Below are 57,671 nucleotides of genomic sequence, written 5' to 3'. Positions count from 1 at the left end.
GTAGGTTGTCGGCGATGGGAGTGAGGCGATTCGTACTGGGGCTAGGTATCTTGCTGGGGCTGGGTATCTTGCTCGTAGGCTGTGCGCCGCGCCAGCCTGCACCTCTGCCTCTCTTGGAGCTACACAATGGTGACATGGAGCAGGGCACCGACTACCCGACGGACTGGGGCGAGCCCTGGGTAGGCTACAAGCGTCGTGCACTGAGCCGGGACACCAAGATCAAACACAGCGGGCAGGCGGCACTCAAGTTTCGTTTATCGGGTATCTCCGGTGAGCGCACCCTAGAGCAGGTGATGCGAGGTGGCGCGGGTAGGGAGATCACTCTGTGGGGCTGGATCAAGACCGAAGGAGCGCTCCAGGTGCAAGTTGGGCTTCTGCCCTACGATAGACGCGCTCGCCCCTTGGCGCTCCTTCCGGCGGCGCGTCTGGAAAAAACAAGCGACTGGTTTTTGTTCATGCAAAAAGTGACGCTGGCTGCGGACAGCACGCACTTCAGTGTGGCGCTCCGTGCAGAGGGAACCGGCACGGTCTGGCTTGATGAGGTGCAACTCTCTGGCGAGCGCGTGGAGACGGTTCCCGCCGACCCGATTAGGGTCGCTCCCCCGGAGCACCAGGAACCCGAGTTGCCCTATCCAGGGGCCCCGGGCGGTGGCTGGCTTTCCAGCCAGCGGATGCTTAAGCAGCAGGCTCGGAAAGAGCACCCCGTGGTATTTCTGGGCGATTCGCTTACCTGGGACTGGCAGCGCGAGGGCCGCGACGTGTGGGAGAGTCACTTCAAGCCACTGTGGGCACTCAACCTAGGGCTGGGCGGTGATCGCACCTCGCAGATTCTCTGGCGGATTCAGGACGGGGCACTGGCGGGGCTCCATCCGAGGCTGGTGGTGCTGGGCGTGGGGATCAACAACCTGATTCGCGATACCTACCCTCCGGAGCGTGTTGTTGAGGGGATCAAGGCCTGTGTCCGAGCGATAAACCGGGCTTGTCCGGGCACGCGCGTTCTGGTCGTGGGGCTCTTCCCCGTCCAGGATAGCCCGACGCGCCCGCTCCGTGCTCAGATCCGCCGTGTTAATGCCTTGCTCACCAGGCAGTTCCCCGATTTTTTGGACCTAGGAAGTGTCTTTTTAAAGCAGGACGGCAGCCTGAACCCGTCTTTATTTCGCGACGGCATCCATCTTACTGCGCAGGGGTACGCACTTTACTGCCAAAAGCTCTCTCCTCGTATTCAGAACCTCCTCAAGCCGTAACTCTGGGTATTGGCGCACGGGCATTGGTGAGTTATCCACAGGTTATCCACAGGCTGTGGATAATTTTGTCCCTCATGGCTTTTTCGGCTCCAGCGGGAATTTCCAGACCTGTGGTGTCCAGGCGGCGGTCTTCCAGCGGTCCGTGGTGGCCCACTCGCGGACGGTCATGGTGTCGTTTTTTAGATGAAAGTAGAGCATCGCCTGGGTGTCAAAGGCGAAGTGCGCTCCGTTGTCCACATTGAAGACGGGCAGTCCCAGCGTTGCTTTTGCCGTGGTGCCGTCCCAGGGGAAGATATTGCGGACGTGGGTGTGACCGTAGAGAATGGCGACAGTATTGTAGCCCTTGATGACCTCATAATAGCCACGCACATCACAGGCATCCCACTCTTTATTACTCGGGGGCGCATCGGGATCGGGCGGCGTGGCGTAGCGGCCCACATCCACGTGGTGTGTTAGAACAACGGGCCGTCCGCTCTTCCCAACCCGTTTTTCCAGGTCGGCTTTGAGGAAGGCAAGGCTCTCCAGCGGGTTGTAGCGCCGCTTGCGTGTGACTTCCGGCACGGAGCCCACCACGATTCCGAGATTCACACAGTGCACCTGTCCCCAGTCCCAGGAGTAGTGCAGACCGTTGGGGGAGAGGTTTATACCCAGACGCTTCCGGTTGCGCTCGATGATTTTCTGTACCACGAGGCCATCCCCCGACGGGCTATCGTGGTTGCCGTAGACCTCGTAGACGGGAAACCGCAGCTTACCATCTTTGTGCGTCAGGCTATAATCCGCCGAGAACGCCGCCCACTCGGTGCGCTGCATGACGGGGTAAGCGCCGTTGTTCTTGTCCCCACTATCTATCAAGTCGCCCGCATGGATCAGTCCACGCGGCTCCTCCACCCGGCCCCCGCCTGCGCTCGGCGGAATCGGTGTCCCTGGGAGCTTATTGAGCTGCTCAACCAACCGACTGGTCACTTCCTGCGAGGCGGTATCTAGCTTCTCTGGGGCAGTCTTGTCGGCGAGATAGTGCGTGTCCCCGACAAGAAAAAATGCGACATCCATGTCCTTCATGCTTCCCATTGTAACGCAGTTCTATCCATTGTAACGCAGTTCTATCCCAAAGGCCTCTCTCTACCATTTGTGGGCGATAGCGAAGCGGGGATAGTCGCGGACGTTACGGCTTCCCGAGTGAGCGCAGAGGTAATGGTAGAAGAGCACGTCACCGCGCTTGCCCTCCACCTGAATACCCTCCCCTAAATCCAACTCGCTGAGGCTGTTATTGAGCGTGAACATCCGCGTGAACCGCTCGGGATCGCTCTTTGCGAATGCCTCAATTTTTTTATGAGAACTCGGCCAGACCACGGTTGCGGCACCGTCGTGCTTACAGTCCGTGAGATAGAGCAGCGACGCCAGCCGCATCGGGCGCGGAAACGTTCGGTAGCCATCTTTTTCTAGGGCATGGTCAATGTGGGGGCCGTAGTGGCTCCATTCTCCCGGCTGAGGAAAGATATTGATCGCAAACGCCGACATCGGTGGTTGCCAGTCGGGCTGGGGCTCCTCACAAATCTCATCCACAAGCTGCGCCATTTCCTCCGTGAATATCGCGAGCACCTCGGGTGAGCGATGTCCGGAGCCGACGGGTTTGCCTTCCCAAGTTCTGGGATCCGCGGGATCGGCCTCTAAATTCTTCCAGATCACTGCCTCCGCCTTTGCGGCGATATCACCCGGAATCAGGCCAGGGACGAGCACAAAGCCGTCTTGGTTAAACGCCGTGTGTTGCTCAGCACTCCAAAGTCTCATTTTCTTGTTACTTTTGGGCCTTGTGGGGTGTCGGCGAGCTCCCAGCCCCGCTCCGCGAGCTGGGCGCGAATCACATCAGAGCGGGTAAAGTCTTTGGCTTTCCGAGCGGCCTGCCGCTCCTCGACCAGTGACTGAATATCATTGGGAACCTCAATAATCACTTCTTCGGTCTTGACCGCACGTTCCTCCAGCTTCAGGCCAAGCACGGCATCGAAGTGTTTCCAGAGTCGTGGTGAGTCGTAGGAGTGGAGCAAGCCGACGGCACGTGGTACGTTCAAGTCATCCGTGAGAGCGGCCAGCACATCGGTCTTTGCGGCCTTGAATGCCGCTGTATCCGCGAGTGGCTCGTCCTCCACTCGCGCGACTCGCTCGTAGAGGCGCTTGAGGGTTCCGGCAGCGGCATCCAAGTTCGATGCGCTGCCGATCTCTTGATTCTCTGGGTTCCAGGTCCACTTCAGCTCCAGCTCGCTTCGGTAGTGCGCCTGAAGGCAGAGATACCGATACGCCAGTGGGTCGTATTTTGAGGCAATCAGAGTCTCCAGCGTGATAAATCCGCCTTTACTCTTACTCATCTTGGTGTCGCGGCCTAGCGTCAGAAACGCGGCATGCATCCAGATATTGGCAAACGTGTGCCCCGTGCAGCACTCAGACTGCGCGATCTCATTGGTGTGGTGCACCGAGATATGGTCGTTGCCGCCGCAGTGGATATCCAAGGTCTCCCCAAGATACTTCATGCTCATCGCCGAGCACTCGATATGCCAGCCTGGGTAGCCCACGCCCCACGGCGACTCCCACTTCATGATGTGGTTGGGCTTGTTCGAGAACCAGAGCACAAAGTCCGCCGGGCCGCGCTTGCCGCTATCTACATTTACATCGTCACGGGCCGCCACTTTTAGCTCATCAAGTCTCAGACGAGCGAGCTTGCCGTACTCTGGGAACTGGCTGGTATCGAAATAAAGCGCTTCTGCGGTAGTGTAGGTGTAGCCCTTCGCCTCCAGTGTCTTATTGATCTCGATCATCTCCTGCACGTGCGCCGTAGCGCGGGGCAGGTGATCAGGCCGGGTGAGATTCAGGCGGTCAATGTCACTCAGAAACGCCTCAGTATAGAACTCTGCAATCGCCCACGGGTCTTTCCCCTCACGCTGAGCCGCGATCTGCATCTTGTCATCGCCCTCATCCTCATCGCTGGTCAAGTGCCCCACATCGGTGATATTCATCACCCAGGTGGTTTTGAGTCCACAAAACCGCAGCGTCCGAACCAGCAGGTCCTCGAAGAGAAATGTGCGCAGGTTGCCGATATGGGCATAGTTGTAGACCGTCGGTCCGCAAGTATACAGCCCGATCTGTCCAGGAACGAGCGGTACGAGGCGCTCTTTAGTGCGGCTGAGCGTATTATAGAGAAAAATATTCATAATGTTGCGCCGCCCCGGTTCATCGGGGCGATTTCCTATTTTACCGCCTGCTGGTAGAAGAGTGTCTGCTGCGCCCAACCCGCATAGGAACCGAACTTACTCTGGAACGCTGACACGGCGCGCTCGTAGTGGGCGGGTGTGAGTGAGGCGTCCCGTAGCTCGGGAGCATAGTATGTTTTAGCAATGCGCCAGATGTGTGTGTCCACCGGAACGGCGGCATCGGCATTGAGTGAAAACAGGGCAATACAGTCGGCGATCTTGCGGCCAATACCAGGGAACTGTGTCAGCTCTGCCTCCATCTCACTCAAAGGTTTTCCGCGTAGCGACTCCAGCCAGCCCTCAGGCTTTTCGGCTAGTTTACGTGCGGATGCCACCACGCGCCCAGCCCGAAAGCCTAGCCCACGCTCTCGCAGCCTACTCTCGCGGAGCGTAAGAAGCTGATCGAGTGTGGGGAAGGAACCAAATGGATCGCCCGTGGCTTCTTCACAGACGGCTTGCAGCATCTTGCTAATCCGAGCGATAGGTGCTACGGAGGCGCAGAGAAAGGAGAAAAAACACTCGTGTGGCTCCTGGCGCAGGAGTCGCAGGCCGGGCTGGCGATTCCATGCCGTCGCAAAAAGCGGATCGTTTGCGCACCACCACTTGGCTTGTTGTGCCAGAGCGAAGTCATCGAGCCGTAGGAAAGAGCGTACAAACGCCTCCGTGGCTCCTGAGAATTCTAGTGTATTTTCTTGCTGGCGCAACTGAAGAGACTGTGCACCGACGGTTCCTGCCAGCCAACCCGATTTATCTCTTTGCCAACGAAAGAGCTGACCGGAAAAAAGCGTGGCTTCAAGGTCAAGCTCATGGGGATCAAGGAGAATCATAGACGCAAAAAAGCCGGGTGGACTCCACCCGGCTTAAGTAAAAAGAGGTAGGAACTTACTTTCGGCGGCGGCGAATCGCAAGAGTGACCGGTGCCAGCCCAAAGCCAAGCAGTGCGAGTGTCCCAGGTTCGGGAATCACGACGGTGAAAGCTCCTGCTCCATAGCGATCTTTAGCACCATCGAGAGTAGTCGGCAGAATTAGACTTGCATTCCCAGTGCCATCAAAATAGGTATTGCTGAAAGTGAGCTGAGTAGGGCCATTGACTGCATCTATGGTGATAATTTTGGAGGGTGGTGCGCCAGAATCAGCCCCTGCATTGTAGTTCAGGTCACTACTACCGAATCCACGACCGACGATTGCATAGCTACCAGGAGCAAGAGTCACAGGAGTGATTGATTTAAAGCGATAGGAACCAGCTCCAAGCGTCCCCGGCGAACCACTCGTAAATGTTTGTTGCGTACCGGAAACTATACTACTAGTAGTCACATTGAAAATAGCGGCTGTGAGTGTTCCTGCGATACCATCTGCATTTGAATCGAACACACCGATGCTATCTACCGTAAAACCCTCACCGAGAGAGCTTGCGATCGTAAAATAAGTCCCCATAGAATTGAAGAAATTCTGATTGCCCGCAACAGTCCCCACTGTTCCGAACACGGACTGAGCATCAGATCCACTAGCTATCCCCAAAATAAGTGCACTTGCTAAAGCACCACTTAAAAAATTACGAGAAATTTGCATCTGTTTTTACCTCTTCTTACAAACAAAACTGAGAGGGATCTACTGTTTGGCACGCTTTTTGCATGCTCTTAATTTCGAGACCCTACCCATGGGATTATACCCTATTAGGGAGATGATTAAACCTGTTGGCGACCAACACTTTGACAACCTTGTTGTCAGAGGCTTCTGTCGCGCACCTACCACTCTACCAATCCTCCCTCTATCTGTCAAGCGTTTTTGTGAAAGTTTAGGATTTTACGATCAAATTAATCGGATAGTTGGAGCCTGAGAGAGGCAGTGTTCGGACGGGGACGACTTTTCTTGCACCGGGCGCGAGGCGGAAGGTGGCCAGAGTCGTCTCGGTGGGCATGTTGGTGCGGGGAATCTCTACGCGTTTACCGTCGATCAAGAAAACGGCTCCCGCCATGCCACCGGCGGGCTCAAAGATCAGCTTGATATCTGCCGGAGCGCTTGTCGTATTCTCCAGTGTGAGCTGGATGTTGTAGAATACCCCGTAGTTGCCCTCCAGCGCTTGGGCGGGATCCGTGGCCGCAATGGGTGAGCGTCCTACAGAGAAAAAACCCCACCGCCCTCCGACACTGTGCTTGGCTGTCAGGTTGATACTGGGCTTGGGATAGACGTGGGGCGACTGGCGGTCGGTGTCGCGGAGCTGGGCCTGCATGCTCTCTGTCAGAGGGGTAGCCCGTAGGATGTCTGGTATTGTTGTTGGGGATCCGGGCGTGTCGGCACCCACGCGCACCAGAGGAGCGGTTCCAGAGATCAGGCGTAGCTGAAACAGTCCGGAAATCGTCAGGTCATTGGGGAGCCGGATCGCCTGGAAGGCCATGCGGCTGTGTGCGGGAACCTCCACTACCATTCCAGAGTCGCTCTGGTAGGCACTGAAAAAATCCGATGTGGCGCGATAGCCAACCCAGACCGTATCCCGCACCGGGCCTGCGTCCGCCCCGAGTACCTGAACCTGTGCAGACGTCTCGCCGTCGTTGACGAGCTCGGCAACAAACCAGAGGTTCTGCCCCGTGTTATTCCAGTGGTGGTACAGAAGCCTTGCTGTGCCCATGCTGAGGCGTGCGACATAGAGAGTCTGGGCGGCAGTGATGCGCTCGGGGTTATTGGAGAAAAATAGGGCATTGGTCTCCGCCTTGGGGAGGCTTCGAGACACGACCGGAATCTTCAGAGTCTGGTGCACCGGGAGCATCTCAGGGCCGGAGATACTCACGTTGATAGGAACGGCCAGCGATTTCCCGGATGCGGGCGGGGGCACGGAATCAGGGTCTGTCTCTATCTTGAAACTCGCTCCCGAGAGGGGCTGCACTGCCGCGCGTGCACTGGCTAAAACCAGCTTCGCAACTTTCTCCCCGCCAACACCGGTTCCCGTAAGGACAACGGGTTGTGGGGCAAGCAGAGTGGCGGCATAGGGCTGCACTGCCACGGTGAGTTTATCGCTGGCACCTTCGCGTGAAATCACTAAGATATCGCGCCCCACGGACTTACCTAGCAGTGTGATAGTGCTGTTTGACAGGTTCACACTGGCCTCCACGGGGCTGCCCAGACCACTCTGGCGCTGGACTGTCACTGGCCCGCGGGCTGCTCCGGAGAACTTGAGGGTGCGCTTTTCCATCCAGGGGACGATCTGCCCCGTATCGCTAACGGCGATACCGGGAATGGCCAGGGCGTGGCGCAACGACTTGGCCCAGTTCTCAACGAGCAGTGAGGGTTTGGCGAGGCTCAGTGCCTTCGCTTCCGTGGGGCTGGCTGTAGCTAGAACCTTGCCGCTGGCGATCAGGCGCGCTTCTGTCTCAATCTCGTAGGTGACATTGACCGTCTGCTTGACTTGAACCGGCACCTCGATCTTGACCCTGCGGCGTTTTTTATTCACACGCCGTGTGATGGTACGCTCCACCATCTTGGTGACAGTGCGTACTTCGGTGCGGTGGCGTGTCTCGGTTTCGATATCGACACGCACCGCACCGGGCTCCAGGCCCACACGGGTGAGATCTCTCAGGCGCTCCGCACTCAGCCGGACACGGTCCGTGGGCACGATGCCCCCAACTGTGCTACGGGCACGCAGGACGACCACGTCGTTGACCCGTAGCTCTGTGCCTTGTACTTCAACACGGGGAGTCCATGCGGGCTGGGCCATGGTAGGAAGGGCCACACAGGTAGCCAAGACGATAAGACCAAGTTTTAGCATAACATTTAGTGAGGGCCAATCCGATGGAACTTCCTATCCATCTCGTGGTGCGAGAGGGCTAGGAGGATCGGGCGACCGTGCGGACAGGTGAAGGGATTGCGCATCTGGGCGAGATCGGCGAGCAGGCGTGTCATCTCGTCCATGGTCAGCGGGTCGCCTTTCTTGACTGCCATTTTACACGATGCCATGATAATTGCCGACTCATGGGCAACCAGTAAGCGTCGCGCGACACTGGTCTGGGTGAGTTCCTCGATAATTTCTTTGAGAATCTCCAAATAGGGCTTGTCGGCGACACGGGCGGGGACGGCGCGAACCATGAACGTCTCTCCCCCAAAAGGCTCTAGAATAAATCCCGATCTCTCCAGAGCGCCGAGTCGCTCCTGCACCACGCGCGCATCGGCGGGGGAGAGATCCAGAGTCTGAGGAACCGCGAGATGCTGCGTCACGACGCCCCAGGCGCTGTCGGTCGCGCCGTTCATCATCTGCTCGTAGAGCACGCGCTCATGGGCGATATGCTGGTCAATGAGCAAGAGGGCATCGTCGGTCTCGGCAATAATATAGGTGTTGCGCGACTGCCCCAGTACCCGAAGCCGCCCGATTCGGTAGCCGTCGAAGCCAATGTAGGCGCTTGGTTGCTCGAACCCACCCGGGTCGTTGGAGGGAGGGACGAACGAAACCGGGGTGGGTTCTGACGCTAGGGCAGACTCCAGATTCACGTAGTTCGAGAGGCTGGTGCGTAGCGGTGGCGCAAGGCGCTCACTGCCGCGCTCCCCCATGCCGGGCATGGTCAGTGTGGTGGGTTGGGAAAGCTCCGGGAGTGAGGCCTGAACCGTCACTTCGGGAACCAGGCCGCCTGTGAGCAGCGCACTCTCGACGGCACGACTGATCGCGGCGTAGACCTCACCATCACGGGTGAAGCGTACCTCTGTTTTTGCGGGATGGACATTGACATCCACCAGCTCCGGGGAGATTTCCACGAAGAGCGCGACGACAGGGTGGCGCTCCGTGGTCATGAGCCTGGAGAACGCGGCATCGAAGGCGTGCTGAACCGTGCGGCTGCGCACATGGCGGCCATTGACGAAAAACGCCTGCGCACTGCGTGTTGCTTTACTGACACTGGGCTTACTCACCGAGCCGCGCACCGTGAGGCCGGGCGACTCGTAGAGCAGCGGCACCATCTCACGTGCCACATCGCGGCCGTAGACCGTCGCAAGTGCCTGACGCGGGTCGGCAGAGCCAGGGTAGGCAATCAGCTCGTGGCTGTCGTGGGTGAGCCGGAACCCAATCGTGTGGTAGGCCAGAATCAGCCGGTGCAGAAAATCCGTGGCGTGGTTCAGCTCGGTCTGGGTGGTCTTGAGAAACTTCAGGCGTGCCGGAACACAGAAAAATAAGTTCTCCACCGTGATCTGGGTGCCGTCGGGCGCGGCAGCATCACGAACGTCGGCCAGCTCGCCCGCCCTGACAATAATCTCGGTGCCGGTCTCGTCCTGAGGGCGCTTGGTCAGAATCCGAAAGTCCGAGACCGACGCAATGGAGGGGAGCGCTTCGCCGCGAAAGCCCAGGGTGTGGATGGAGAAAAGATCGTCGGCGGAGCGAATCTTGCTGGTGGCGTGGCGCTGGAGTGCGAGAACGGCATCCGCGCGGCTCATCCCCGCTCCGTTGTCTCGCACGACGATCTTATTTTTGCCGCCCTCAAAAAGCTCCACCTCGATCCGGCTCGCCCCGGCGTCCAGGCTATTCTCGACCAGCTCCTTCACCACCGACGACGGCCTCTCGACCACCTCACCCGCCGCGATCTGGTTGGCCGTGTTATCGTCGAGCAGACGTACTACCGAGTCATTATTTTCTTCATCCGGCACAAGGGCTAGTATACCCTGCTAGGTCAGACGTGCTTTTTTACAAGCCACAATTGCCGCCGCCAGAATCCGTGCGACTCGCCAGCGCCACTTGGGATCGAGGGCTTTTTTTCGATCAGCGGTGTTGGTGATCGTCGCGAGCTCCACCAGGGTTTTCTGGCGCACGGGGTTGAACTGGGGGTTGAGGACGCCCAAGTCATTGGGGCGCGGCTGGGGGCGACGGTTGCCGCTCAGACCAGCGGCGGCGAAGCGGCGGGTGATCTCGCAGGCAAGGGTACAGGCGTGGTTCTCACGGATGTCCCACATCGCAAAGCCGCCGTGATCATTGGGGTTCTCCGAGACATCAAAATGCAGAGCCAGAAAGACGACATGGGGGCGTTTCTGCTTCCAGGCGCGAGCAGCGACGGCGGCGCGGGCGTGGAGATACTCAGGGACCTCGCGCCCCGCATTGAGGCGCTGACCATTCGGGAGCGTGGCATCGCGCGGGAGGATAAGCGCGGGCTCGGACTTGCCCGAGATCGGCTTGCGACGGAGTGCGGCGCTGCGCACCGTGAAGCGTACTTCCGCCCCCAGTGGCTTGAGCACTTCCGCGAGTGTGGCCGCCATACGGTAGCTGAGCGCGGCCTCATAGATTCCCTCCCGGCTGGCTCCCGGGTCGGTGCCGCCGTGGCCAGGGTCTAACACTACCACGACCCCTCGAAGCGTACGCGCAGCCCGGCTGGCTTTTGTTTTGGGGACGGCTGTTATCCTACTGGCAGGCTTACGCATTCTGTTCCGGTAAGTATATCGGCTTGACGCTATTCTTAATTCGGGGTATGCTTATTTCAGAATAGTTAACGAAAAACCATGGCAAAAGAGCTTCCCCGCAACGACATACCGATCTTTGTCCTCGCCATTTTGGAGAGCGGCCCCGCGCACGGCTACGCCATCGCTCGCGAGATTGATAAGCGCTGCGAGGGCGGGCTCGTCCTACGCGATGGTGCGCTCTACCCGGCCCTGCGCACCCTCGAAGACGATGACTTAATTGTCGGGGAGTGGCAGCCCAGCACCGAGAGCGGCGGCCCGCCCCGCAAGACCTACCGCCTCACCGATGAAGGCAAGGCCGAGGCCAGCCGCCGCGCGAGCCTCTGGCGCAGCTACGCAAAAAATGTCGAGCGCATCCTTGGGAATTTAGGAGGACAAGATGCAGAACCAGTGTCTCCGCCTGTGCGAATTTTGGTGAGACGGAGCGTGTGCTGAAGACACTGTGCTGGCAGCAACTCAGACACTATGCTTTTTTGCTACTACCGGCTCCATGTCTGGCAAACTACGACGAAAAAGCAGCGCGCCAGCGGGTAAAATACCTGCATGATTGATCTTTCTAACCAACATGTTTTTATCGCGGGTGGCTCGCGCGGGATCGGGCGGGCGACAGCGCTAATGGCCGCGAAGGCGGGGGCGGCAGTCTCCGTGAACTATCTAAGCAACGCGGCGGCGGCGCACGCGACCGTGGACGCGATTGTGGCAGTGGGTGGACGTGCGGCGGCGTTCCAAGCCGATGTCTCCCACGAAGGCGCGGCGCAGAAGGCGATTGACGCCGCTGTCGCAACACTGGGGCCGTTGACGGGTATGGTGGTTTCGGCGGGAATCTTTGAGGGGGCATCGCTTGAAGAAATGGATCTGGCGTTCTGGAACCGGACCATGGAGATCAACCTCGCCGGGACATTTCTCGCCGTGAAGGCCGCTGTTCCCCATCTGCGAGAACAGGGCGGTGGGAGTATCGTGATCTACACGAGCACTGCCGGTCAGCGGGGTAGCGATATTTTCTCCGCGTATGCCACCAGCAAGGGCGCACAGATTCTCTTCATGCGCTCGATGGCAAAAGAGCTAGGCGGAGATCAGATCCGTGTCAACTGCATCGCTCCTGCCTGGACCGACACCGACATGTCCGCGCCGTCGCTGGACGCACTGGGCCGCGAGAGTGAGGGCAAAAAGTTCGCTCTCGGCCGTATCGGCCAGCCCGACGATATCGCCGGGCCTACCGTCTTTCTGCTGTCCGATTTGGCGAAGTTTGTCACCGGCATGACCCTCACGGTTGATGGTGGAATGGACATGCGCGGCTAGCTAGAGCTTCCAGCCCTTCCGGTAAGGGGGATTGATATAGGCGTTGGCAGCATCGTTGTTAGTGAAGCGCCCCGCTTTCACGTCCCACTTGAGAGTCTGGCCGGGGAAACGAATCGCGATGGCCCCCAGAAGCGCCACCTGGGTGAGACGGCCACCGTAGTCGAAGTTGGAGCCTGCTTGACGACCCGTTTTGATCGCCTCAAGCCAGTCCCAGTGATGCCCCTTGACACGCGCAATGGTCTCTTTGGGCGCATTGGCTCCCGTGTTTTCGTTGCGCAGCTTCTCGGGCAAGATGTGGCAGCCGCCGCCGCCGTGTGAGCCGTGGACGATCATTCCTTTTTCACCAAAGAGAATCGCGCCGGTTCGTGGCACCTCATCGTCGCCAAAGTCTTTGGGTTCCGGTATGTGATTGTCTCCGTCGTGCCAGACCAGGGTGACAGGGGCTCGCTCTTTTCGGGCAGGAAATTCGAAGGTGATGCGGGTTGCAGCGGGGTAGGTCAGCCCCTGAGTGGCCGGGTCGTACCCGGTCACTTCGGCGCGGATCGTTGTGGGAGCATCTAGTTCAAGTGCCCAGAACGCGGGGTCAATCACGTGGCAGAACCAGTCTCCGATCGTGCCGGTTCCAAAGGGCATCCAGCCGCGCCAGTTCCAGTGAACCCAGAAGGGGGTGTAGGGACGGTAGGCGGCGGGGCCAAGCCAGAGATCGTAGTCGAGCTCGGAGGGCACGTCGTATTTCTGCTCTAATTTATCCAGGTTTCGGATTTGGCTGTAGACATCTTTAAACTCGCCGCAGGCCGCATGAACCGTATGAACCTGGCCAATGGCTCCCACGCCAACCCACTCGACCACACGGCGGATGGAGTCGCTGGAGTGTCCTTGGTTGCCCAGCTGGGTGACCACTTTATACTTGCGCGCGGCTGCCATCAGGGTGCGCACCTCATGGACCGTGTGTGCCAGGGGCTTCTCACAGTAGACATGCTTGCCGCGCTTCATTGCCTCCATAGCGATCACGGCGTGGGTATGGTCGGGTGTGCCGATGACCACGGCATCCAGCTCCTTGCCCATCTCCTTCAGCATCACGCGATAGTCGGTGAACTTTCGGGCATTGGGATACTGCTCAAACTTCTTCGTGGCGTATTTATGGTCCACATCACATAGGGCCACCAGGTTTCCGCCTGCCGCGATCACCTGATCCACGTCACTGCCGCCCTGGCTACCGACCCCAATTCCGGCAAAGTTAATCGGCCGGTCGTCGGCTAGGACGGAGGAAGGACTTAGTGTCAAGAGTGCCGCGCCGAGTCCTGCCTCGGTGAGAAACTGTCTGCGGCCCCGCTTCGAATCGTTTGTTGTACTCATAATGCTTTCCAATCGTTGTCTTGGTGTTGCGTGCCAGTTCTGCGTCGTTGCTCGATTTTCCTCCGCTGGCACTTGCCAGCGGCTACCCGAGAACTTCTTTCACCACGTGCCCGTGCACATCGGTCAGGCGGCGATCAATGCCGTTCTGACGCCAGGTCAGCTTGGTGTGATCAATGCCCAGCAGGTGTAGCACTGTCGCGTGGAAGTCATACGAATAGGTGGTGTTCACGGCGGTCTTGAACGCCAGCTCGTCGCTTTCGCCATATGCCACGCCCGGCTTCACGCCCGCGCCCCAGATCCAGCTCACGAACGTCCCGCCGTTGTGGTCGCGCCCGTCGCCACTCTGCGCTGTGGGGGTTCGGCCAAACTCGGTGGTCCAGATCACCAGCGTGTCTTTGTCCAGCCCACGGGCCTTGAGGTCGCGTAGCAGTGCCGCGATCGGCTTGTCCACCTGCGCCGCCATCGGCACCAGCTCCCGCTTGATGCTCCCGTGGTTGTCCCAGTTGTTCACCGCGCCCTGTGGGCCGCTCCATACCTGGACAAAGCGCACGCCCCGCTCCACCAGCCGCGCAGCGAGCAGGCAGCGCTTGCCGAAGTCGTCGGTGGGCTGCGCCCCGATTCCGTACGAGTCCTTCAGCGCCTGCGGCTCACGCGAGAGGTCGAACGCCTCCGGTGCGCTCAGCTGCATCCGGGCCGCCAGCTCGTAGCTAGCGATTCGGGCATCCAGCCGGGAATCGCCGGGATGGGACGCTGAATGGGCCTTATTCAGCTGGTTCAAGGCGTCCAGCCCCGCCTTGTCTGAGGTCGGATTCGCGAACTTGTACCGGCTGCCGGCGAAGAGGTCGGACACCGCCCCCGGCCCCGTACCGTTGATCATCGTTCCCTGGTGCACCACTGGCAGGAACCCGCTGCTGAAGTTTCCTCGCTGGTTGTACGGAAGGCCACGCGCATCCGGGAGCACCACAAAGGTCGGCAAGTTGTCTCGGATGTTCCCGATTGCGTACGAAATCCACGCCCCCATGGACGGGAATCCCGGCTGGATGAAGCCCGTGTTCATCATGTACGAAGCCGGCCCATGGACACTGGACTTGCTGGCCATCGCCATGAAGAACGCCATTTCATCCACCAGCTTCGCCTGCTCGGGAAACACCTCGCTGACCCAGCGACCCGACTGGCCGTATTGCTTAAACGTGAATGGGCTCTTGAGGCACAGGCCGGGGACGTTGGGCGAGCCCTCGGGCCGGACGTGCTCCGGGAGCTTTTGGCCGTGGTACTTGATCAGCACGGGCTTGTAGTCGAAGAGGTCCATCGGGCTCGCGCCGCCGTTCATGAACAGCTGGATGATGCGCTTCACTTTAGGCGGGTGGTGCTGCAGGTGCAGCGAGCCCTGCCCTGACGGCTCAGTCGGTATCGCTTGGCTGTCCTTGGCTAGCAGGCTGGTCAGTGCGAGGCCCGCGAAGCCCCCGCCGAGTCCGGTCAAGAACTCTCGTCGGTTTGTGGGAAGACCCCAGTGATCATCGTTCATTCATCGTACCTATCAGTCTATGAACAGGAACGCATTCGCGTTCAAGATAACGCGGCAAGCCGCCTCAAGCCCATGGGCGCTTGCCAGGGTCTGTAGCACCTTCCGCTCTTGGTCGGTGATGGTTCGGCCCCACGCGAGAACCGCCGCCCGCTCGATCTGCCGTGGGGCTGTGCCGCCCTCGGCCACCACGCGCTTTGCCAGAGACTGGGCGCACGAGAGCACGAAGTTGTTGTTGTAGAGCGTGAGGGCCTGCAGGGCCGACACGCTCGTGCCCCGGGTGGGGGAGAGCAATGTCAGGTCGGGGAAGTCCAGGGAGTCCATGAACGGGTCCGGAATGGAGCGCCAGACCGTGCGGTAGACCGAGCGCCGGTTGGCCGCGGGGCTTTCCCAGTCGAACGCCGCGTAGTCTAGGGCGGGCGTCATCTGCGGTCCCGGGCCCTGCTTGAAGTGGTTGACGCCCGGCCCGCCCATGGTGAAGTTTATCCGCCCGGCAGTCTGGAGCGCGGCGTCGCGGTACTGGTCGGCATCCACGCGGAGGCGATTGGCCCGCCACAGCAGCCGGTTGTCCCGATCGAGCTTGTCCGCTTCCGGGCGGTTGGCTGAGCTCTGCCGGTAGGCGCGGCTCGTCACCAGCAGCCGGTGCAGTTTTTTGAACGACCCTTGCGCGTCGTCCCGGAACCAAGCCGCGAGATAGTCGAGTAGCTCCGGATGGCTCGGCGCACCGCCCATGCGGCCGAAGTCGCTGGGCGTGTCGACAATGCCTTTGCCAAAGTGGTAGTGCCAGACACGATTGACGATGCTGCGCCAAGTGAGGGGGTTGCGACGGTCCACGAACCACTCCGCGAGCGCGGCGCGGCGCTGGCTCTCTTGGGTCATGTCACGGCGCTTGAAGTAGATCCCAAGCTCCGAGAGCACCGATAGGGCACCCGGCTCGACCACCTGCTTGGGCCGACTCATCTCGCCACGCTCCAGCACGTGGATCTCCCGAGGCTTGTCGATGTTGACGAAACCCACGTTGGCCACATCGGCGGCTTTCGCGGCCACGTAGACACGCTGCAGGGGGGGCAGGGACGCGATGCCGTCGTCGGCCGTTTCCCGTAGCGCGAACGTGGCGATCTCCACACGGGCAGCCTGGTCTTGTGTGGGCGCCCTCAGCAGATCGGCCACCTTCGGGGGCACGGCGCAGAGGGCCACTCGGGGGGCATCGGCGACGCTCAAGCGGAAGCGTCCCAGCACGTGGGTAGCGCCGTCGTTTTGCTCGAGAACCACCTCAAGCGCGTCGTCGTCGGCGATTTCGAGGGGTTCGGCGAAGGCCAGCACGAGGTGGTGATCCTTGCCAAACTCAGGTCCGATACCCCACGCGGAGCCGGAGTTGCCGTCGGCGGCGTGCGCGGCGTCCCTGTTCGGCTGGGCATAATCGGCGCTGGCCCGGACTATCTTTGCCTTCTCGCGCTTGCCGCTCGCGCGGACAATGTCTACGATGACTTCGTGGAGCAGGTAGCCACCGTCGTCGGCGCGTCCGGGGCCGCCTTTGGGGAGGTCAGGCGATGCCAGCGCATCTACTCGGAGGGCACCGATGCGCCCGGCGCCGGGGCGGGCGAGGAGTGTGTAGGTGTCCTTGGCGGGGCGAGGCCCGCCCACTGCGACCCGGCCGTCGTCGGCGAGAGCGAACGTCGCGCCACCAGCGCTGGTGGCCTTGGTCACGCGCAGCGGCTTCCAGCCGCCGAAACCAGAGATTGCCGAAACGAAGGCATCCACCACCGGTTGGTGCTCGGCGGCGAGGATTCGTGTGGCACTCTTGCTGTCAGCGACTTCCTTCAGCTTGTTCCACTTCGCGCGTTGCTCCGCGATGCTGGGCGTCTCGTCATAGGTGACATCGCCCTTGATGACTCCCGCGAACACGGCCTGGAGCGACCAGTAGTCGGTGGTGGGAATGGGGTCGAACTTGTGGTTGTGGCACCGCGCACAGTTGGCGGTGGTGCTGACGAAAGTAGACATGGCCTGGTTGACCATGTCGTCGCGGTCGAGGATTTGGAACGGGACGGGGGCGCTGTAGTAGGCGCTGAGGTCGAAGTTACCAGCGCTCAGGTAGCCGAGGGCGGGGGTGAGGGCGGGGCGATTCGGGTAGAGCGCATCGGCGGCGAGCTGCTCGCGGACGAAGCGGGCGTAGGGGACATCGTTGTTGAACGTTTGGATGACATAGTCGCGGAACGGCCAGGCGTTCTTGCGGCCCATGTCGTGCTCGGAGCCGTGGGAGTCGGCGTAGTGGATGGTGTCGAGCCAGTGGCGAGCCCAGCGCTCGCCGTAGCGCGGCGACGCCAGTAGCCGATCCACGACACGTTCATACGCACCCGGCGCCTTATCATTAACAAAAGCAGCGAGCTCCGCTTCGGTGGGCGGGAGGCCGATGAGATCGAACGTGACGCGGCGTATCAGGGTGGGGCGATCGGCGGCGGGACTCATGGCAAGGCCCTTGGCAGCGAGGCGCACCTCCAGAAAACGATCCACGGGGTGCGTCGCCTTGCCCGAAGGGAGCGCGGGTTTCTTGATCCGTTGGAGCGACCAGTGCGTGTCCCCGACGGGCGCAGCGGCACCCGCCTCGGGCCAAGGCGCACCAGACTGGACCCAGCTACGCAGAGTTGCCACCTCGGTGGGTGTCAGCGGGGTCTTGCCGCTGGTCTTGGGCGGCATGATCAGATCGGTGTCGGTAGTGGAGATGCGCTGAATGACGGCGCTGGCATCGGGGTCGTGCGGCACCAAGCCCCGCGCCCCACTGCCTCCCCCGGTCAGGGCGCTCTTGAGGCGGGTCAGCTTCAGCCCACCGGCAGCTTGGATATCGCCATGACACGGCATGCACTTGGCATTGAGAAGTGGCTGAACCTCTTTGGCGAAGTCAGGGGCTTGGGCGGTGGGTGCCTTGATCTGACCGGACGACCGCGCGGGCAGCAGGCTTGCACTGGCAAGCGCGAGGGATGTCAGCGCAAGGAGAGCGCCACGGAGCGGACGTGTTTCAGTCATGACTGTTTGATTATGGCAGAAGCATGCCATTTCCTGCCACAAACCCTAAGTTACAGACGGATTCGTTAGGCGGCCATTTCAGGTTTTGAAATAAACGAGGCTTGACTAAACCGCCTACGGTTGAGCCGCACACAGACGTAGTGTGTGGGAAGCAGTAAGAGCGCGTACCAGAGGAAGACGAACTCGGCGGGGGGCGAGGCGACCGAGAGCGCGGCGTAGGGCAGGGCGGCGAAGCCGAGCGCAAGGGTTTTGAGAAGCGCGAGGCTGAGGCCGATAAGCCACCAGAGCGGGGTGAGAAAGGGGAGCGCGACGGCGGCGAGGCCGAGCAAGAGAAGCACTTCGGCGAGGGCGGCAATCGGCAGGTTGGCGATAGGCGAGACCCACGAGAAAAGATTGTAGTGGTAGGCCACGAGCGGCGCGGAGCCGACCTGCGCCAGAACTCCAATCAGTAGGCCGAGGATGCAGATGCGGGCAAAACGAGCCAGGACGCTCTGCTCGGGCTCCCAGGGCCAGATAAGGTTTTCCAGGGGACGTGCCCAGGCGACGAGTGTTGCCATCGTCGCAAACGAGAGCTGGGTTCCCGGATCATAGAGCGCCAAGGGTTCGGGGAGCAAGATCAAAATGGCGGCGAAGGCGAGGGTGTGGAGCGGCTCCGCCTCGCGCCTCAGCAGAGGAGCGAGAAGAAGCGTTGTCGTCATGACCGCGGAGCGCATCACGGCGCCGCCCGTGCCTGCCGCGAGTGCGTAGGTCCAGAGTAGGGCCAGCGCGAGGAGTGTGGGGAGCGGCTTTCCTCGGCCAAAGAGTAGTACCAGAACTCCGGCAAAGACACTCAGATGCAGGCCCGAGGTCGAGAGAATGTGGATCGTGCCCGTGCGCACGAACGCCTCCTGTAGATTTGCTGGGAGCTGGCTCCGGTCCGAGACGAGCAGGCTCGCCAGAAGTCCGGCGTCTTCGGGCGGCAGGTGGGCGTGGCAGGTGGTGCGAATGGTCTCGCGGAGCCGCTCGGCGGGGGTCGCGCGGCGCAGGAGTAGGTGAGTCTCCACGCGATTGGCCCACAAGACCGTGTGGATACCATGCCGCAGGAGCGAGGCACGGTAGTCGAACTCGCCGGGGTTGGTAGCGCGTGAGGGAAGCTCCAGGCGGCCATGCACCCTGACAGAATCACCTCGGTGAAGCACTTGGTTCGTGGGTGTTGTTACTTGTGTTCTGCCCTCTGCGCTTGCCAACACGAACCGCAAGCCTCCCGAGCGAGTGGGTTCTGGGGCACTCTGCACAGTCCCGCTCAGAATCTGGTAGCGCCCGGAGGCTTGCACCAGCGCATCGGGCAGGAGCGTGCGCTGGGTTTGGGCGAGGGAGAAGAGCAAGAAGGGAAGAAGTAAGAAGAGTGTCGCAACGGTAGGGTGGCGCAGAAACGCGACGCCAACGACTGTGAATGCGAGCGCGAGGGCATCGAAAATCAGCGGCTGGTGGGGAAGGAATGGTGCCACAAGAATGCCGAGCACGACGAGCGCGAGGGCGCAAAAGAGGGGACGAAGGCGCACAAGCTAGCCTCTGTCTCCCAGGATGCGGCAGCGGGGACAGCTCATGCCCGTGCCGCCCAGAAAAGGTGCGACCAGCTCGCCGCAACCGGAACAGGGGACCCAGCCGTTGTCGAGCCGCCAGTTGCGCAGCCGTAGCTCGGTGAAGCGCGTGCGGCGGAGGCGCTCGCGTAGCTCCGGGTCCTTGATGGCGTAGATGCTCTCCTCGATCTGCTGGCGCTCCCGCACGGAGAGCGCGATGGAGTCTATCTCCACCTCGGGCTCTCGTTGGGGAGCATCGGGCAAGGGCTTGATGCCACGGCTCTGGAAGTGAATGTCGGTGATGACGGGCACGCGGGGAGTGCCTAGCTTGATATTGAGGCGCTTGAGAATATCGGTCTTGTAAAATGTCAGCTCATTGGCCCACACCGACGACTTAGCCGAGACGCGCAGCACGCCGCCGCTGACGCCCAGCACCTCGGTCGCCGCCGCCACTTGCTCCCCGACCACCTCGGCCCAGACAATCGGCGCGGTGTGCTCCTTGAGCTTGCGCAGCATCTCGCGCCCGCCCAGAACCCGCTCCATATCAATGCCCAGCCGGTTCATCTTCCCACCGCGCCGCATCAGCTTGCCGCCTGATCGAGAAGCACGGTGCAGGTGCCGTTGGTGGGCGCGACCCCCCGCACGGGCAGCGTGCTCACGCTTCCCTCGCCCGCTCGCCACTGCGCCACTTTCTCTTTTTTACCAGCTCCCGTCACCAGAAAGAGTACATTGCGGGCGGCATTGATCAGCGCAAACGTAAACGTCACACGGTCCACGGGTGGCGGCAACACTCCCGGTGTTGAGTGTGTCACCCCACTTGTCGCTGTGAGCGCTGCTTTCCCGGGAAAAAGCGATGCCGTGTGGCCGTCGTCGCCCAGGCCCAGCAGCACCAAGTCAAAGCGCGGCTCGCCGCCTAGCGCTGCAATCAGCTCGTTCTCGTACTGTGCGGCGCACTCGGCAGCATCCAGTGTTGTCTCGGCAGGAATAGGAAATGTCGTCCTCGGGCAGAGCGGGAGTAGGCGTAACGCTAGCCCGGCGTTACTGAAGCGATTGTTCACCGAGACAAAACGATCATCGGAGAAGAACACCATGATCTGTGTCCAGTCCAGCGTCTGTGTCGCCAAAATTTTGTAGAGTCGCTCCGGCGTGGAGCCGCCCGCCAGCGCCACCACAAACCGCCCCCGTTCGGCAATTGCCCCTTCCGCGAGGGCAATAAAACGAGCCGCCGCGTCGCTCGCAACGGCATCAGGATCAGGAAAGGTGAGAAACGTCGGCTGCATGGCTTCTATTGTATCGCTCTAGCAGCGCACTCTTTGTATGTGAAGACTATACCGAAATATCTAAAATCCCCGTCCCCTGCGCAACCGTTACGGGTTAGCTCCCGCCGCCGCAGGAACTTCCCCCGCCGCAGGAGCTTGCCGAGGAGCAAGAGCTCGCACTAGAGCAAGAACTAGCGCTTGTGTCGCTGCTCGAGTTGCTAGAACTACTAGAGTCGGAGGAAACGCCTGCACCGTGCCCGTGGCTATGGCTCTGCCCACTATCGGAGTGGGAGTGTGTGTGGTTGGCGTTTCCGTCGCCGCTTTCTGTGCTCGTCGAATTTGTGTCTGTCGTGGTGCTTGTGTCTGTCGTGGTGCTTGTGTCTGTCGTGGTGTTTGTGTCCATAGTCGTGGTGTTTGTGGCAAAGAAACCGCCGCAGGAGCTGGGAGATTTCCTGCCCGGGTTGTAGCGATCGAGTGCGGCAAATGCCCACGCCACGAGCCCGAAGCAGCCCATCGCAATCAGAATATCCCCACCACTCGCTCCACTAAGCGCTGCACTTCCGATACCCGTTGCGAGCCAGCCCAACGCACGCCTTCGGGGCATAGACGCGACGGTTTGTTGCTGCGGCTTGGGGGTCTGCGCGCCCCAGGCAGGAATCGGGGGGGCTTCGCCAAATATTTGCTGGTAGCTCTCTCGCGTCTTCTGGTACTGAATCGCAAAGTGCGCCGTGTCGCCGGGCTTGCCCGTACCGGGCTCATGGTGCAGCGGCTTACTGAGAATCTCGCCACAGAGTCCTTCCCAGTAGGAGCGTGTGTAGAGTAGGTGCAGGTGCCAAACTTCATCTATCGCCTTTGACGGTGTCACGGGATGTCCAGCCACTTGTGTGAGATACAGAAACCTCCGGTACTCCGTAATCACTTGCTCCGCAAATAAAATGCCCCACTCGTTTTCACGAGCGAGGCGTTGCACAAAACCCTCTTCCAGCGGAAATGCCGCCAGCCGCTGCCAGAGCGTATCATCCAGAGAGTGGGTTACTTGAGTGTTGTTTCGCATATTTTCATTCCTTTTCGTCGCTTGTTTATTTTTCACTTTCACTGGATATGACCCGTTGCGGCTGATGTCAGCTATTAAGGATTTATTAAATAATTTCCCCCTGTCGCGGAGCGACTTTGTGGCGGGACGCCAGCCGCGAAGCGGTGCCGCCCTTGTTCATGAGGGCTGGTTACTGCCGCTCGCCGTACCATTTTTTGGTGAAGTTCTGGTAGTCGTCGCTGGACTTTATCTTGCGCCACCAGGGTTCATTGTCCACGTACCACTTGACGGTTTGCTCCAGCAGCACCTCAAAATCGCGGCGGGGGGCGAAGCCGAGCGCCTGCATCTTGTCGGTGTTGAGACTGTAGCGCCGGTCGTGGCCGGGGCGGTCCGTGACATAGCGGATCAGGCTCTCGGGCTTGCCGAGCGCGGCGAGGATGCCTTTGACCACATCAATATTGTGCCGCTCGGAGCCCCCCCCGACATTGTAGATCTCGCCGGGGACTCCCTGGTGCAGGGCAATATCTACGCCGATGCAGTGATCCAGAACCCACATCCAGTCGCGCTCCTGTTTGCCGTCGCCGTAGACAGGCAGGGGAATGTCCTGCATGGCGTTGGTGATCATCAGCGGGATGAGTTTTTCCGGATAGTGGTACGGTCCGAAGGTGTTCGAGCCGCGCGTCACGATGGTGTTCAGGCCAAATGTGACATTGTAGGCGCGCACGAGCAGCTCGCCCCCCGCCTTGGCTGCCGAGTACGGCTGGTTGGGCTCCAACGGATCGCCCTCTTTAAACTCGCCATCTGTGCTACCATAAACTTCATCTGTATTACCAGAAATAACAAAAATGCCGTTGCGCTCAACAATGAAGTTGCCATTGTCCTGTACTTTTAGGCACCAGATTTTACCACTGTACTCTACTGTCTTGGCACAGCGCTTTTCCGTAGCGACATTTTCCTGACGAAAAAAAACCATATAGGCCGGAAGCCGAGGATGAATCACACGGCTCTCAATAGAACCTTGTGCCTCCATGCTACGTAGAGAAAATCGAGGAAGATAACCTAGCTTAAAACCAAGTTCAACCATACCTTCCATCAGATGTTGCGAAGACGTCGAAAAACTTGGAAGATTTTTTCCAGATCTGTAGTGACCGTCACTGTCAATGAGTCCATCAAAGAGGGCTTTCAGATAGGGAGTGTCGTACTCTAGCATCCAAGCTGGTATTTGTTTGTTCGCTGCTCCCTGACCGAACTGTAAAAAGAATTTTGCCCAGACTTCTGAAGAGAAGTACAGATGTTCCCCCGCTTTGCCTTTATGCGCTTTCCAGGGAATGGAAAGCCGGTCGAGAGTCTCCTCAAGACGTTTCCTGCCTTTGTCTTTCTCAGGAATGTCAAAGAAAATACGGTGGCAGGTTACCGTTGTCAGCTCTTGACTGCCCCTCTCTGTAGGAGTGTAGAATCTCCCATTGGCGTCTCGGCAGACTTTGAGAAACTCTGATCGCCCGTGGCCTGTTTTATTGGGGTGTTGCTGTGTTTGTATTGAGACAAAGCCATCGCCAAGGAAGATACCCGCAAGATAAAATAGCTCCTGAGTAGGAACCGAGCCTACTTCTTCGATAAAGATCGTTTCCTCATCACATCCCTGCCAGCGAGCCTTAACAATATTGGTAGCCGTACGTTGGCTAAGCTCCTCTGCAGTGGCAACTTGAATCGTAGCGGGGTGACTGGGAGTGGTGAAGAACATCCTGTGATTGGGAGTCACCAAAAGATCTACTCGATTACTTTTGAACTGGATCATCGGCCCAGCATAGTCTTGGATAATGACTTTTTCGACTGCTTTTTCTTCAAGTAGTCCCGTTTCAGGATTGACCGAGAGAACTCTGTCTCCTATTTCAATCTCATCAAAGCGCTTGAGGCCAGTTGTGGTTAGGGCACGCGAATCCGTATCGTAGCAAGACACTTGATGGAATCTAATGTGCTTATGCTTCCGTGCGGCTTCTAAAAGCACACCGACGCCATTAAAGTTCGTGCGCTGCGCGGTTTCCGGGTCTAAGATCGCCCGGTCGTTGTGGCTCTCGGCGGCGAAGTTGATGATGCAGTCCACGTTGCGCGCCAGATTCTCGACGAGCGCGGCATCCTCGATCCGTCCGTGGAAAAACGCGAAGCGCGGGTTGGCGACAATATCTTGAAAATTATCGGTGTTCCCGGCGTAGGTGAGGGCATCGAGTACCCAGACCGTGTAGTCGGGGTACTTGCCCAGAAAGTAGCGTACAAAGTTAGAGCCAATAAACCCAGCCCCACCGGTGACAAGAAAGCGTTTCATCGTTAGAAGGATTATCGGCCTCCTGGAAGGAAATTGCAAGTCATGACACTGACGACTGGCCAGATGCGCTTCTTTCACCTCAATGGCTTTCTCTCCATCGCTGAGCCGATCACCGACGGCACCGAGCTTGCCTGGATGCGCGAGGTCTATGACCGGATTTTTGCCGAGAAGGCTGGGCGCGAATCGGGTGACCAGTTTGACTTGGGCGGCACCGATGAAGACGGCAAGACCGAGGCGCTCCCGCAGATTCTGAATCCCGCCAAGTACGCTCCTGAGCTCAAAGAGGGTAAGTATTTAGCTGTGGCGACAGAAATTGTGCGGCAGCTTCTTGGCCCGGAAGTCTCGGCGGGAGTGGCCCACGCCATCTTCAAACCGGCGGGGCACGGCGCTCCGACCCCGTGGCACCAGGACGAAGCCTACTGGGACCCACAGTGGCAGTATAAAAATGTCTCGATCTGGATGCCGCTGCAAGAAGCGACTCTCGAGAACGGCTGTCTCTGGTTTATGCCGGGGAGCCACGAGTGGGATGTTCAGCCCCACCAGAGTATCAACGGCGACGCACGCATTCATGGCCTCGAAATGCTCGACACCGCGTTCGCCAAAGATGCCATTGCGTGCCCGCTCCCACCGGGTGGCATCACGATTCATAGAAACCGAACGGCGCACTACGCGGGGCCAAACACTTCCACGATTCCGCGCCGCGCTTTGATTTTAGGAGCCGGGCTTTCCAACAAACCCCGCCCTGGCGCACCGCGCCGGTTTCCGTGGAACGAGATCAAGCAAACCCCACGCGATGCGCGTGCAGAGGCAGCGACAAAGTCCGGGTAGCGGCACTGCGGGCTTCGGTTTCTTCCTCTTCATCCGGGACTTCTCGCTCTTGCTCCTCCCAGGTGCGCCGTGCTTCCCACCAACCGGTGGTGCCGTACTTGCTGTGGGCAATGGCCCACTTGCCGCGCAGGAGCTTGCCTTCGTTGAGCAGCTTGCCCTCGTAGCGCACGGGCACAAGCGAGCGTTTCTTGAGGCGGTAGACCTTGGTAAAGATCACTTCGTCGCCGACCTGCCGGGCGTGGTGGATTACCGCCTCACCCAGCGGGCCATCGTCGAGGATCGTGCCGTGGAACATGCCGTCTGAGCCGACAGCGGAGAATGTCGCCTCAAAGCCACAGGGCTCTCCGAAGTCATGATCGAAGTGGTACTCACCCAGCCAGCCTCCAGCGACGGTTGCCATGAAACGCTAGCCTTCGACCAAGCTCACAAACTGGTCAATCTCAGCACGGACAACATCTAGCGACGCGGTCCAGAACGCGTCGCTCTCGATATCTAGCCCGAAGCGCCGTGCTAGCTCCGTGGCATCGGCCATCCCGGTCTGCGAAAGAAGCTCGTCGTAGGCGGCGTGGAAGCTCTCGGGGTTTGCTTCGTACTGTGCGTAGAGCCCCAGGCCAAAAAGAAAGCCAAACATGTAGGGGAAGTTGTAGAACGCCGAGCCGTAGTAGTGGCCCTTGACCGCCCACATGTACGGATGGAGCGCACTAGCATCTAAACCGTCGCCGTAGGTCTCTTTTTGCGCTTGCAGCATCAGCTCGCAGAGCTCCGCCTCGGAGAGATCGCGCTCGCGGCGCTTCTCAATCACGGCTTTCTCAAACCGAAACCGGCTATCAATATCTACCACCACTTGGCAGGAGTTCTGAAGTGATGCCTCCAGAATCGCAAGACGCTCCTGCGGCTCCGCGCTTTTCAGGGCAGCGTGTTTCACAATGGTCTCGCAGAAGATACTAGCCGTCTCTGCGAGCGTCATGGGCGTGCTGGACTGGAGAATCGTGCGGTCTTTCAAACACAGATTGTGGTAGGCATGGCCTAATTCATGGGCGAGTGTGCTGATACCATCGAAGCTCGGGCGAAAGTTTTGTAGGATCCGCGACTCGCCCGGCCCAATTCCCATACAGAACGCCCCATCACGCTTGCCTGGGCGTGGCTCCGCATCTATCCAGCGCTCCGCAAAAGTCTTCCGGGCAAAGTCACCCATTTTCTCCGAGTAGGCATCAAAGTGTGTGCCTATAAAGCGCTCGGCCTCGCTCCAGCTCCAGCTGCGGCCCTCCGCACCTTCCACCGTTAGTGGCGCAAAGAGATCCCACCACGGCAGACTCTCGGCTCCACTGACTTTTTTTGCCTTGGCCTTCAGGTAGCGGCGAAAGTCCGGGAAAGATCTCTCGGCGGCGGTGCGCATAGCATCGAGTGTGGCGCGGCTGATGCTGTTATCCCGGCAACAACGCTCTAAAACATCGCTCCAGCCCCGGCGCTCGGTGAGCAGGCGGGTCTCGTGCTTGATGCCATTCATCGCGAACGAGAGGGGGAGCGCCACTGCCTTCCAGGCCTCCAGCTCGGCTTCGTAGGCGCTCTTACGGATCGCGGCGCTCGCATCGGTGGCGAGGGTGCGGATCACGCTCATGGGGATGCGCTCTGCGTTAAGCTCCACCGTGAGCTGGCTTGTTAAGTCGTTGTGAAGCCGTGCCCACGCACTGCTTCCCGAGAGCGATAGATTGGCAACAAGGTCTTCCTGCTCCAGGGGAAGCTGGTGCTGTGCTTGAATCCGCGCCTCCCGAACCCCGTAGTCGTGGGTCGCAGCCACGGTGGAGCGGGCGATAAGCGCTTCGCTATCGAGGGACCCCACAAAGGCGGTGTAGCGGGTGCTCAGGTTGGCAAGAGGAATCAGTGCCCCACGGAGCTCGCTCAGCTTCGCCTGCGCGGCGGCATCGCGGGAGTCGGTTGCCACCCGAAGCCCCAGATAGGCTCGTACCCGACGCAAACCGGCGTAGAGTGTGTTGAAAGCATTGGTCGCCGCCTCGTAGGCTGCCACATCGTCATCAGTGAGGGTACTTATGGAGCGTAGCCCGATCTTGAAATCATCAAAGAGGGTGTTAAGCGCCTGGGTTTGCTGGAGAATTCCCTCAAAAGCGGCGATAAACTCTGGGGTGTCCAGCTCTGTAAAAAGCGGAGACAGATCCCAGTGCGGCAAAAATGTATCGTATTTAGACATAATTGACTGGCATTATACGTCTTTCCGAGGACGTTAATCTACACGATGCCGCAGGTCAGTATTTGCCCCTTGACCTCGGAGCGCGAATACTGCTGCTGCCCGGTCACGCCACCTACGCCCCCGGCGAAGTCCGCTCGCTTGGGGTGATCCAGGTCAAGCTGACACCCGCGCACACAACACTTGCTCCCGTACAAACTCAGCGGCTCCGGCGGTGTCAGTCGAGCAGGTGATCCTGATCCCAGAAGCGGGGAGATTGAGTTCAAGGTCATCGGCGACGAGCCACGAAACGCGGAGGGGCTCCAGCTCAGCCTGCGCTTGCCCAAAGCCATGACGACGTTCTCTAATCTTAGCCAAGCACGCTTCGAGGTGCTCCTGCGAAACACTTCCGACAAGCCCCTAAGCGCCTCGTGGATCACCCCCGTACGATTCGAGTTCTACGGCCCGGATATTTTCACCAAAGACGGCGAGCCAATTGCCTATGTGCATACCGTTGCGGGGCCGTACATGAGCACAGGCCGAAAGCTTGCCTCAGGAGAAACCGTGGTGCTGGGGACGATTGCGATTCCCAAAGAAGCGCAAGAGCGGTGGGACTCGCTGCCACAAGGGCCGTATCTCTCTAGCGGCTCGCCGCCGCCCAGCCCGTACGAGGCCCGCTTCTCACTCACCGTCACCGTCCCTGGCAATGGCGAGCAAACCCTCACCAGCCACCTGCCCTTCACCGTCACGCGCCGCTAACCTGTCCCCCCGCCCGGCGGGGGTTAGGGGGCAGGCCGGGTACACTACCGGCGTGATTACCTTTGACTACCACAGCCACAACGACCGCTGTGGCCACGCAGTCGGGAAGCTGGAGGACTATGTCCAGCAAGCCATTTCCCTCGGCCTGACCCACTTCGGGATGTCCGACCACGGCCCCGCCTACTGGCTTGAGGGCGACCATGCCCAGCCCTGGGTGCAGATGGCCGTCTCCGAGCTGCCTAACTATGTCGGGGAGGCCGTGGCTCTCAAAGAGCGCTTCGCCGATGAAATTGTGCTATCCGTTGGGATCGAGGCCGATTTTATCGAGGGCGCGGAAGAGAAACTCAGTGCTTGGCTGGCGGCGCATCCCTTTGACTACGTTCTGGGCTCGGTGCACTACTGCCTCGGCCATAGTGTCTTTGACCGACGGCGTTGGAAGACGCAGCGGCCTGAGGCGATCTTTCGAGACTACTACCGGCAGGTGATTCTGGCCGCACGCTCCGGGCTCTTTGATATTCTCTCGCACCTCACCGTGATAGATACCTACTCACCCGGAATGCCGGACGCGCTTGCCGCCGAGCTCTACCCGGAAGTGGCAGCGGCGATTGCGGAGTCTGGCTGCATCGTGGAGATCAATACGTCGTGCTACCGTAAACAGCCTGCCTGGGACGAGCCGTATCCGAATCGGAAGATGCTGACGGCGCTGATCGCGCGCGGGGTTCCCCTGACGTTTGGCTCGGACTGTCACGCACCCGAGGAAGTCCACTTTGTCCGCGAGAAAGTGGAGACACTACTGACGGAACGTGGTGTTTCTCCTAAAGCGCAACAAAATCGGGTAAAACGAGGTCAAATCATGACATTTTTGGTTCCTCCGCAGGGTGGGGGCCAGGGGGCAAGCTAGTTTGGAGAATCTTCTTAATTTTAACTGGGTGAGTATGCCCAGTGCCTGGATTGGTCTACTGACCCTGATTGCGCTGGAGATCGTGCTGGGGATAGATAATATCGTCTTTATCTCGATTCTCGCCGGCAAGCTCGCACCCGAGAGGCAAGCTGAGGGGCGCCGGAAGGGAATGGTGCTGGCGGTGATTCCGCGCATCCTCCTGCTCCTGTTTATTCCTATCGTCCTTCGGATGAAAGACCCTCTGTTTAGTCTGCCGTTTAAAGATCCACACACACACGGCACGACGATTGGAATCTCTTTGCAAGACTTGGTGCTGATCATCGGCGGGATTTTCTTGCTCGCCAAGGCTTCTCACGAGCTGCATCACAAGCTAGAGGGTGACGATCATATTGAGCAGAACCCGGACGAGCGCAAGAGCGGCAGCGGTCAGTTTGGGGCCGTGATGGTGCAGATCATGCTACTCAATATTGTTTTTTCGCTCGACTCCATTGTGACGGCCATTGGCATGATCCCGCCCAGCCAGGTGACCGTGATGGTTCTTGCGGTACTTGTCTCCACAGGAATCATGGCGCTGACAGTGAATCCTGTGAGCCGGTTTGTAGAGAAGCATCCGGGAGTGAAAATTCTGGCGCTCTCCTTCTTGTTGCTAATCGGATTCAATCTGGTGATCGAGGGCTTTCACTTCGAGATTCCCCAGGGCTATGTCTATTTCTCCATGGGGTTCTCGGTATTTGTGCAAGTGCTCAATATCCGGGCAACCTCCGATAAGAAGAATAAGTCTGTGGAGCTTATCGAGCCTCGGCTATAATGTAGTGTATGGACAGTCTGACACCCGCTCACTTTATCCTGCCACTGACGGTGGTCGTGCTCGTCTGTTGGTCATTGCGCGGGTTTTTCCAGCTTAAAGAAGCGCAGGAGAAGCCTGGGCTGACACAGGAGCCGATGGAGCGACTGGACTACTTGCTCGCGGCAACCCTGGCCATGAGCTTCTTCTGCGTGATACTCGTTCGGCTGGACTTCCCTGCTAAAGCCGTCTTCGATGAGTGCTACCACTCCCGCACCGGGATGCAGTATCTCCTTGGGCAGAACCCGATGGAGTGGACGCATCCGCCGCTGGCCAAGCTGGTGATCGCCGGGGGGCTGAAGCTCTTCGGAGGGAACTTCAATCCTGTTGAAGGCATCTACAAACCCGACATGGGGTTTTCGCATGCCGCAGCGTTTGGCTGGCGTTTTGGGAGCGCGGTCTTTGGAGCACTCTCGGTACTGCTGATGTTCTTTCTCGCACGGACACTCACCGGCAACCGGCTGGCGGCACTATTGGCGACGGGAATGCTGGCGCTCGATGGGGTGTTCTTTGTCCAGAGCCGCATGGCCATGACCAATATCTACACGGTCTGCTTTATTCTCCTGTCGGCCCTGCTGGCCTGGACCTACAAGACCAAGCGAAACCCTCTGTTGCTGCCCGTTCTCGGAGTGGCGCTGGGGCTGGCGATTGCGACGCGCTGGACGACACTCTATGCGTTTGGGCTGATCGCGCTCTGGCTGCTCGCCCACGACCTGCCCCGTGTCGTGAACCACCCGAAGGTGCTGGCGCTGGCCGGGCTTGGTGTGGCGGTGTTGGGGGCGCTCTTCTTGCAACTGCGTCGCTTCTACACCGCCGATACTGCCTACCCTGAGCAGCAGCGAGTGATTCTATCGGGACTTCTGTGGTGGCTGATTGGTGGAGTGGGGCTCTATCTGCTGGCCTATATCGCGGCCCGGTGGAGCGAGCGGCACTCGGCTTGGGTGGCGCAGCTTGCGCTGCCAGGCTGGTACCTGCTCGCGTTTATCGGCATTCCCGTGGCCCTCTACCTGCTCTCCTACATTCCCTACATGCGCCAGAACCATGATCTATTCAAGGTCTTCACCGAGCAGAAAGTGATGTGGGACTACCATGCGGGGATGAAAGAGACGCATCCGTACAGCTCGCCCTGGTGGTCCTGGCCGCTGGTGCTGCGCCCTACCTGGTACGAGTACAGCAAAGTGGGGCCGGGCGACAATCGTATTGTCGGGATTTTATGTGTGGGCAATGTCTTTGTCTGGTGGGCGAGCATTCCCGCGCTTGCCTTCGCCACTTGGCGGGCGTGGAAAGACAAGCACTCCGGCCTAGGCCTAGCCGCACTGCTCGGGCTGGGGCTCTGGCTGGCGTGGGCGATTCAGCCGCGCTCGCTGATCTTTCTGCACTATTTCTTCGAGGCACTGCCGTTTGCGTGTATCGCGCTAGGGCACTTTGGCGCGCGGCTCTGGACCAGTCGCGACGAAGACTCGCGCTACATCGCGGCGGGCTACGGTGTCCTGATCCTCTTCTGGTTCGGCTTCTTCTACCCCTTGCTCTCTGGTCTGCCCATCCCCGATCCGTACGTTCAGATGCACATCTGGCTCGGAAAGCTCTGGCGCTAGGGAATGCTCCTTCTTTTTCTCCTGGCGACACTCGGGGCGCTGGCGTTGGTGGGAGTTTTTGCACGGCGCTGGACACTGGGAGAGCGGCTGGCGGCGGCGGTTCCGCTGGGAAACTTACTGCTGGGATTGCTCGGCCTGGCGCTGGCATCGGGTTTTGGAATGACTCCCGTGGCGCTGGGACTCGCGACAGTGCTGAGTTTTTCGCCCGCGCTGGTCTGGCTGCGGCTGGGGCCACGGCGGCGGCTCCTGCGGGTGGCAAGCGTGAGCCTGAGCCGGATGGTGCATCAGCTACGGAAGCCGGGCAAGAGCGGTGTGGTTTTGACGCTCTGGTACACCGTGCTCTTTGCTTTTTTGCTGCGCTTCTTCTGGGGCGCGTGCTACGCCGACGCCGACGGGGCGATCTGGACACTCAATGTCGCGAATTTAGGCGACCTGCCGCTGCATATCGGGATTGTGAAGGGCTTCGTCGTGGGGGGGAACTTCCCGCCGGAGCACCCCGCGCTAGAGGGCGCGAAGCTCACGTATCCCTTTATTGTTGACTTTACGGCGGCACTCTTTGTGAAAGCGGGTGCGAGTGTTCCCGATGCCTTTTTCTTTCAGAACGCCACGCTGATCGCCTGCACGCTCTACTGGCTGTGGCGGCTCACACGGCTCTTCACTCAGGATGCTCTGGCGGCGCATCTTGCCCTGCCCGTGGCGCTTTTTTGTGGCGGCTGGGGCTTTCTCTACTTTGGCGGGGACTGGCAAGCGGCCTCGGGCAAGGGACTGGGGGAGTTTCTCCTCAACCTGCCCAAGAGCTATACCAACGATGCGGAGCGGAGCCTGCGCTGGGGCAATATGCTCTGTGTTCTGCTCGGGACACAGCGTAGTATTGTTCTAGGAATGCCCCTCGCGCTGACGGTGGCTCGGCTCTGGTGGGACGGGAAGCGTCGGGGGATGTGGCTGGCGGGGCTGCTGGTCGGGCTGCTGCCACTGGGGCATATTCATACTTTTGCGTCGCTGGTGGGAGTCGCAGTGTTGCAAGCGCTGGGGGCCGTGCGGCATTCGGGATTGAGAGTCGCTCTTAGCCGCTGGTTACCGTTTTTCGCACTTCTGGTTCTGCTGGCTCTCCCGTCGCTGGCGTACATGCTCCTGGGTAGCCAGACGGACACGTCGAAGTTTCGCCGCTTCGCGCTGGGCTGGGATGGCAACGCGACCGATGTGCTGGGCTGGGCGCGGTTCTGGCTGTTCAACACCGGGCCGTTTATCCCGCTACTAGTCCTGGCCGCGAGCCGTGTCCCGCGCCGCTTGCTCGGGTTCTACCTGCCGTTTCTGGTCTGCTTCTTTGGCCCCAATATGGTGCAGATGGCACCGTGGATCTGGGACAACTTAAAAGTGCTGATCTACTGGTACCTGCTGAGTGTCCCGCTGGTCGCCGGGCTTCTCGCAAGCTGGCTAAAAACGCCCGGGCTGCGTGTCTGGACACCGTTTGTTCTGCTCTGCTGCGTCACGGCAGGGGCAATTGACGCATGGCACGTGGCGACGGGCAGTGGCAAGCAAGAGATCTTCTCACCGCAGGAGCAACGCTTTGGGGATGCGATCCTAGCGACCACCCCACCGCACGCCCGCATCCTGACCGCACCGGCGTATATCCACCCGGTCTACTGGGCAGGACGACGGATGTGGCTGGGCTATCCCGGCTGGCTTGGCTCACACGGCTTGGTCTACAAGTACCGGGAAGATGCGATGCTGGCGATCTACACAGCCGCCTCGCCGCCCGAAGCTGAGGCACTTCTCAAAAAATACGAGATTGACTATGTGGCAGTCACCCCCCGCGAGCGCGGCGACATTCCCAGCCATAGTGATAACAGCAAACGCCTCCCGCTCAATGAAAACTTCTTCCGCCAGCGCTACCCTGTTGCTGCCCAACAAGGCGAGTATATTCTCTATAAAATTCGGTGATAAATCTGTTAAACTGTCATCAAATCTCAGCTAATTTCTCTAGGAGCAATTATCATGTCTGCACCGCCGCGTGATCTGAATACCCATCATTTGTTTTCTGCCCCCGCCACTCGTGCGGCATGGGAGGCCCGCGCTAAAGAAATCCGGGAGCGGATTTTGTTTTCGTGTGGGCTCTGGCCACTGCCGGAAAAGACGCCATTGAAGCCTAAGGTGACGAGCACCGTGGAGCTGGCGGATATTACGATTGAGAACGTGGCGCTGGAGACTTTCCCAGGGTTCTGGCTCTGCGGGAGCTTGTACAGGCCAAAGGGGGCGGGGCCGTTTCCGGCGATTGCCAACATGCATGGGCACTGGGATCAGGGGCGATTGCAGCGCGAGGCGGATGTGCCAAAAGCGCCACCTGTGCCAGGGCCGCGTGGGGCGGGGAAGGCAGATCTGGTGAATCTGGCGGCCAGTTTAGCGCGGCAGGGTTTTGTGGTCTTTGCCTACGACATGCTCGGCTATAACGACACCGATCAGTTCGTGCACCGAAAGCTCGGCGCGAGCTTGGACCAGTGGCTCTGGGGGGTGAGCGAGCTGGGCGTGCAGACCTGGAATAGCATTCGTGTTTTAGATTATTTGCAGTCATTGCCATTTGTAGATAAGAAAAAACTCGGAGCGACGGGGGCATCGGGCGGCGGCTCACAGACGTTTTTACTGGCCGCCATAGACGACCGGGTGCAAGTCAGTGTGCCAGTGAACATGGTCTCAGCCTATATGCAGGGCGGCTGCAACTGCGAGAATGCGCCGGGGCTGCGGGTCGGGACGGACAATGTGGAAGTGGCGTCGGTGTTTGCGCCCAAGCCGCAGCTCTTTGTTGCCTGCACGGGCGACTGGACCAGTAAAGTGCCGCTGGAGGAAGGCCCGGCGGTTAAGAAAGTCTACGAGCTGTACGGGAAGCCAGAGAACTTGCAGTGGGTGCAGTTCAACTACGGTCACAACTACAATGTCGAGAGCCGCGAGGCCATGTACGCGTTCTTCAAGAAGCACCTACGCGGTGAGGCGGCGGAAAAAGAAAGGCCCGTGGAGCTCGATCCCAAGCAGCTCCGTGTCAAGCGCCCCGCCGGTAAGAGTGACTCAGAGCTGCTGAGTGAGCTCAAGCGCGAGCGTGCCGAGACGATTCTTGCCCTGCGCCAGAAGAACGACAAAAAATCCCGGGAGCTCTTGCGTAAGGGCTTGGCAATTGCGCTGGCGGTGGAGGTGCCAAAGGGAAAGGGCACGAACGGACGCGCAGACTGGCTCAAGGTTGTGGCATCACCGCTGGATAACGATCCCAATACACTCTGGAAGGACTATTTCTCGTGCTACAACCGAACCCCACTGGGGAATCAGGTGCAGACAGTCCTGAAAAATATGGTGGAGGCGAGCCAAGCGGGTGTCGGGAGCATCACGCTGATCGGGGGGATTGAGGTACTGTTGGCGCGTGCGGTCGCACCTGAGCTCTGCCCGGGGCCGACGGTTGTGGATATGCAAGGCTTCGCTGCCGACGACGATGCGGCGTATCTGGAGCGGGCCTACGCGCCGGGCTTGCGTGGGATTGGCGGACTGCACACGGCGGCGTTTCTAGCCAATACTAAACCACTGCTTCTGCACAACACGCAGCGCAAGTTCCGAGCAGAGAATATTACCTGCCGATTAGAACCCGAAAAACTTAGCGAGGATGAAATCCGCGCATGGCTCAAAAGCGTCGGGTAAACTGGGCTTGATCACTTGACCAATGGGCTAAATCGTGGTAATTTGTCTACGAAGTTCTTTGTAAGGCAAAGTGAACCGCTATGACCACCCTGGCTACTCGACCAATAACTATGTCCTCTGCGCCCGCTCAACCGCTCCCCTACGACCCTGACCCGGAGCGTCTGCCCCGGCATGTCGCGATAATCTGCGATGGCAACGGGCGCTGGGCCAAAGACCGGGGACTGCCGCGTCTTTCCGGGCACTGGCAGGGCTACCAGAGTGTCCGTGAAGTCGTGCGGGCTGCGTCGGACATGAGGCTTGAAGCGCTGACACTCTATGCTTTCTCTACCGAGAACTGGCGTCGCCCACAGGCCGAGACCGATGGCCTCATGCGGCTCTTTGTGGAGGGGGCACGTCGCGAGCTCAAGGAACTCCACGAGAACAATGTCCAGATGCGCTTCTCCGGGCGGCTTGAGGCACTCCCGGCGGACCTGAGAAAAGAGCTGGATCGGCACTGTGAGGTCACACGCGCCAACACCGGCCTTGTGCTCAATATCTGCCTGAACTACGGCGGACGGGCGGAGATCGTGAACGCGGCGCGGCGTTTGGCGGAGAAAGTCGCGGCTGGGGAAATCACGCCCGACGAGATCACGGACACGCTTTTTGAGCAAGAGCTCTACACCGCTGGAATGCCCGACCCGGATTTACTCATCCGCCCCGCTGGGGATCTGCGCATCTCTAACTACTTGCTCTGGCAGATCGCCTACGCCGAGATCTACTTCACTCCTGTGCGCTGGCCGGACTTTCGCAAGCCGCATCTCGAAGAAGCCATCGCCGAGTTCCAGCGCCGCGAGCGCCGCTTCGGCGGGCTCAAGTAGCGGTAAAATAGCGGTATGAGCAGTTTTGAGCAGGCAATCCGGCTGGGCGAGGCGAGCGGGGTTCGGCTGGAAGTGGCGGGAGGCATCACGACCTGGGAAGCATTTCCCTCCGTGCGCCACCAGCGGGCCGTGGATCGGATTCGCGCCTCGATCAAGCCTGCGACAACCCCTATCACCGACTGCGGCTGCGTCCACTATGCCGATATCTATGTCCAGTTCCCCGACGGCTCGCTCAAGCGCCCCGATATCGCGATCTTCTGCGGCGAACCCGAGGAGCAGACCACGGCGGTCACCATGCTCCCCGAGGCCGTGATTGAGATCGTCAGCCCGGACTACGAAGGCAAGGACCTCAGTGTGGGAGTGCCGTTTTTCCTGCGCCAAGGCATCAAGGACGTGATTGTCTTCGATCCCGCCACAGCCGAAGTCCGCCACTTCCGCCCCGGCCACTCCGAGCAGCGCCACCCGTCGCCACAGAACATCGCACTCACCTGCGGTTGCACCGTCATTATCTGATAGGGATGGTGTGGCATGGAAGGGGACCGTTAAGTATCCCCTCACAGCATCTCTACCGAATCATACGAACATCGAAGCGCTCCAGTGTTCCAGAGCACCAAGCATTTCCGCCCGCTCCCACTAACCCCCCCCCTCCGGCCCAAGCCTCAGCGGTGAGTAGTGACAAGAAGGGAGATCGATAGAGGTGGCCTATGCTCCTGTGAGGCTACTGCCTGTCTCCATCGCATGCGAGGCGTAGAGAGGCAACAATTTCAACTTTTTTCTAATATCCCTCAAAATTTACGATAAATTTACGCATGAATCAATGTAGAGGATGTTAGACTAAGCCTAAGCATAAATGCATATTTGAGGCAACGTTTTGCTCGGACCCACTCGGTATTGGAGTGGGCTAAAAACGTTGCTACATTTTTTCAATCCTGCTTAGTAGTAGATGGGGGAATAGAAGTAGCCGAAATTAACGACTATGTTTGTTCGGGGCCTGCCTAGAAAAACTACTGGCACGACGTTGTGTAATAACGCCGTGGAAAGGAAAAATGTAATGGCGGTTAATTCGGAAATTCAAGATCTCGAATCTAAGTATTTGCAGATGGAGAGGCAGTTAGCCTCTATGGATTTTCAGATGGGAAGTCAGTTAGCCACGATGCGCTTGCGTTATCGGGTTCAAAGTGGAGTAGCACTGGGCATATTAACGATTGCCCTACTGCTCTCTCCACTGGGCCGTCAAGCTATTGCTCAACAGTCGGGGGGCTTGCCTGCCCTTGAAAAGCGTGTTGCAGCACTGGAAGTACGTTTAGCAAATCTTGTTCTTCAACCTGGTCCCGCTGGCCCCGCCGGTCCTGCTGGAGCCAAGGGCGATACCGGCTTAACTGGTCCCCAGAGTCCTGCTGGTACCCCTGCGGACATGACACGGGTGGCGGCACTGGAGAACAAGACGCAGTTCATGAGCGTGTCTGGTAGCGTAACTCGATTCAGCGGAACCAACCTCCAGATCGTCTCGGGTAGTGGAGCAACCGATGGTGCGATCAACGGGTTGGGCAACCTCATCATCGGCTACAACGCCCTGCGAGGAGTCACCTCTAGTCTGCCTAGTAATGATCGCACGGGGAGCCACAACCTGGTTATGGGCGACCTGAACAACTATTCCTCCTATGGTGGAATTGTCTCAGGGTACGCCAACTCTATTACGAATTTCTACGCCTCGGTGATAGGGGGGTATTTTAACACCGCCAGCGGCGACAGCTCCACTGTGACCGGGGGGTTTGAGAACACCGCCTCCGGGATCGCCTCCTCAGTGAGTGGGGGGGGTATTAACATCGCCTCGGGGCCTGGCGCCTCGGTGAGTGGGGGGATTAAGAACATCTCCGCCCATTACTACACCTCGGTGAGTGGGGGACGGAGCGTTCTGATGTCTAGCTTTAGCGGTTGGGCGGCGGGCGGCGACTATTACCCCGGAACCGGTCCGGGCACTTACCACTCGCCGTAGTCACCGAACATACTCACCCGTTAAGGGGCCAAAAAATGAAGGAATCGCTGGTGAATTCACCAGCGATTCCTTCATTTTCAGGCTACGACTCTTCCTCGTGTACGGGCGTGCGGTGAGTTACTACAAACAACAAAGCCCCTCGGGAGAACCTATCCCGAGGGGCTTCTGCCTGTGCACCGTGTGTTAGATGCGCGTCATCTCCGCCTTCTCCAGCACGGCGCAGAGGGGGCAGAGTCCAAATTGCTCCATAGAGGATTTTGTGCTCTTCGAAAACTTCTGCGTCAATGTTTGTCTGGACAAGCTTTGTGAGAGTAGCCACACATGACAGTCCAAAGCGGATACCTGCTAAGATGGAGCTCAAAATCACCGGTCAGGGTGTCTAGTACGACGAATTTCCCTCGGTTTGCTTCCGTCTCGACATGTATACGGATTTTGGTTTGGTAGAGATATTCTCCGTGCTCTATGATCTCCCAAGTGGTCATGTCATTATTTTATCTCGAGCCTGGCACGGGCTTCGCGGCCAAAGGCCACTGCAGACGCCGGTTTCCAACCGGCGGCACAGGGTAAAATAGCGGCATGCTAACCCGACGCGTCTTACTCGTCGCCGCCTGTGCTCTGGCCGCGCTTCCTACTTTCGCTCAAGATAAGCTTGATCTGACCATTCTCCACACCAACGACCTGCACGGGCACACGCTGCCGTTTGCTTACACGGAGCCGGAGCGCAGTAAAGACGAGCAGGCATCGGTGGGGGGCGCGGCGCGGCGGGCGACTCTGATTCGGGAGCTAAAGAAAAAGGCGAAGAACCCCGTGCTGGTGATTGATCTGGGCGATGTGGCGACCCGTGGCCCGCTGACCAATGCCTACGAGGGAATCGCGGATATCGAGGCACTCAACGCGACGGGCTACGATATCGGGACAGTGGGCAACAACGAGTTCAAGCTCAAAGACGCTGCCGAGCGCTTCGATGCCGCCGGGGCGCAGAACGCGCTGCTGCAGGTGCTGCGCCGCTCGCACTTTCCCTGGGTCTGTGCCAATGCAGGGGTCGGGGAGGCGGCAAAGGGCGAGCTGATTCCAGGCGTCCATCCCTATTTGGTGCGCGAGATCAACGGCGTGCGCGTAGGCTTTCTGGGGCTGACCGCGCCGCGCTCCAATGGCTATCCGCAGGTCAAAGGCTGGTGGGTGAGCGATCCGGTCGAGGCGGCGAAGAAGTGGGTGCCAATTGTCCGCAAGAACTGCGATGTCCTGGTGGCGCTGACCCATGTGGGCGTGGACGACGACAAAAAAATCGCGGAGGTGCCGGGCATTGATGCCATTGTGGGCGGGGACTCGCACACCTTTTTGTACAAGGCGGTGGTTATTAATGGCGTCCCTATTGTCCAGACCGGCGAGTTCGGGGTGAATCTGGGGAAGTTCGATCTCCACTTCGCCAAGACACCGGCAGGTGGCTGGAAACTGGCAGGCTATGAGTACGCGCTGCTCCCCATCACCTCGAAGCTCAAAGAGGCCAAAGATGTCAAATCCGTGGCGGATGCCTACGCCGCGCCGCTGAAGAACGGAGTCGTGGCGACTCTGCCCGAGCGTTTCCTAGGCACAACCCCCGCGGAGCGGGCCCACCGAACCACTGAGGCGATTGCGGCGGCGCTGGCAAAAGCCACGGGCTCCGAGATTGGCTTGCACGTGGAAGGCGACGGGCTCTTCGAGGTCTTCCGCACTCGAACGCTGACCCGCTACGATATCTGGGCCGTAATGCCCTTTAAAAACCGCGTCGCGACTCTGACCATGACCGGTGCGGAGCTTGCCGAGCTGAAGCAGAAAACCAAGGGCCTGGTTCTCAGTGCCCCGGCAAGCGATCCCACAAAAATCTACACCGTCGCGTTGGTGGACTTCACTGCCACGGGAACCCTCAAGCTCGACGCCAGCCGCCTGAGCATCGGCGGCGATCTGCGCGAAGCCGTGATTACGGGACTGGGGTAATCACCACGGTCTTGCCTGCGGGCAGTGTGACGAGCTTGGTCTCCGCCGAGCCCTGGACGCGTAGGGGCACTTTCAAGGTGTTGGCGCAGATCAGCGTCGCGCGGGTGAGCTTGCCGTCCTCCCAAGAAATACTCACCGTGATGCCACCACGGGCACGCAAGCCCGTGATGCTGCCTGATTTCCAATCCGGCGGGAGTGCAGGGAGGAGATGCAGCTCTGCGGCGTGGCTTTGCAGCAGACACTCCGCGATTCCTGCCGTCGCGCCGAAGCTGTCCAGGGTAAGGAGTGCGCTCAGATATTCCTGAACGGCCTCACTATCATCGAAGCGGGCGGCGAGGCAGAGCAGCCAGGCGCGACTGAGATCGGTGTCGAGGGTCTTTTTGAGTGCCGCCGCCTGCTCGGGGTTCTGGCGGAGCGTGATCGCGTTGCCAGGGTAGAAGGCGTAGGCATGGCTGATGTGCGGGGGAGAGAGCTTTTCCAGCGCCCGCTCCAGCTCGCTCTGGAAAGCATCGTCCATGCTGAGCATCTGCGCAAGAGCCAGTGTGTTCTCCCAGCACTCGCGGGTAATTTGCAGATCCATGCTCGCGCCGTCGGTGCGCCAGACATCCTCAAAATCGAGGAGAAATTCGGACGCGCCTTTGAGAATGGGGTAGATGCGTCGCAGGTGTTTTTGTTTTTCCGGGGCGAAGCACCAGTGCTCAAAGAGATGCTGACAGAGCCACGCGCCGCCCCGTAGCTCTATTTCCCCTGTTCCGTCGGCGGGCGCGACCCAACCGCGCGAGCTGCCGTAGTGTTGTGTCGCGAGCTCTTTCCCTGGTGCGACCAGGCTCTCGATGTAGTCAAAGAGCGCCTCGTGGCAGTCCGAGAGGCTGGTGACCTCAGCAGGCCAGTAGTGCATCAGCCCCTGCAAGTTCGCGGGAAGCCTGCCAGGGCGCGAGCTGGCGATGAGCAAGTAGCGTCCGTAGTGAAAGTAGAGCGCGGCAAGCCCGGGGTCATCGGGGTGAAGCGTGAGGCGCTGATCCGTGGGAACTTTGGGGTTTGCAGTGGGCAGGCTCAGCTCGACGCGGCGAAAGAGGCGCTGGTGCTCCGCCTGGTGGCGTGCGAGCAGCTCGTTGTAGGGGCGGTGAAACGCGGCTTCGAGTGTGGCAAGCGCCGCCTCGGGGTCGTGGCCCTGCTCGCTTGTGGCTGCCGTCAGAAAAACCGTGACCAGAGTCGCGTCCACGATCTGGATCGTGTTGTCAGTGGCTTTGACCAAGCCGCCTTCCACTCTTGCACGAACAAAGCACGCGAAGTGCATTTCCTTACCGTCGCGCTCGATCTGAGCGCGTAGCGCCAGGCTATCGCGGCCCACAGCTTTCACTTCAAGGTTCTGGTTTGCAGCGTAGGCAGGCTGGGTGACATCGCCCGCTTCCCCACGGGTAAGGCGAATCTTGAGGTTCAGGCTGCCCGGCGTGTCGGTGTGAAAACGGGCAATAATAACATTGTCGGTAGCACTGGAGAAGACATCGCGCGTGAAGCGTGTGCTCTTTGCTGTAAACGCCGTGCTCGCCACGGCGGCGTCTAGGTCGAGCGAACGCCGGTAGTTCTTAGACGGGCCGGGGAGCACCTGCTCGACAAATAAATCCCCCAAGCTCTGGAGTGATTCCTCATTGAGCTGAATCCGCTCGTGCTCGATTCCGCCAAAGACCCTCGCCTCAAGGCGTCGGTTGCCCACAGGAAGTGCCGCGTCCCCGTGCGTGGCAGGCTGCTCATACCAGAGAGTTGTTTCATGCATACTTCGCTGAGTTTATCAGATCGGAGCTATCGCCTTAATGGGAAAAATCTGTAGGGTACAGAGCTTCATAACTGCTATGTAGAGTTTTGTGGTACCGTTGTCGTGGGGGAATAGAGAGATGAAGTCTAGATTGACAAATTCTGTAGGGAGTTTTTTTCTCGGGGTGCTGGCAGCATCGGCGACCGTGGCAGTTGCACTGGCTCCGAAGAAACTTATGCTCAATGGTAAAGTTGTCTCCACGGGCGTGATCACGCAGGGCAAGGAGAGTTATGTTCCCGTGCGCGATATGGCCTCTGGGCTTGGAATGAGTGTTCGGGCTATTGACGGTGGCCTTGAAATCTACCGTGAGGGTGGGGCTAATCGGGTGGAGGGCCTAAATGGAAAGCTGGGCGAGATGCTCTTTGATGGTGTCTGGCGGCTTAAAGTCAAAGAGCTTAAAGACGTTCAGAGCTACACCGATCGCTTCACACCGAACCGGCCTCGCACCTACATGCCCAAGAGCGGGGAGAAGCTTCTGATCCTTGAGCTGCAAGTGCGCAATGCTCAGAAAGAGCAGAGCTACCTTGATCTGAATCTTGCCGACAACAAGATCGTCACCGCGCTCACGGACTCTGAGGGGCACAGCTACCCCATTCGGATGTACGACATGCGCACGGGCAGCGGTCAGCCGTTTGGTGGTGGTGGAAACTGGGATCAGTCCGAGAGTATTTTGCCGGGCGCGGCCTATGATTTTGTTGCCGTTGCCAGTGTCCCCCGCGACTTTAGCCCCAAGGACATGGTTTTCACATTGTGCTACGCCAGGCTAGGAGTTGCCAAGAAGTACAGTAACTTCAGAATCAATTTAGTGAAAGACTGAAAGGCAAAGATGAGCATACAAACAGCAATTCTTCTCTCTGTAGTGGCACTTGCTGCGCCCACGCTTGCACAGACCAGCACGGTGCATCTGGCGACCAGGGCCAATCTCTCCAATAATTTCACGGTACTTGAGACACTGGGCGCGGGGGATCCCAACGCGCTCTTGATTATTACTCCCAACTGGTCGCCAGAGAAGGGAACGGGCGTCTATGTCAAAGCGCCGCTTGGGGTGTTCTATAACGCGGGCAAGTGGGCGATCTTCACACAAGACCAGAGCGCTCTGCCCGAGAGTGCTGCTTTTAATGTGGAGGTCTTCAAGCCCTCTGCGAACCACTTTGTGCACAAGGCCACCGGGGGCACGATCAGTGCCAGTGCTGGGGCACTAAGTACACTCTCACATCCGTTGCTTGATGGTAAGCCCGATGCTGTGTTTTTCGTGACCGCGAACTGGAATCCGGGAGGACAGGGCGGCACGTATAATCCGCACCCGATTGCGTTGGCCTATCAGGCGAAGCTCCGTAAGTGGGCGATTGCCAATACCGATGGGGCGGCAATGTCAGAGAACTCGTCGTTTAATGTCGTCATTGAGCCCGGGGTGCGCCATGCTGCCAGTAAGACCAACGCCACCCAGAACTACACCCGCACGGAGCTTAAAAAACGGAGCGCTTTTGTACTCGCCACCCCCGTGTTTTCAGGGACGCTGTCTCCCACAGGAGTGTTCTACAGTGGCGGGGAGTGGTCGGTCTTTACCCAGGATCAGAGTGCTCTGCCCGAGAGTGTCGCCTTCAACCTGCGCTCCCCCGAGCTGTCTTCCGCGCTCTTGAGTGCAGTTACCACTATTTCGGCAGAGGCCACTCTCTTCACGGACTGGAAGTTCGAGGCTGGTGGCCTCGGCTGGAAAGTCGAGACGGCGTATCCCTACGGCCCGCGTGAGGTTTTTGCGCAGCGGGACTGGGATGCGCTGCCACGTCCGCCTTCCGTGATGCCCTTGGGTGGCGACTACTGGCAGCCTCTGAGTGCGAATGCGCTTCTGGGGCGCGGCGGTGTGGGGCGTGGGTACTTCGATAGTGGAGTTCCTCGACAGGGCACTCGAAGTGTTGCGTGGCAAGGGACGGTTACCTCCAATGAGTTCGTCTGTGGGCAGCCGTTTATGCACTTTAAAGTGGGTGGCGAACCGGATGCGCAAGTTGCCGTCGAGCTTCAGGTGCGTGGTGCGGCAGGGGAGGCATTCGCGACCGTGCAGAGCGTACGCGGTAGCTCGGCGGATGGCTTGCTCCAGCCCGTGATCTGGGATCTACACAGCTATCAGGGGCGTCGGGGGCGGATTGTGATTCGGGATCAGTCGGCGGCGAGCTTTATCACCGCCGATGACTTCCAGTTTATCGAGACCAATAAGCCGCTTGGTGTCTCTGTTGCCGCTCCTGTGCTCTGGGGCTTTGCGGATACCCACGCTCACCCCGCAGCGCACCTTGCGTTTGGAGGACAGACCTACTGGGGCGATCCGACCTGGAACCCCGCAGCGGGCAGGACGCCGGAGACAACCCTGCTGGACTGCACGCCCGGGCACGGGTTTGGAGGAACGGGCCTGACGGGGCTGGGCGAGGGGCTGGATCTCGTCGCGAGCTTGATTGGCCCTGGATTTGCGGCGCTGGGCTCCGGGTTTATCAATGCGGGTGCGAGCCTCTTTGGCGTTCACTCCGCACCGATGGACACTCTGGGCAATGTGCTGGCGAGCCTGCCCGTGATCTCGCACGACAAGATCAGCCGACTTTCTCTGAATGCGGTGGAGCAGTCGGGAGGCCACGGAACCAACGCTGGGACAACCCGAGCGTTTCGTGAGTGGCCCAAGCACAACAGCCGCACCCACCAGCACATGCACGAGGCATGGATCAAGCGCTCCTACGACGGTGGCCTGCGGCTCATGGTGGCCCATGTGGTTGAGACGGAGCTGATCGCCAATCTTAATCCCAAGCCCGGGTTTGGCCCGCTTAATAACCGAAGCGCGGTTGAGCGGCAGCTCGTCTGGATCAAGGCGATGGCGGCGCGGCATAGTGGCTGGATGGAGATTGCCTACACTCCCGCCGATGCGCGGCGCATTGTCGGTCAGAACAAGCTGGCCCTGGTGCTTGGAGTCGAAGTGGACCATCTGGGGGACTTTGGGCGGCCTGGTGGCCCGGAGGCGACGGAGGCCAATGTTCGTAGCTATCTCAATGACTTACAGCGCCTGGGAGTGCGCCATCTCTACTCCATTCACTTTGCAGACAATCCTTTTGGTGCCTGCTCGCTCTACAACCCTATCTTTGATCTGAACCACTTTGTTCTTACGGGAAGTATGCACTCGGTACGTGAGGGCGCTGACGTTGGAGTGTTTTATAAGTCCGTGATGGGGATGTCCGATCTCTTTGGTGCTGCGGATCGGGATGTGCGGCGCAGGCAGCTACGTGATGTGGTGCGTACCAAGGGCCTGGAGAATATCCGGCTCAACGGGGGGCTCAACGTCCCTATGGGAAGCGCGATGGATACGATCTTCGCTTTTGAAGACAGCCACCGCGCTGACTTTATAGGAAACAACCGTAGCCGTCACGGGTTTGTCAATGCCAATGGCCTGAACCCTCTGGGCGAGTTTTTCCTCAAAGAAGTAATGGCACGCGGGATGATCTTGGATGCTGATCATCTGAGTGATCTCGCACTGGAGCGTACTCTGACACTCTGTGAGGCTGAGGCGATAGGCTCGCCCGATGGCAAGGGCTATCCGCTGATCGCCGGGCACACGACATTTCGTGCCCTCTCCCTCACGCCGGGCTACCCGCTCTTTGACGATCACACGAACTCCCATGAGGGTGACAAGCCTGAGCGTGCCGTGGAACGGATTCGGGCGCTGGGGGGAATGGTCTCCCCTATCACGGCGGGTAAGGCGGTCAAGTCACTTCCGGGAAGCAGCGTTCCTAATAACTGCCCAGACTCATCGGCGGCCTTTGCCCAGCAGTACCTCTACGCGACGCAGCAAATGAATGGAGTAGGGGTCGGGATCGCCTCCGACATGGCGCTTAACGGGGCGTTTGGGCCGCGCTTTGGCCCCGGTGCGGGGCACAGTATTGCCGGGCACGCCTCGCCGCAGTGGCTTCTTGGCTACGACCACGAGCGTGAGCACTATTCGCTCCCCATCATTCCCGCGCTGGCGACTGCCTGGCAGCCGATCTGGTACGGCCAGAACAACCCTGTGGCCTACCGGACGCCACTCACGGACTGGGGCGGCTACCGCTGGGAGGCCGATGGTGGCTACACTCAGCGGGAGCGTGATACGTTCTGTGCCCTCGCCGCCTCTTTTGCCGGAGAGACGCCCGAGACGTTTGAGCGCAAGGTGGCAGATTTCTGGCAGATGCCTGTCTACGGCTTCCTCTCCGCGATTGGTGCGACACTGCGCGATAGCCCGGTAACTTTTGGGCTCGGCCCCGCACTAGATGGCCGTCGCAAGTGGATGCTCAATGTGATCAAAGGCCTGAGCCGCAACGCGATTGCCGAGATCAGTGCGCCACTGCTGGGCGACTCTTTCAAGGGACCGGATATCGAGCTTGCCGCGCTGGATGTGAAGCAGGGACGTGGCCCTCGTCGCCGCGACGAGCTACCGCGCCGCGCGGGCACGCCGGACTTTGACTACGCGTTTTATTATCAGAGCTATCAGGTGCTCAGTAAGGTCTATCCCCAGCTCAAGAAAGTCCGCGAGGCGGACCGGGTTCCGCTGGAGCGTAGCATGCTGGGGACACGGCAGTTCGACATCAACTTCGATGGGATCGCGCACTACGGGATGCTCCCGGACATGCTCCAGGACATGAAAAACAATGGCATGACCGCCCGCGACTTTGTTCCCCTCTCCCGCTCCGCTGAGGACTATGTTCAGATGTGGGAGCGCTGCCAGAACTTTACTGCAGCAGCGAAGCTCCGACGTGTGATTAACAACGCCGCACCGGGCCTGGGTAGGTAAGTAGGGAGGGAAAGTTCTTTACATGAAAGCCCGCCCCGCCTTGCTCGCTGTTGCAGGGCTGGCGCTTGTCGGGGGTATCGGGCTTTGGAAACGCGGTCAGACGCCACTTCCGCCACTGAGTAAGTCGCTCTGGTACTGGCACCGACCGTTTCGCCTCAAGCCTGACGATGCCACGCAGCTACGCGCGGCGGGAGTGGCGGAGATCTTTGTGCATGCGGGGCTGCTCTACAGAAGCGACGACAGTGACGGAAAGCTCGGGGTGACACTTCGGCAGAGCTGGAAGAGCCGCGCCGACAGCCTCAAGATTCATCTGGTTTTTAATGCGTCGGCGGATGTGCTGGCGCACCTGGAAGCGCTCCCCGACGAGGCACTGGCAAGCGTGATCGCCGATGCGGCAACGGCGCAGAAGCAGTCGGCGCAAAAAGCGGGCGTGGCGGTAGTCGGGCTCCAGTGCGATCTGGATTTCCCGACCCGGCTTCTTCCGCGCTACGCCGCTCTCTTAAAACTGCTTCGGCAGAAACTCCCCGGCTGGCAGCTCTCGGCCACGCTACTCTCTAGCTGGTACACGAGCCGCAAACTAGACAGCGTGCTTGAGGTTCTGGACTTCTCCGTGCCACAGTTTTATGAGTCGCAGACCCCGCGCGGCTACGCGGACTTCACGCCGATTTTTAGCCCGAAAGTGCTAGAGCGTGGGCTAATCGCTGCGGGCCGCCGGGGCAAGCCGTTTCGCGCCGGGCTTCCTGCCTACGGCCACGCGCTGGTCTTTGATGGGCCAGGGCGACTGCGGGGAATGTACCGCGATGGCGGCGCCGACACGCTCGCCTCCGATCCCGCCTTTCGCTGCCTGCGTGCCGAGACCGACCCCGGCACGGGCAACCGGCGGCTTGAGTTCACGTCGGCCCGAGAAAGTGCCGTGGACTATCGCATTCTCTTTGATCTTCCCACCGTGCTCTCTGTTCAGAAAGCGCTGCGATTCGTCACGGAAAACCGGCCTGCGAGCTGCACAGGAGTCGTGCTTTTTCGCCTGCCGGAGCCGGGGGAGACCGCGACACTGCCACTTCCCACGCTGCTCGCCGTGCTGAAAAACCAGACCCCGGCGCTGCGTCCCAGAATGCGCATTCGTACCAAGCCCGCCGCCGCCTGGAGCGCCATCGAGGGCGGCGGTGAGGCGGGCACCGATGTCTTCGTGGACCTTATCAACGACGGCGACGCGGGCAGTGCACTCGGGCCTGAAACGGTGACTCTCGATCTCGAACTGCCCCAGCCCGGCATAGTCGAAGTCGCACCCGGCGGCTTTGCAAAGGCGACACTTTTTGCCGAGAGTCCCGAGCGTGCGGTGAGCCCGCTGCGTGCCACGGGCGTGCGCTGGAGCGCCGCGAACCTGCCGCCCGGCACGACTCTCACTGCGGGGCCACTGCGCCTGAAAAGGACCGAGATCAGCGCACTGAAGGCACACTGGCGCATTATCACGCACGACGGTAAAACGGCACTGACGGGGGACGGGAAATGAAAATACGAGTTTTTGCGATAATTGCGGCGCTGACGCTGGCGGCTCCGGCATGGGCAAGCTGGAGTGATAACCTGACCTCGATTCACTTCAACAGCAACCACCCGGATTTTGGCACGCCGCCCCGTCGTGGCCTGATGGGAGGTAGGGAACAAGACGACCGCCCGGGTTCGGGCTGGGGCAATGGCCAGATTGATCATATCGAGCTGAGCTACGCACACGACGACGACCGGGCGGAGAACCACCAGCGGGCGCTGGAGACTACCCAACGCCAAGCACAGACTGCCGCTACGAAAGCCGACTGGACGGGTGTGCGGCGGCTCTGGCAGGACTTTGGGGCACGCTTTGGAATCAGTGGTGAAGTGCGCGACCGGCTGGAAGTACTCGCCCACGCAAACCCGCCCGCCGAGCCGCTGCATCGCTACTTGAGCGCACTGGACAAGCTGGAGGGAGCAAACACGGGCTGGAATGCGGCCCGCACCGAGCTGGCTGCGCTCCACGCCGATAGCTCCCTGCCGCGCTGGCTCCGGGAGCACGCGGCCTACCAGAGCGCCGCCGGGCTGGCGCAGTGGCTGAACTACAAAGACGCGATCCCGCTCTGGAGGGCGCAGATCTTGCAGTTCCCCGAGGGGGAGAAGCGCGAGGCGGCCTTGCTCATGATCGCTCGGGCGTGTCTGCTCCACAAAGGCATCCTCGATGGTGTCCCCACGGGCCGCGCCGCCGCCGAGCAGCTCCTGCGGGCTTTTCCAAACACCCGCTTTCGCGTGGCAGTTCGTGGCTTACTCGCCCGCGCCGATCTGGAAGCGGGCCGCTACGAAGCCGCCGCGACAACCTACTGCGCCCTCAACGATGGCGACTCGATTGTGGAGGTGCGCCGACGCTTCGAGAACACGGCGCAGGAGCCGCGCCTGCGGACGCTCCAGCTCATCGCGTACTTGCACGCTCTTAGCAACGCGACCACTCACCGTGCGTACCGGGACGCCGTTCAGGGCGTCTCAAAGTCGCTCGCACTCTTCAAGCCCGACACGGGCAAGCGTTTTTTAGAGCTGATGGTCGCCGACCCGTCGCTGGCCGCGCCTTACTTTTACTTCCGCCTCTCCCACTGTGACAACAAGCCCGCTGACTTCATACGCCTGGCGCAGCTCGCGGATCGGATCGCGGAGCGCGAGGCACTGCCACCCGTAGTTCGCGTTCGGCTGGCGGAGATCTACTACCAGAACCGTGACTTTCGCCGCGCCGCACGCTGGGCCAGCACCGCCACCCGCGATCCCGACGAGAAAATCCGAGGCCGGGCGCTCTACGTGCGAGCCGGGAGCCGCTACCGCCAGAGTCGCTTCGATCCGGCCCGCACCGACCTGGAGCACATTTTAGCCCAGTGCCCCAGAAGCAATGTCCGCCACGCCGCCCGTGAGCTTCTCGCAATTGTCGCCGAGCGGCAGGGGGACTTTTCCACGGCGCTGGATCAGTACTTTGCCCTGGAGTACCGTGACGACTACGCCTACTTGATAGATGCTCGGATGCCGATCGCGACTCTGGAGAGCTACTGGCAGACACGCTCGAACCACAAAGACTTGCTCGCGTATAGCCTCGCACTGCGTCACTTACGGCTAGAGCGCTGGGACGATGCCCGCCGCTGGCTGGCGCGTGTGCCGGAGAAGTCCTACGCGCTCTTTGTGGGGCGTATCACCCACGATGCCGACTGGTCGGAGAGCTTCTCCGAGCAGGGGGCAAATCCCAAGAAGGTGCTGGCGAATCTCTCGCACCTTTACCGAGTCACGGAAAAGGCGCGGGGCGCGGAGGCGAAGGCGGCGGCTCGGTTTGCCTACGCGCGGGCCTACTACACGCAAGGGCTGCTCCAGCTCTACAACGCCCCGCTCTGGCAAGGTGAGAGGATGTTCACACTCGTCTACTTCTGGAATAAAGATGTCGCCACGCCTGCCGATGATAAAGCGGTGCAGCGCTACATGTACCAGCACGAGGTCTACGCCCACACGCGCCAGATCTGCCTGGAGATTGTCGCCGACTACCCAAGCACCACCGTAGCACCCGCCGCGCTCTACCGCGCCGCCTGCGCCGCCGAGAGGCTTGATCATCTCAATGAGTGGTGGCGCACTGATGAAGATGGAAGCTGGTGGACATCCCAGAGTGGGTGGGATGAGGGCAAGGTGCGCCGCCGCCAGCACCCACTGCTCGACCATAGCAAAGAAGCCTCTCGGCTCATGGCGACTTTTGTGAGGCGCTACCCGAAGCACCCGCTGGCTCCCGCCGCCCGCAAGTACGCCGCTGTCTTTGCCGGCAAAGGGAGCTTCTCTGAGTAGCTAGCGCTGCAAGCTTGGCGATCAGGGCACTATCGGCCTGGGTTTGGGTGACAAGGGGGCGTACATCAGTAATGTTATTCCTTGAAAACGTAATTCACAACTAGCGTCTCAGTGGGCTGAAAATCAGGTACGCTGAAATTATGAAACAACAAGAGCTTGGCGGCTGGCGGGCGGAACATGACTGCTCTCTGGGAGTGCGGAAGGGGAGCCTTGTGATGCGCTCGTTGGGGGAGGATCCCTATGTTATGCTGGCGGAAGTGATCGCCGCAAGTGGCACACTAACTCTTGAGTGGCGACAGAGAACGCGTGTCCAGGGCTCATGTGAAGTGTTTTGGAGCGATGCGAGTGGTGCATTCGCGCCTTCCCGGTGCACTCGAGTGGGCTACACTCCCGGCGAAAAATGGCAGGAACTACGCGTGGAGTTACCCGTTAAAGGGGCGCTCACCGGGCTACGGCTTGATCCGTTTCAGGGGCGTGGCGAGATCGAGCTTGCATGGCTGCGGTTGAAGGATACCGACGGAAAGCTTATTCGTGAGTGGAGGTTCACCGGCCTCAAAGATGCCGAGCCGGTGGGAGCTTTGCCGCCTGCGGAGAAGTGGGCACATCTGGACAATGGAAAAATTCGGATTGGCGTGAAAGTGTCGTCGGGGGCGGCGATTGGCTGGCTCTCGCTCTCCAAGTCGGGGCGTAACTTGCTCAATCACTGGGACCACGGGCGCCTCGTCCAGCAGAGCTACTACGGCGACGACGACGGCTCGATCTGGGGCAACAAACCCTGGCGCTGGAACCCCGTGCAGGGCGGGGATTATAAAGGCACAGCCGCAAAAGTGCTTGCGCTTAAGCAGACGAAGACCACACTCTATGCCAAGAGTATGGGGCGCAACTGGGCGGGTTGCACGGACTTGCCCGAGGCAGTTTTTGAGCAGTGGATCACACTCAAAGGCGATGTGGCGCATGTCAAATACCGGCTTACGTACTCGGGGACGCACTCTCACGCAAGCCGCCACCATGAGATTCCCGCCATTTTCTTAGAGCCTGATCTCGACACACTGGTGATCGGGGGCGACGAGGCAGCGCGCAGTAAACCTGGCTGGCCCAATGAGAGTCGAAAGCTCCCCGAGCACTGGGCGGCCTATGTGGACAAAGACGAGTTTGGGGTCGGAGCGAAAGTGCCCCTCGCGGATGAGCTGACCTGCTACCGCTTCGGCGACGGCAAGCCGGAGCACGGGAGCTGCTCCTACTTTGCGCCGCTGGCCAAGTTCGCCATCACGCCTGGAATGGTCTTCACCTACGATCTCGCCCTGACCTGCGGAACACTCACCCAGATTCGTTCACGGCTCAATAGACCCGATAAAAGCGATGTGCCCCGACGGTAGGCTGTCGTCGGTGGCGGAGGCGACAATGGCGGCGGCGAACTCCGCTATGGTGGGAAGGTCCCGGCTGCTGTCTAGTGCGCCTCGCTGCACACGCTCCAGAAGCTTCACGGTGATAGTCCCCTCAATGCCGTCGCCGCTGACAATCGTCAAGCGAATGCCGCGTGCTGCTAGCTCGGGGATTCGGGCACGGAGCGCGTCCTCACCTGCTTTCTTACTCGCCGCGACGGCTTCGTAGACAGGCGCGACGGGATACGTGCCGTAGAAATGCGCCCAGTGGCTAGTGACAAAGACGACGCGGCTGCCCGGAGCCATCAGCGGCAAGAGCGCATCGAGCGTGGCAAGCTGTGCGTCGCGGTTGAGGCGCAGCGCATAGCCTGCCTCTTTGTCCTTCTCCATGCCCCCGCTGGCATTGAGAATGAGCAGGTCTAAGTGGCCGAAGTGCGCTCGGACGCTCTCAGCCATCGCACTGCGCTCCGCTGCGTCGGTGATATCGGCCTGGGCGAGCAGCGCCTGCCGCCCAAGAGACTCAACCTGCGCCGCGACTTCCTCCGCACGGGGGGCTTTGCTTCGGTAGTTGATGACGACATCGGTGCCGCCTTCCGCCAGTAATAACGCCGTCGCCGCGCCGATGCCACGCGACGCACCCGTCACAAGCGCCACTTTGTCTGTCAGTTCCCTGGAGGGCATTTTTTTATATCCCAAGCTTGTCTAAGAGATCGGGGCGGGTGCGGAGGGCACGCTTGGCGATGCGTTTTACCATGCTGACCCACTGGCGAAGATCTTTGATGGCGGCATTGCGTAGTGTGGTGGCACGTTTTCCATCGGCGACGGCTTTTCGAGCGGCGGAGATGGCGTTTTCTGCGGTGGTAAGATTACCTAAATATTCATCGATGGCAGAGATACCATAGCCAGACTTGCTGAGGATAGTTTGGTACTCTGGCTTTTTGCACTCGCTGTAAGTGGCCCGCATGACAGTGATGGTTTTTTGACGGTCTTGGGGAAGGTTGCCGACAATGCCTAGAGCGCGACGGTTGCCGCTATCAGAGAAACGCGCACGCAGGACTTCTCGGATATCTATGGCCTCGGCTTCGATGATAGGCCAGACTACTTTGAGAGTGTTGTTGGCGCTTTCTTCAGCACCGATAGAGTCTTGTCGTGTATTGTAGCCATCTTGAGAAGCAGTCTGCTTGGCTTTTCCTAGATCTAGCTCATCATCATCAATGCCTGCTCCATTTAGAGCAGACTTTAGCTCACTGTCACTCTCGATGTTTTGAAGCATTACAGCGGTCTCCGTGATGTCGTTCTGGATGCGCTGGTCTTGTTCTGAGTTTTTCCGCTTTTTTTCTACGATAGCTGTTTTTTCTTCAATGGCCTGTGGTTGTTCTTCCATGATGTTGTCTTTCTTATTAGTGTTGTTTTGCTATTTTTTAGGCTTGTTGCGTGTCTCGAAAATGTGGTTGATTAGCTCGGTGATGTAGGTTTCTTTGTTGTCTTTTTGAAGCAGTACGTGAGCTTCGGTAAATATTGTATCAAGATTGGTGTTGGGAAGCCAATCAAGCTCGCGCTTGCGGGTGTTAGAGATAAGAAATGAGTTTAAGACTAGGTTGGTGTCGGCTAGCTCGGGTTCGATGGTGTTCCAGAGGTGCTCAAAAAGCCTTGCTTTCTTTCCGTTTAAGCCGCCCTCCAGGTTGCGGATTCCTTTGGGGTCTAGGTAGGTAACGTATTGCTTGTTCTTGTGGAGAATCCAGAGGATGAAGTCAGGATGGAAGTTGTCGTTTTCAAAAAAGCCAATTCCCCCGCCGCGTGTCTGGTTGCGGAGAAGATAGAGTTGTTTGTCGGCAAGAAAACTATGGGCTTCTTTTTTGGTGTAGGCTTCAAGGTCTTTGACAAACTCTAGCTCGTCGGTGTTAAGGGCGACAGGACCAGGTTTGATGCTGACTCCTGTGCCAGAAAAATTGAGCAAGGGCCAGTAGAGGTGCTTGTTGTAAGTAAACGCTGTCCAGCCATTAGCAATAGTAGATGTGGTATTTGTTTCTCCTACTTTACTGGCAATGCTTTTTGCAACACTGGCAGCGGCAGTTTGCTCGGGTTTGATGCTGAGCTCGTAGGTGAACTGGAAGTTGGCATCGGTTTCATCCAAGTGCCGAATCTCAAAGCGGGTTTTTTCCCACTCGTCGCGGTGGTACGCCCAGAGGCGCTCCATGTGCTTGCAGAGGAGGGCATAGGCTATGCGCTGCACTTCTCCGATACGGCTGAGGTTGGTAAAAGCAAGCACATCAGGAGGGCAGGTAAGGGTATACCAGTCGTCGCGCTGGGTGAGGAGCTGCTGAATGGCTTCGGGAGAAATTAAAAGCTTGTGATAGTTTTTGCGGCGTTTTTCGTCCTCTAAGTCGCGGCACAGTAGGGGAATGTCTAGCCAGGCAATATGTTGTTTGCTAAGCTTGGCTTCTTGTGCTCCGCCCAGATTTGCAGTAGCGGCAGTATCGCTGCCCGTGTTACGACCCACGCGGGCGTACCAGTCTAAAGAAAGTGGCAGTTTAATCAGCCTGTCGGGAACGATGCTGGTGAGGTGAACAATGGGGCCATCTTTGAGGAAGTCTATGCCGTCTTTGAGGCGCAGATTTTTAAGGTACGGGTTGGTCGGAAGAGGCGGAATGACGGGCTTAAAGCTGACTTCGATGTTTTTTTGAGTTGGCTCGGTGGTAACGCCGCCACGGGCGAGGTCTTCCTGAAACTTGAGCATGTAGTCGGCGTTGAGGCCAAAGATATGAAGCGTTTCTAAGAGAGAAAGTTTCTCGGGGTGGGGGCTGTCTGCTCTGACCACATAGCGGCTACGACGCAGGCAACCATCAAATCCCATGAGGCGCACCCCACGTCCAAAGAGCTGGATGATCTCAGTGCCCTCGCCCTTGCCCACATTAAGCAAGCCCATCGTAGAAACGCGGGGGCTGTTCCAGCCGGTGTTGAATTTCTGCGCTCCGATAAGTATATTAATAGGGGAGTTCGGGGCGGCAATTCGGTCAAAGAGATTGACACTAATATCGGTACGCTGGACGGCTAGTTCTTGACGCTCCTCTAGCATGGGAATCAGCTTGTCGCCATCTCCGACACTAATCATGCCAAAGTGCTCTGCCTCGCCCACCTTTAAACCCATCTCGCCCGGTGTGCCGCGCCGGGGCTCCACCTTGAGTATTCCGCCGCTGGGGTTGTTAAACACGGTCTGGCAAATATCGCGCCAAAGGTCTGTGCCGCGTAGCCCAAGCTCTCGAATATAATCAAAGCGATTGGCAAAGATACTGCTGGCGGTTAGTCCCGATGTCACCAGGCCATCGGTGCCATTGAGCAAGCGCTCTATATCCTCCGTGGCGGCGGCTTCTTCTTTTAAGAACCAGGCAAGAAAAAGCAAGATGTCGGTAATATCGGACGTGTCTTTGCCGCCCTCGCGGCGCACGGCATTGACCGTATCCCCGACAAATATCCATAAAGGGGTCTCAAGTCGGTAGCGTGCCAGCTCGGGGGACATTCCTCTATTGGTGTAGAGGCGGCGCTGCTGATAGAACGTCAGCACGCACCCGACCAGATAGCGGTACTTGGCTTTATTGTCTTTGTCTACGCCCTCGGCGATATTGAGAATGTCGTAGTCTTTCCCATGACCATCAGCGTGGAAGTATCGGTAGGAGTAGTCCATTGCTACGGCGCGGCAGTAGCTCTGCACAAAGCCGGGTTTTGTCTTTACTGCCCCTGCCATCGCCTGCCCAAATGTCGCGCTGTACTCAAATGAGAAGCCGCCCTCCGTGACAAGAGCATCCCGAAAGCCCATGAGCACATCGCCCGAAGAGCCTCTATGACCTTCGTCCACAAAAACCAGGTTCTTGCCTGCTAAAGCGCTCACTGCTACCGTTACGTTGCCGCTGGTCTCTTTCAGCTTGCTGACCTCTAGCACCTCGACAGTTTCGCCAGAAAGTAAGTTACTGCCTTTTTTAAATGCCTCGTTGTCTATTCCTGAGAGAGTGAGCTCGTCGCGGTGCTGCTTGGATAAATCCTCGCCGATGGTTAAGAGAAAAATATGGTCAATGCGCTCAGAGGGGCGGTAGCGTTTCCAGTAGTGCTTAAACTGCAAGAGATTAATGTGAAAAATCCAGGTTTTGCCGGAGCCTGTGGCTGTCCAGAAAGCGAGCTTATTGAGCGGTGTGTCTTTGGGATCGTAAAGCTCTATCTGGCTTCCTGCATCCTTGCCGATATTCCAGCCACGGATATATCCGTTTATGTCTTCCGTTAGCTGTGCGCTATCGGCAAACCAGCGCTCTAAGAGAATCTCGGTGAAGAGCAGGGCAAGGTACTGAAAGTATTTTGGGGTGAGAGTATCGCCGCCGGGGCGGTTGCGGGTGATCTGTCGCCAGTGGGCAATGATGTTTGCATCGTAGGTTAAGAGGCTATCCAACCCCCTATCCCCCGCCCGGCGGGGGGAATGATAGGTGTCCCAGCAGGGTTTGAGGGCGTGGTAAAAGCCGCTGGTGCCATCGGCGTTGATTCGCTCGCAGTCGGTATCGTCTAAGCGAGTGCGCTGTACTAGCTCCTCTAGCGTGTGCTTGCCAAAGAGAGAGAAAAGCCACTCAAAAAGTACGAGGCGCTGGTGAAAGGCAAGCTTTGGCGCAGGAATAGCAGCCCCCCGGCCCCCGCCAGCGGGGGAGTTTGTAGGTTTTCTCCCCATCTATTTAATCTCCTCAATGGTGTTCATCAGCCGTGCAAACTCGTGCTCGGTTCGCAAGACACTCCATCGCGCCGTGGGAGGGCAAAGTGTTTGTAGAGAGGTAGGGCCATTGACATAGATCAGTGCGGGGCTAATTTTCTCCTCCCAGTTCTCCTTAATCCAGAGTGCCTTGAGTGCCTCATCGCTGACGGCTTTCACGGAGCGCCAGAGCACCAGCACTTTCTCGCCGCGTGCGGTAGTTCCCTCACTCACGCGCACGCCGTCTACCGTAAAGCGCCGCTTCACCCGCAAGCCTAGCAGATAATAAAACGTCTCGATTACGTCCACGGCTCGCTCCGTTGTTACCCCTACGCCACCCGTGGCAACTTTCAGGGTGTAGAAAAATGGCTCCTCTAGTGCGTTCATATCCACCAAGGTCTTAGAGCCACGTGCTTCGATGCCGGTCATGTGCTCGGTGTAATACTCCGTCAGAATCCCCGCCGTATCCTCCGCCTCCGTCAGCGTCTTCTGCACCCCTTCAGGCCGCGTCAGGTTCAAGTTATTCAAAGCATCTTCATACGACTCTAGCTTTAGATATTTAATCGTATGCGAAATCCCATCATCACGCTTTTGTGGCTTTCCTATTTTCCAATCAGGAGAATATGCAGCTTTAAGAAGCCTAGGTTTTAAGACTGTGTTAAAGTGTGAACCCATTTCTGTAAGAACATAATTTCGTTGCTTTAAATCATGTTGACGGTTTAAACTTATAACTGCATGTGCTGTTGTTCCTGAACCTCCATAAAAATCAAAAATTAAGCTGTTTTGTTTTGTTGTATATTGAATAATTGTTGACAATACTTCATGATCTTTTGGATTATCAAATGCTTTATATCCCATTAGCTGACGGAGATATTTTACAGAAACCTGTGATTGGCGATAAATGACACTAGGCATTACTTGAAGTCCTGCAACTTCATCTTCTTCTTCGTCATTTTCTTCTTCAGAATCTATATCTAAATTATCTTCTATTGCATCAGGAACTGGCAATAAATGAGCTTTTCGGTAAGGTGGCTGAGTATGATCTTCACGAAACTCCACTAGTTTCAGATCAATTTGTTTTAGCATTGTATTTAATGTTGCATAACGCCACCCTGCATCAGGTATTTTACAAGGCTGTTGCGTAATAGGGTGAATCGCATACGGGTACATTCCCCGGAGCTTGCTCCGTGACCGCTTGGGATACGTGGGCATCTCTTAGGATGCCCACTTCTTCTGTGGCTTCGGCT

The 57,671-nt window shown here is 59.0% G+C and carries 43 protein-coding genes; 19 read left to right on the top strand and 24 right to left on the bottom strand.

Annotation, left to right across the window (positions count from 1 at the left end):
- Window positions 1-14: 14 nt before the first annotated feature.
- On the top strand, window positions 15-1,244 hold the full coding sequence (locus tag ACH2ED_RS08525; protein ID WP_395090185.1) for a GDSL-type esterase/lipase family protein: 1,230 nt from the start codon (window positions 15-17) through the stop codon (window positions 1,242-1,244).
- A gap of 72 nt (window positions 1,245-1,316) precedes the next feature.
- Here the strand turns inward: ACH2ED_RS08525 and ACH2ED_RS08520 are convergent, their stop codons facing one another.
- The 8 genes from ACH2ED_RS08520 to ACH2ED_RS08485 form a co-directional block, all read right to left on the bottom strand.
- Window positions 1,317-2,303: a metallophosphoesterase gene (locus ACH2ED_RS08520; RefSeq protein WP_395090184.1), complete on the bottom strand. Its 987-nt coding sequence runs from the start codon at window positions 2,301-2,303 to the stop codon at window positions 1,317-1,319.
- A 60-nt stretch (window positions 2,304-2,363) separates the two neighbouring features.
- The gene (locus tag ACH2ED_RS08515; protein WP_395090182.1) at window positions 2,364-3,032 is read right to left on the bottom strand and encodes a phytanoyl-CoA dioxygenase family protein; all 669 of its coding nucleotides are present in this window, start codon (window positions 3,030-3,032) and stop codon (window positions 2,364-2,366) included.
- Entirely contained in the window at window positions 3,029-4,444 is a 1,416-nt protein-coding gene (gene cysS / locus ACH2ED_RS08510) for a cysteine--tRNA ligase (RefSeq protein ID WP_395090180.1), read from the bottom strand. Before cysS ends, ACH2ED_RS08515 begins: the two co-directional genes overlap by 4 nt.
- A gap of 35 nt (window positions 4,445-4,479) precedes the next feature.
- Window positions 4,480-5,310 (bottom strand): DNA glycosylase, encoded by an 831-nt coding sequence (locus tag ACH2ED_RS08505; protein ID WP_395090178.1) that lies wholly within the window; start codon window positions 5,308-5,310, stop codon window positions 4,480-4,482.
- A 55-nt stretch (window positions 5,311-5,365) separates the two neighbouring features.
- Window positions 5,366-6,052 (bottom strand): PEP-CTERM sorting domain-containing protein, encoded by a 687-nt coding sequence (locus tag ACH2ED_RS08500; protein WP_395090176.1) that lies wholly within the window; start codon window positions 6,050-6,052, stop codon window positions 5,366-5,368.
- A gap of 226 nt (window positions 6,053-6,278) precedes the next feature.
- A complete protein-coding gene (locus ACH2ED_RS08495) occupies window positions 6,279-8,243 on the bottom strand; it encodes a hypothetical protein (protein ID WP_395090174.1) in 1,965 nt (654 codons plus the stop codon).
- A 5-nt stretch (window positions 8,244-8,248) separates the two neighbouring features.
- Window positions 8,249-10,102 (bottom strand): DNA mismatch repair endonuclease MutL, encoded by a 1,854-nt coding sequence (mutL, locus tag ACH2ED_RS08490; protein ID WP_395090172.1) that lies wholly within the window; start codon window positions 10,100-10,102, stop codon window positions 8,249-8,251.
- 18 nt (window positions 10,103-10,120) lie between these two features.
- Entirely contained in the window at window positions 10,121-10,867 is a 747-nt protein-coding gene (locus ACH2ED_RS08485; protein WP_395090170.1) for an N-acetylmuramoyl-L-alanine amidase, read from the bottom strand.
- Between the two features lie 78 nt (window positions 10,868-10,945).
- On the opposite strand from ACH2ED_RS08485, the gene ACH2ED_RS08480 reads away from it, so the two are divergent.
- Both ACH2ED_RS08480 and ACH2ED_RS08475 read left to right on the top strand, forming a co-directional pair.
- Window positions 10,946-11,338 (top strand): PadR family transcriptional regulator, encoded by a 393-nt coding sequence (locus tag ACH2ED_RS08480; RefSeq protein WP_395090168.1) that lies wholly within the window; start codon window positions 10,946-10,948, stop codon window positions 11,336-11,338.
- Between the two features lie 108 nt (window positions 11,339-11,446).
- The gene (locus tag ACH2ED_RS08475) at window positions 11,447-12,202 is read left to right on the top strand and encodes an SDR family NAD(P)-dependent oxidoreductase (protein WP_395090166.1); all 756 of its coding nucleotides are present in this window, start codon (window positions 11,447-11,449) and stop codon (window positions 12,200-12,202) included.
- Here the strand turns inward: ACH2ED_RS08475 and ACH2ED_RS08470 are convergent, their stop codons facing one another.
- The 8 genes from ACH2ED_RS08470 to ACH2ED_RS08435 form a co-directional block, all read right to left on the bottom strand.
- Window positions 12,203-13,558 carry a Gfo/Idh/MocA family protein gene (locus tag ACH2ED_RS08470; protein ID WP_395090164.1) on the bottom strand — a complete coding sequence of 452 codons (1,356 nt, stop codon included), beginning with the start codon at window positions 13,556-13,558 and terminating at the stop codon, window positions 12,203-12,205.
- 82 nt (window positions 13,559-13,640) lie between these two features.
- A complete protein-coding gene (locus tag ACH2ED_RS08465; protein ID WP_395090162.1) occupies window positions 13,641-15,083 on the bottom strand; it encodes a DUF1501 domain-containing protein in 1,443 nt (480 codons plus the stop codon).
- A 12-nt stretch (window positions 15,084-15,095) separates the two neighbouring features.
- Window positions 15,096-18,101, bottom strand: a complete 3,006-nt coding sequence (locus ACH2ED_RS08460; RefSeq protein WP_395090161.1) for a PSD1 and planctomycete cytochrome C domain-containing protein — start codon at window positions 18,099-18,101, stop codon at window positions 15,096-15,098.
- A 65-nt stretch (window positions 18,102-18,166) separates the two neighbouring features.
- A complete protein-coding gene (locus tag ACH2ED_RS08455) occupies window positions 18,167-19,642 on the bottom strand; it encodes a ComEC/Rec2 family competence protein (protein WP_395090159.1) in 1,476 nt (491 codons plus the stop codon).
- Between the two features lie 3 nt (window positions 19,643-19,645).
- The gene (locus ACH2ED_RS08450; protein WP_395090157.1) at window positions 19,646-20,224 is read right to left on the bottom strand and encodes a DciA family protein; all 579 of its coding nucleotides are present in this window, start codon (window positions 20,222-20,224) and stop codon (window positions 19,646-19,648) included.
- Between the two features lie 17 nt (window positions 20,225-20,241).
- Complete coding sequence (gene pgl / locus ACH2ED_RS08445; RefSeq protein ID WP_395090155.1) at window positions 20,242-20,940, bottom strand: 6-phosphogluconolactonase; 699 nt, start codon at window positions 20,938-20,940, stop codon at window positions 20,242-20,244.
- 94 nt (window positions 20,941-21,034) lie between these two features.
- Window positions 21,035-21,973, bottom strand: a complete 939-nt coding sequence (locus tag ACH2ED_RS08440) for a glycine-rich domain-containing protein (protein WP_395090153.1) — start codon at window positions 21,971-21,973, stop codon at window positions 21,035-21,037.
- A gap of 169 nt (window positions 21,974-22,142) precedes the next feature.
- Window positions 22,143-24,272 (bottom strand): GDP-mannose 4,6-dehydratase, encoded by a 2,130-nt coding sequence (locus ACH2ED_RS08435; protein ID WP_395090151.1) that lies wholly within the window; start codon window positions 24,270-24,272, stop codon window positions 22,143-22,145.
- Between the two features lie 42 nt (window positions 24,273-24,314).
- Here ACH2ED_RS08435 and ACH2ED_RS08430 point away from each other — a divergent pair, with 42 nt between their 5' ends.
- Complete coding sequence (locus tag ACH2ED_RS08430; protein WP_395090150.1) at window positions 24,315-25,100, top strand: phytanoyl-CoA dioxygenase family protein; 786 nt, start codon at window positions 24,315-24,317, stop codon at window positions 25,098-25,100.
- Here ACH2ED_RS08430 and ACH2ED_RS08425 read toward each other — a convergent pair.
- From ACH2ED_RS08425 to ACH2ED_RS08415, 3 genes are read right to left on the bottom strand one after another with little or no spacing between them, the layout of a single operon-like run.
- The gene (locus ACH2ED_RS08425) at window positions 25,048-25,500 is read right to left on the bottom strand and encodes a hypothetical protein (RefSeq protein ID WP_395090148.1); all 453 of its coding nucleotides are present in this window, start codon (window positions 25,498-25,500) and stop codon (window positions 25,048-25,050) included. The two genes, ACH2ED_RS08430 and ACH2ED_RS08425, sit on opposite strands and share 53 nt — an antisense overlap.
- A gap of 6 nt (window positions 25,501-25,506) precedes the next feature.
- Window positions 25,507-27,306 carry a M3 family oligoendopeptidase gene (locus tag ACH2ED_RS08420; RefSeq protein WP_395090146.1) on the bottom strand — a complete coding sequence of 600 codons (1,800 nt, stop codon included), beginning with the start codon at window positions 27,304-27,306 and terminating at the stop codon, window positions 25,507-25,509.
- Window positions 27,307-27,344: 38 nt separating this feature from the next.
- Window positions 27,345-27,479: a hypothetical protein gene (locus tag ACH2ED_RS08415; protein ID WP_395090144.1), complete on the bottom strand. Its 135-nt coding sequence runs from the start codon at window positions 27,477-27,479 to the stop codon at window positions 27,345-27,347.
- A 7-nt stretch (window positions 27,480-27,486) separates the two neighbouring features.
- Between ACH2ED_RS08415 and ACH2ED_RS08410 the strand changes: the two genes are divergently transcribed.
- From ACH2ED_RS08410 to ACH2ED_RS08365, 10 genes are all read left to right on the top strand, one after another.
- Complete coding sequence (locus ACH2ED_RS08410; protein ID WP_395090142.1) at window positions 27,487-28,041, top strand: hypothetical protein; 555 nt, start codon at window positions 27,487-27,489, stop codon at window positions 28,039-28,041.
- A gap of 52 nt (window positions 28,042-28,093) precedes the next feature.
- A complete protein-coding gene (locus ACH2ED_RS08405) occupies window positions 28,094-28,942 on the top strand; it encodes a histidinol-phosphatase (RefSeq protein WP_395090140.1) in 849 nt (282 codons plus the stop codon).
- Between the two features lies 1 nt (window position 28,943).
- Window positions 28,944-29,750: a TerC family protein gene (locus tag ACH2ED_RS08400; RefSeq protein WP_395090138.1), complete on the top strand. Its 807-nt coding sequence runs from the start codon at window positions 28,944-28,946 to the stop codon at window positions 29,748-29,750.
- An 8-nt stretch (window positions 29,751-29,758) separates the two neighbouring features.
- Window positions 29,759-31,381 carry a phospholipid carrier-dependent glycosyltransferase gene (locus tag ACH2ED_RS08395; RefSeq protein WP_395090136.1) on the top strand — a complete coding sequence of 541 codons (1,623 nt, stop codon included), beginning with the start codon at window positions 29,759-29,761 and terminating at the stop codon, window positions 31,379-31,381.
- A 3-nt stretch (window positions 31,382-31,384) separates the two neighbouring features.
- Window positions 31,385-33,322, top strand: a complete 1,938-nt coding sequence (locus tag ACH2ED_RS08390; protein WP_395090134.1) for a hypothetical protein — start codon at window positions 31,385-31,387, stop codon at window positions 33,320-33,322.
- Between the two features lie 54 nt (window positions 33,323-33,376).
- Window positions 33,377-35,056 (top strand): alpha/beta hydrolase family protein, encoded by a 1,680-nt coding sequence (locus tag ACH2ED_RS08385; protein ID WP_395090132.1) that lies wholly within the window; start codon window positions 33,377-33,379, stop codon window positions 35,054-35,056.
- Between the two features lie 110 nt (window positions 35,057-35,166).
- The gene (locus ACH2ED_RS08380; protein ID WP_395090130.1) at window positions 35,167-35,913 is read left to right on the top strand and encodes an isoprenyl transferase; all 747 of its coding nucleotides are present in this window, start codon (window positions 35,167-35,169) and stop codon (window positions 35,911-35,913) included.
- A 15-nt stretch (window positions 35,914-35,928) separates the two neighbouring features.
- Entirely contained in the window at window positions 35,929-36,426 is a 498-nt protein-coding gene (locus ACH2ED_RS08375) for a Uma2 family endonuclease (RefSeq protein ID WP_395090128.1), read from the top strand.
- Window positions 36,427-37,033: 607 nt separating this feature from the next.
- Window positions 37,034-37,909 carry a hypothetical protein gene (locus ACH2ED_RS08370; protein WP_395090126.1) on the top strand — a complete coding sequence of 292 codons (876 nt, stop codon included), beginning with the start codon at window positions 37,034-37,036 and terminating at the stop codon, window positions 37,907-37,909.
- A gap of 576 nt (window positions 37,910-38,485) precedes the next feature.
- Complete coding sequence (locus ACH2ED_RS08365) at window positions 38,486-39,883, top strand: bifunctional metallophosphatase/5'-nucleotidase (protein ID WP_395090124.1); 1,398 nt, start codon at window positions 38,486-38,488, stop codon at window positions 39,881-39,883.
- Here ACH2ED_RS08365 and ACH2ED_RS08360 read toward each other — a convergent pair.
- The gene (locus tag ACH2ED_RS08360; protein ID WP_395090122.1) at window positions 39,867-41,657 is read right to left on the bottom strand and encodes a glycosyl hydrolase family 95 catalytic domain-containing protein; all 1,791 of its coding nucleotides are present in this window, start codon (window positions 41,655-41,657) and stop codon (window positions 39,867-39,869) included. The two genes, ACH2ED_RS08365 and ACH2ED_RS08360, sit on opposite strands and share 17 nt — an antisense overlap.
- 118 nt (window positions 41,658-41,775) lie before the next feature.
- Here ACH2ED_RS08360 and ACH2ED_RS08355 point away from each other — a divergent pair, with 118 nt between their 5' ends.
- From ACH2ED_RS08355 to ACH2ED_RS08335, 5 genes are all read left to right on the top strand, one after another.
- Window positions 41,776-42,513, top strand: a complete 738-nt coding sequence (locus tag ACH2ED_RS08355) for a hypothetical protein (RefSeq protein WP_395090120.1) — start codon at window positions 41,776-41,778, stop codon at window positions 42,511-42,513.
- Between the two features lie 9 nt (window positions 42,514-42,522).
- Window positions 42,523-46,494 (top strand): hypothetical protein, encoded by a 3,972-nt coding sequence (locus tag ACH2ED_RS08350; protein ID WP_395090118.1) that lies wholly within the window; start codon window positions 42,523-42,525, stop codon window positions 46,492-46,494.
- 22 nt (window positions 46,495-46,516) lie between these two features.
- Window positions 46,517-48,004, top strand: coding sequence for a DUF3142 domain-containing protein (locus ACH2ED_RS08345; RefSeq protein WP_395090116.1), 1,488 nt, complete (start codon window positions 46,517-46,519; stop codon window positions 48,002-48,004).
- Entirely contained in the window at window positions 48,001-50,319 is a 2,319-nt protein-coding gene (locus ACH2ED_RS08340) for a hypothetical protein (protein ID WP_395090114.1), read from the top strand. The genes ACH2ED_RS08345 and ACH2ED_RS08340 overlap by 4 nt, the downstream gene beginning before the upstream one ends.
- 140 nt (window positions 50,320-50,459) lie before the next feature.
- Window positions 50,460-51,695 carry a hypothetical protein gene (locus ACH2ED_RS08335; protein WP_395090113.1) on the top strand — a complete coding sequence of 412 codons (1,236 nt, stop codon included), beginning with the start codon at window positions 50,460-50,462 and terminating at the stop codon, window positions 51,693-51,695.
- On the opposite strand, the gene ACH2ED_RS08330 is transcribed toward ACH2ED_RS08335, so the two are convergent.
- Genes ACH2ED_RS08330 through ACH2ED_RS08315 form a run of 4 tightly spaced genes read right to left on the bottom strand, consistent with a single transcriptional unit; the run spans window position 51,651 to window position 57,594 of the window.
- Entirely contained in the window at window positions 51,651-52,382 is a 732-nt protein-coding gene (locus ACH2ED_RS08330; protein ID WP_395090111.1) for an SDR family oxidoreductase, read from the bottom strand. The genes ACH2ED_RS08335 and ACH2ED_RS08330 overlap by 45 nt on opposite strands.
- Before the next feature lie 4 nt (window positions 52,383-52,386).
- Window positions 52,387-53,085: a hypothetical protein gene (locus ACH2ED_RS08325; RefSeq protein WP_395090110.1), complete on the bottom strand. Its 699-nt coding sequence runs from the start codon at window positions 53,083-53,085 to the stop codon at window positions 52,387-52,389.
- Between the two features lie 30 nt (window positions 53,086-53,115).
- On the bottom strand, window positions 53,116-56,406 hold the full coding sequence (locus ACH2ED_RS08320) for a DEAD/DEAH box helicase family protein (protein WP_395090108.1): 3,291 nt from the start codon (window positions 56,404-56,406) through the stop codon (window positions 53,116-53,118).
- Window positions 56,407-57,594 carry a DNA methyltransferase gene (locus tag ACH2ED_RS08315; protein ID WP_395090106.1) on the bottom strand — a complete coding sequence of 396 codons (1,188 nt, stop codon included), beginning with the start codon at window positions 57,592-57,594 and terminating at the stop codon, window positions 56,407-56,409.
- Window positions 57,595-57,671 lie beyond the last annotated feature (77 nt).

The organism is Armatimonas sp., from assembly GCF_043757465.1.
Lineage (GTDB): Bacteria > Armatimonadota > Armatimonadia > Armatimonadales > Armatimonadaceae > Armatimonas.
This window is presented reverse-complemented; position numbering and strand designations above follow the sequence as displayed.

What these genes read in the sequence shown, in the direction of transcription:
- ACH2ED_RS08525 (WP_395090185.1), top strand. Translation starts at nt 15, where the DNA reads ATGGGAGTGAGGCGATTCGTACTGGGGCTAGGTATCTTGCTGGGGCTG.
- ACH2ED_RS08520 (WP_395090184.1), bottom strand. Translation starts at nt 2,303, where the DNA reads ATGAAGGACATGGATGTCGCATTTTTTCTTGTCGGGGACACGCACTAT.
- ACH2ED_RS08515 (WP_395090182.1), bottom strand. Translation starts at nt 3,032, where the DNA reads ATGAGACTTTGGAGTGCTGAGCAACACACGGCGTTTAACCAAGACGGC.
- cysS (WP_395090180.1), bottom strand. Translation starts at nt 4,444, where the DNA reads ATGAATATTTTTCTCTATAATACGCTCAGCCGCACTAAAGAGCGCCTC.
- ACH2ED_RS08505 (WP_395090178.1), bottom strand. Translation starts at nt 5,310, where the DNA reads ATGATTCTCCTTGATCCCCATGAGCTTGACCTTGAAGCCACGCTTTTT.
- ACH2ED_RS08500 (WP_395090176.1), bottom strand. Translation starts at nt 6,052, where the DNA reads ATGCAAATTTCTCGTAATTTTTTAAGTGGTGCTTTAGCAAGTGCACTT.
- ACH2ED_RS08495 (WP_395090174.1), bottom strand. Translation starts at nt 8,243, where the DNA reads ATGCTAAAACTTGGTCTTATCGTCTTGGCTACCTGTGTGGCCCTTCCT.
- ACH2ED_RS08485 (WP_395090170.1), bottom strand. Translation starts at nt 10,867, where the DNA reads ATGCGTAAGCCTGCCAGTAGGATAACAGCCGTCCCCAAAACAAAAGCC.
- ACH2ED_RS08480 (WP_395090168.1), top strand. Translation starts at nt 10,946, where the DNA reads ATGGCAAAAGAGCTTCCCCGCAACGACATACCGATCTTTGTCCTCGCC.
- ACH2ED_RS08475 (WP_395090166.1), top strand. Translation starts at nt 11,447, where the DNA reads ATGATTGATCTTTCTAACCAACATGTTTTTATCGCGGGTGGCTCGCGC.
- ACH2ED_RS08470 (WP_395090164.1), bottom strand. Translation starts at nt 13,558, where the DNA reads ATGAGTACAACAAACGATTCGAAGCGGGGCCGCAGACAGTTTCTCACC.
- ACH2ED_RS08465 (WP_395090162.1), bottom strand. Translation starts at nt 15,083, where the DNA reads ATGAACGATGATCACTGGGGTCTTCCCACAAACCGACGAGAGTTCTTG.
- ACH2ED_RS08460 (WP_395090161.1), bottom strand. Translation starts at nt 18,101, where the DNA reads ATGACTGAAACACGTCCGCTCCGTGGCGCTCTCCTTGCGCTGACATCC.
- ACH2ED_RS08450 (WP_395090157.1), bottom strand. Translation starts at nt 20,224, where the DNA reads ATGAACCGGCTGGGCATTGATATGGAGCGGGTTCTGGGCGGGCGCGAG.
- pgl (WP_395090155.1), bottom strand. Translation starts at nt 20,940, where the DNA reads ATGCAGCCGACGTTTCTCACCTTTCCTGATCCTGATGCCGTTGCGAGC.
- ACH2ED_RS08440 (WP_395090153.1), bottom strand. Translation starts at nt 21,973, where the DNA reads ATGCGAAACAACACTCAAGTAACCCACTCTCTGGATGATACGCTCTGG.
- ACH2ED_RS08435 (WP_395090151.1), bottom strand. Translation starts at nt 24,272, where the DNA reads ATGAAACGCTTTCTTGTCACCGGTGGGGCTGGGTTTATTGGCTCTAAC.
- ACH2ED_RS08430 (WP_395090150.1), top strand. Translation starts at nt 24,315, where the DNA reads ATGACACTGACGACTGGCCAGATGCGCTTCTTTCACCTCAATGGCTTT.
- ACH2ED_RS08425 (WP_395090148.1), bottom strand. Translation starts at nt 25,500, where the DNA reads ATGGCAACCGTCGCTGGAGGCTGGCTGGGTGAGTACCACTTCGATCAT.
- ACH2ED_RS08420 (WP_395090146.1), bottom strand. Translation starts at nt 27,306, where the DNA reads ATGTCTAAATACGATACATTTTTGCCGCACTGGGATCTGTCTCCGCTT.
- ACH2ED_RS08395 (WP_395090136.1), top strand. Translation starts at nt 29,759, where the DNA reads ATGGACAGTCTGACACCCGCTCACTTTATCCTGCCACTGACGGTGGTC.
- ACH2ED_RS08390 (WP_395090134.1), top strand. Translation starts at nt 31,385, where the DNA reads ATGCTCCTTCTTTTTCTCCTGGCGACACTCGGGGCGCTGGCGTTGGTG.
- ACH2ED_RS08385 (WP_395090132.1), top strand. Translation starts at nt 33,377, where the DNA reads ATGTCTGCACCGCCGCGTGATCTGAATACCCATCATTTGTTTTCTGCC.
- ACH2ED_RS08380 (WP_395090130.1), top strand. Translation starts at nt 35,167, where the DNA reads ATGTCCTCTGCGCCCGCTCAACCGCTCCCCTACGACCCTGACCCGGAG.
- ACH2ED_RS08375 (WP_395090128.1), top strand. Translation starts at nt 35,929, where the DNA reads ATGAGCAGTTTTGAGCAGGCAATCCGGCTGGGCGAGGCGAGCGGGGTT.
- ACH2ED_RS08370 (WP_395090126.1), top strand. Translation starts at nt 37,034, where the DNA reads ATGGATTTTCAGATGGGAAGTCAGTTAGCCACGATGCGCTTGCGTTAT.
- ACH2ED_RS08365 (WP_395090124.1), top strand. Translation starts at nt 38,486, where the DNA reads ATGCTAACCCGACGCGTCTTACTCGTCGCCGCCTGTGCTCTGGCCGCG.
- ACH2ED_RS08360 (WP_395090122.1), bottom strand. Translation starts at nt 41,657, where the DNA reads ATGCATGAAACAACTCTCTGGTATGAGCAGCCTGCCACGCACGGGGAC.
- ACH2ED_RS08355 (WP_395090120.1), top strand. Translation starts at nt 41,776, where the DNA reads ATGAAGTCTAGATTGACAAATTCTGTAGGGAGTTTTTTTCTCGGGGTG.
- ACH2ED_RS08350 (WP_395090118.1), top strand. Translation starts at nt 42,523, where the DNA reads ATGAGCATACAAACAGCAATTCTTCTCTCTGTAGTGGCACTTGCTGCG.
- ACH2ED_RS08345 (WP_395090116.1), top strand. Translation starts at nt 46,517, where the DNA reads ATGAAAGCCCGCCCCGCCTTGCTCGCTGTTGCAGGGCTGGCGCTTGTC.
- ACH2ED_RS08340 (WP_395090114.1), top strand. Translation starts at nt 48,001, where the DNA reads ATGAAAATACGAGTTTTTGCGATAATTGCGGCGCTGACGCTGGCGGCT.
- ACH2ED_RS08335 (WP_395090113.1), top strand. Translation starts at nt 50,460, where the DNA reads ATGAAACAACAAGAGCTTGGCGGCTGGCGGGCGGAACATGACTGCTCT.
- ACH2ED_RS08330 (WP_395090111.1), bottom strand. Translation starts at nt 52,382, where the DNA reads ATGCCCTCCAGGGAACTGACAGACAAAGTGGCGCTTGTGACGGGTGCG.
- ACH2ED_RS08325 (WP_395090110.1), bottom strand. Translation starts at nt 53,085, where the DNA reads ATGGAAGAACAACCACAGGCCATTGAAGAAAAAACAGCTATCGTAGAA.
- ACH2ED_RS08320 (WP_395090108.1), bottom strand. Translation starts at nt 56,406, where the DNA reads ATGGGGAGAAAACCTACAAACTCCCCCGCTGGCGGGGGCCGGGGGGCT.
- ACH2ED_RS08315 (WP_395090106.1), bottom strand. Translation starts at nt 57,594, where the DNA reads ATGTACCCGTATGCGATTCACCCTATTACGCAACAGCCTTGTAAAATA.